The sequence below is a fragment of the Paeniglutamicibacter quisquiliarum genome, from assembly GCF_019084045.1.
Lineage (GTDB): Bacteria > Actinomycetota > Actinomycetes > Actinomycetales > Micrococcaceae > Paeniglutamicibacter > Paeniglutamicibacter quisquiliarum.
This window is the reverse complement of record NZ_JAHRED010000001.1, coordinates 511,047-567,384: the sequence shown is the minus strand read 5'-3', so window position 1 is coordinate 567,384 and position 56,338 is coordinate 511,047. Positions and strand designations below refer to the sequence as shown.

The following is a 56,338-nucleotide window of genomic DNA, read 5'->3' as shown; positions in this document are numbered from 1 at the left end:
GAAACATGAGCAACATGGTCACCCGGGGGCTAACCCTCAAGGGGTTCACCGTGGGGAACTACGCCGAACACTACCCGGCGTTCATGGCCGACATGTCCGAATGGATTGCGCAGGGGAAGATCGTCTTCGACGAGACCGTCGTCGAGGGCCTGGACAACGCGGTGCAGGGGTTCCTGGACCTGATGCGCGGCGCCAACACCGGCAAAATGGTCATCAAACTCTAAACGCCCCCGGCGCCGCTCAGAGCTGCCTGGATTCCGTGTAGAACCACTCGATGTGCTCGCGCAGGAGCCTGGCGGCCAGCGGGCCGTCACCGTCCGCAACCGCCTGGTGGATGCCGTGGTGTTGGGCCCGAAGGACCTTGGCGATCTTCTGCCAGGCAGCGTCGCTGGCCACGGACTCACTGACGTAGTCGCTGATCGACAGGCGCAGCGATTCCATCATGGCCTCGATGACGGCGTTGCCGGCAAGCGATGAGAGCAGGACATGGAATTGGGAGTCGAGGTCGTGGAATTCCTCGCGGTCAAGGCCCGGCTCGTCCATGGCCTCGAGCAGCTCGGCCGTCCGCCGCAACACCGCGGCGCTGCGCTCGGGGTCGCTGCCCAGGTCGGCGGACTCGGCGGCCCAGGTTTCCAGCAGGATTCGGGATTCGACGATGTCGGCAACGGAAAGCTGGCGCGAGGCAACGTGAAGCCGCAGCGTCGCCGACAGTCCCACCGCGGGATCGGAAATGACGACGGCGCCGGAGTTTGGCCCGGACCCGGTGGAGGTGCGCACCATGCCCATGGCATCGAGGATGCGGATGGCGTCCCTGACCGATGCCCGGGAGATCCCGTGGGTCTCGGCCAAGGATCGCTCGCCGGGCAACTGGTCGCCAATCTTGAGCTTTCCCGCGCGAAGGTCGGCCTCGATGGTGGTCAGGACCGTCTCGTAGGCCCGGGCCGGCTGCGGCGAATTCCTGGCTGTGCTTTTCACTGCTTTCTTGCCCCCATGGTCATTGCTCATGTTTGGTCCCTTGACCACACAAAGAATCATTCAAGCCTAATGGGTTGCGGAGCCGGCGACGGCCCCGTGGATCGGCGATACGCCTCGCCGATGCACAGGGCCGCTTGTCGGCCGTCGCGGCCGGTGTTGCCGGGCCCGCCTTACGGGGTCGGCAGCATCCAGCCCAGGATCGGCGTGGACTGCAGGTACACCAGCACGCACAGCACCAGAAGCATGCCCACCGACCAGCCGGCGACCTTCTTCAGAATGACCGATTCCTTGCCTTCCATGCCCACCGCGGTGGCGGCGATGGCCAGGTTCTGCGGGGAAATCAGCTTGCCGACGACACCGCCCGAGGTGTTGGCCGCGACCAGCAGGTTCGGATCGATTCCGGCGTTGATGCCGGCGGTCTGCTGCAGCTTCGCGAACAGGGCGTTTGCCGAGGTGTCGGAACCGGTGACAGCCGTGCCGATCCAGCCCAGGATCGGGGACAGGAACGCGAAGAAGGCGCCGGTTCCCGCGAGCCAGGTGCCGATGGTGATCGTCTGCCCCGAGAGGTTCATGACGTAGGCCAGGGCCAGGACCGAGAGGATCGTGGTGGCGGCCCACCGCATGTTGTAGATCGTGCGCCCGATTTCCAGGACGGCATCCGACACCTTGATCTTGTACTTGCCGCCTGCGTCGTTCAGCGAATAGACGATCGCGACGATCAGGCCGGTGAAGAGCAGTAGGGTGCCGGGATTGGAAAGCCACTGGAAATTGTAGATCGTCGACGAAACCGGGTTTCCTTCGCCGTCAAGCACGTGGCCGTAGAGCATGGGCCACTTGATCTTGACGTCGGTCGCGGCCAGCGCTCCCGGGACGTTCACGCCCAGCTTCCAGAGCTTTGCAATGCCGAAGACGACGATGACCAGCAGGTAGGGGAAGAGCGCAAGGAAGGTCGGGCCGGCCTCCAGCTTCTGTTCGTGCCCGCGGTAGGCGGCGGCCGAACCGGTGCGGGCGTTGCCGCCCTGGCCGGCATGTGCGCCCTGCGCTGCCTCGCCCACCAGGACGCGGGCGCGTGCCTCGTCGCGGCCCTTCGGGGTCCAGAACCGCAGGAAGATCACTGCGGCGCCCAAGCCGGCGAGCGAGGCGACGATGTCGGTGAGCTCGTAGGAGAAGTAGGTGGCACAGAGGAACTGGGCCACGGCGAAGGAACCGCCGATGACCAGCGCCGCGGGCCAGACTTCCTTGACGCCGCGCTTGCCGTCAAGGATGAACAGCAGCAGGGTCGGGACGAAGATGGCCAGCAGCGGTGCCTGGTGGCCGACGACGGCGCCGATGTGGTTGGCGTCCAATCCGGTCAGGCCGGCGGCGGTGGTGATGGGGATGGCCACGGCGCCGAAGGCCACCGGGGCGGTGTTGGCGACCAGTACCGCGGCGGCCGCACGCAGTGGGGCCATGCCGAGGGCCAGCAGCATTGTCGCGGTGATGGCCACCGGTGCGCCGAATCCTGCCAGCGCCTCAAGCAGGCCGCCGAAGCAGAAGGCGATCAGGATGGACTGGATGCGGATATCGCCGCCGCCGATCACGTCGAAGACGCGACGCAGGTCCTCGAACCGGCCCGAGACGACGGTGACCTGGTAGAGCCAGATCGCCATGATGACGATCCAGACCACCGGGAAGGCCCCGAAGACCGCGCCAAGCACCCCCGACATCAAGGCCATGCCCAGAGGCATCTTGAAGACAAAGATTGCGACCAGGATGGCAACAAGCAGGGAGGTAAGGCCCGAGACGTACGCCTTGGCCTTGACGACCGCCAGCATGACGAAGAACGTCAGCAGGGGCAGCAGGGAAATGATGGCGGAAAGCGCAATGCTTCCTGCCAGCGGATCGGTGGTGGGTGTAAAGGTGTCCACTGGGCGTCCTTCGCGTTGGGAGTGGAGCGCGGATAAGGGGTGGGTCTTGGTGGACGCCGGTAGACATCCGTGGTCGGACCACTATGGTCCGACCACACCAGCATAACCCAAAATTCAACTCCATGGTGAGTGGGGTCACAGAATTTTTTTACTTCGCCCGCCGGGTGGACGTGGGCCCGATCACGTCCTAGTATGGTCAGACCACATCAATTCCTCGGCTGAGCACGCCGGAAGGATCACTGAATGAAAATCGCACTCTTCGCCACCTGCATCGTTGACGCCATGTACCCGCAGACTGCTCGCGCCACGGTCAAGATCCTCGAACGACTGGGCCACGAGGTGGTCTTCCCCTCGGGGCAGGCATGCTGCGGCCAGATGCACATCAACTCCGGCTACATGGACGAGGCACTCCCCGTGGTGACCAACCACGTGAAGGCCTTCGAGGCGGAGAGCTACGACGTGGCCGTTGCGCCGTCGGGATCCTGCGTCGCCTCCGTCAAGCACCAGCACCCGGTCCTGGCCGAACGCTGCGGGGACTCCGCGCTCAAGGCGCGGGCCGAGGCCGTGGGCGCCAAGACGTACGAGCTGTCCCAGCTTCTGGTCGACGTCCTGGGTGTCACCAACGCCGCCGAACAGCTTGGCTCGCACTTCCCGCACAAGGTCACCTACCACCCTTCCTGCCACGGCATGCGCTCGCTGAAACTCGGCGACCGGCAGCTTGACCTGCTCAAGTCCGTGGCCGGCATCCAGGTCGCCGACCTGCCCGAGGCCGACCAGTGCTGCGGCTTCGGCGGCACCTTCTCCCTGAAGAACGCGGACGTTTCCTCCGCCATGCTCCAGGACAAGACCAAGAACATCGAGTCCACCGGCGCCTCGCTGTGCGCGGGCGGCGACGCCTCCTGCCTCATGCACATCGGCGGCGGCCTCTCGCGCACCAAGTCGGATGCTACGACGCTGCACTTTGCCGAGATCCTGGCCAGCACCCTTGACGAGCCGGTCTCGGTGACCGGCGAAATCCTCGTAGGAAAGGCGGGCGTGCGATGAGCAACGTCTTCATGGGGATGCCGACCCTCCCGGTCTTCGGCGACGGCAACCTCCACATCGAAGAACCCTTCCCGGCCGCGGCACACCGGGAACTGGGCAACACCCAGATGCGCGCCAACCTGCGCCACGCCACCCACACCATCCGCGACAAGCGCCTGAAGGTCGTGGCCGAGCTTCCCGACTGGGAACAACTGCGCGATGCGGGTTCGGCCACCAAGAACCACGTCATGGCCAACCTCCCGGCACTGCTGGAGGAGTTCGAAACGAACTTCACCGCCCGCGGCGGCATCATCCACTGGGCCCGCGACGCCCAGGAGGCCAACCAAATCGTCGCGGACCTGATCCGCGAGCAGGACACCACCGAGGTCGTCAAGGTCAAGTCCATGGCCACCCAGGAAATCGGGCTCAACGAGTACCTCGAGGAACAGGGCATCTCCGCCTTCGAGACCGACCTGGCCGAGCTGATCGTCCAGCTGGGACACGACAAGCCCAGCCACATCCTGGTCCCGGCCATCCACAAGAACCGCACCGAGGTGCGCGACATCTTCCTGGCCGAAATGCCGAACGTCGACCCGAACCTCACCGACGAACCCCGACTGCTGGCCATGGCCGCCCGCGAGCACCTGCGCCGCAAGTTCCTCTCCGCCAAGGTCGCCGTCTCCGGGGCCAACTTTGCGCTGGCCGACTCCGGCACGTTGGCCGTAGTCGAGTCCGAGGGCAACGGCCGGATGTGCCTGACCCTGCCCGAAACCCTGATCACCGTCATGGGCATCGAAAAGCTGCTCCCCACCAAGGACGACCTCGAGGTCTTCATGCAGCTGCTGCCGCGTTCCTCCACCGGCGAGCGCATGAATCCCTACACCTCCCTGTGGACCGGGGTCACCGAGGGCGACGGACCGCAGAACGTGCACCTGGTGCTGTTGGACAACGGACGGACCGCGGCACTGGCCGACAAATACGGGCGCACCGCACTGAACTGCATCCGCTGCTCGGCTTGCATGAACGTGTGCCCGGTCTACGAACGCACCGGCGGCCACGCCTACGGCTCCACCTACCCGGGCCCGATCGGGGCGATCCTCACCCCGCTGCTCACCGGCATCAAGTCCGAGGAAAACAGCACCCTGCCCTACGCCTCCTCGCTCTGCGGCGCCTGCTACGACGCCTGCCCGGTGAAGATCAACATCCCCGAGATCCTCGTGCACCTGCGCGGGGAGGACGTGGACTCCAAGCGCGGGGAAAAGAAGCTGCCCAGCCAAATGGACCTGATGATGAAGGGCGGGGCCTGGGCGTTCTCCTCGGGCAAGCACCTGGGGCTGCTGGAGAAGGGCCTGCCGCTGGGCAAGCTCGCTGGCGGGCGCGACAAGAAGATCAAGCGCCTTCCGGGCATCGCGGCCGGCTGGACACAGTCCCGCGACATCCCCGCTCCCCCGTCGCAGTCCTTCCGCGACTGGTGGAAGAAGGACCACGAGCCGGTTGCACCCATCAATGAGCAGGAGAAGCTGACCAAATGAGCGCCAAGGAAGAAATCCTCTCCCGCATCACCTCCGCCCTGCGCGATGCCCCGACACCGGGGCCGGTTCCCCGCGAGTACCGCACCGTCTCGGACATGCCGGAGGCCGAACTCATCGAACTGCTGGTGGACCGCCTCGAGGACTACAAGGCCCACGTCGACGTCGTGGAAGCCGCGGATCTTTCGGCAACGATTGCCGAGCGCCTCAAGGACGCCTCCAGCTTTGTGGTGCCGCACGGCATCGACGGGACCTGGTTGGCCGATGCCGCGCCGGCCGGCGATGCACGCCGACGCATCGATGCCCCCGGCGCCGTGCTGGGCGTGGCCGAGCTGGACGGCACCGACGCGGTGCTGACCTCCTCGGCCGTCTCCATCGCCGAGTCCGGCACCATCGTGCTCGACGGCAGCGGCGATCAGGGCCGCCGCGCGATTTCCCTGGTGCCCGACCACCACGTGTGCGTGGTCCCGGTCTCCAGCATTGTGCGCCTGCTGCCCGAGGCGATGCAGCGGATGGACATCACCCGCCCGCTGACCTGGATCTCCGGGCCCAGCGCCACGAGTGACATCGAGCTCGAGCGCGTCGAGGGCGTGCATGGCCCGCGCCAGCTGGACGTCATCATCGCCAAGGGGCTCTAGGCGCCCAACCACGAAAGCGGTTCCGCGGCCCGCACGCATTCGTGCACCGCGGAACCGCTACCTGCGTTAAGGCCGCTGGATTGCGATCCCGTGACCGTATGCCGACCATAAGTCACGTTCTTCCTGCACCGCTTATGAGGTTCATCCCGCGATTTGCACCGGCCCCGAGAATCGAACCGCTGGCCGGCTCGTTCCTCGGGGAATCCGACAGGCAGAGGGCTATCGCTTGCCGTTGACCATCTGCGGCACGTTCAGCGGATTGGCATCCTGCAACGCCTCGGGAAGCAGTCCCTGCGGAAAGCCCTGATATGCCACAGGACGCAGGAAGCGGGAGATCGCTGCGGTGCCCACGGAAGTGCTGCCCACGGAGGTGGTTGCCGGGTACGGGCCGCCATGCTGCTGCGCATAGGTCACCGAGACGCCGGTCGGCCACTGGTTCCACAACACGCGGCCCGCCTTGCGGGAGAGCACCTCGATCAGGTCGGCGACCTCGCAGTTTTCGGTGCCCACAAGGGTGGCGGTCAGCTGGCCCTCGAAGCTTTCAGCCAGGGCAACGAGTTCCGACTCGTCGGTGTACTCGACGACCAGTGCGGTCGGGCCGAAGCACTCGGTCTGCAGGGACTCCGGGTGTGCCAACAGGTCCTCGGCGCTGGTGAGCAGCAGGGTCGGGCTCGGCGGATCGGCCAGCGGGTCCGAGCCCTGGGCCAGGACCTGGACCTTTTCGTGGCCCTGCAGGGCCCCAAGCACCTCGACGTAGCCAGCCTGGATGCGGCCGTTGAGCAGGGCAGCTGCGGCGGGCATTTGCGTGGCGCGCAGGGTTGAGACGATGCCCGAACCGCGCGGGACGAAGAGCGTTCCCGGCTTGGTGCAGAACTGTCCGGCGCCCATGGTGAAGGATGCGACGAATTCGTCGGCGATCGCGACGCCGCGCTCGGCCGCAGCGGCGGCGGTGACGAAGACGGGGTTGTTGGAACCGAGCTCGCCGTAGAACGGGATCGGTTCCGGGCGGGCGTTGGCCATGTCGAAGAGGGCGCGGCCGCCGGGGATGGATCCGGTGAAGCCAGCCGCCTTGACGCGTGGATCCTTCAACGCGGTGGCGCCCGCCTCGGTGCCCATGACCAGGGCGAAGACGCCGGCCGGAACGCCGGCCGCCCCCAATGCCTCGGCGATGGTGTTGGCCGTGGCCTTCGAGAGTTCCGGGTGGCCCGAGTGGGCCTTGAGGATGACGGGGTTGCCGGCGGCCCACGCGGAGGCGGTGTCGCCGCCTGCCACGGAGAAGGCGAACGGGAAGTTGCTGGCGGCGAAGACAACGACCGGGCCCATCGGCTCGAGCACGCGGCGCAGGTCGGGGCGCGGTGCGCCCATCGGCCACTGAGCATCGGCGTGGTCGATGCGTGCGTCGAGGTAGGCGCCGTCGCGCAGCACCTCTCCAAAGAGGCGCAGCTGGAAGGTGGTGCGCTTGAGCTCTCCCGTCAGGCGGGCCTGCGGCAGGTTGGTCTCCGCCATGGCTATCGGGACGAGGGTGCCTGCCGCGGCATCGAGGGCGTCTGCAACCGCATCCAGTACGGCGGCGCGCTCGGAGGGGCGCAGTGCGGCCCAAGGGGCCGCCGCCTGCTGGGCGGCAACGAGGATTTCCTCGAGCTCGGTGGCTGTCGTCGGGGTGACGGTGATGGTGGTCGTCATGATTGGCGTGGTCCTTTCACGGGGAAGTAGATGGAGATGCGGAGGCAATCCGCGGGTCGAAAACTTGGGTGGGCGGTCATGCGTCCCGGGGTTGCCGGGAGTCCATGGTGCTGATCTCGCCCAGGGTCAGCGGGGCGGCGACGGGGCGCTTGGCGATGGCCGCCAGCGATGCGGCTTCGGCCCCTGCATCCTCGGTGCCCTTGGCGGAAAGGCAGGAGACAGCGAAGCCGCAGACCCTGCCCTGGCACCAGCCCATCCCGGCGCGGGTGAAGGACTTCATGGTGCGTGCATCCGTGGCGCCAAGTGTGTCGCGGGCGTGTGCGACCTCGGCATGGCGTACCTCCTCGCACCTGCACACCAGGGTGTCGTCGGTCAGCATCTCGTCCCACTTTTCGGGGACCGGGTGCGCCCGGTGCATGGCCCCGGCGAACCGGCGGTGGCGCCGGATCTGCCGCGCGGTGCCGGCTCCCGGTGCCTCGCCGTTGGCTGCCGCGGCCCCGGCAACGAGCCCCTCGGCCACGGCCAGCACGGCACCGCCAACGCCCGTCACCTCGCCGGCGAGGTAAAGACCGGGCACGTTGGATGCCTGCCGGCCGTCGACCACGCAGACCAGCGAGCCGTCGGCATCGATGCGCGTCGCTGCCCCCAAGGCGACGGTAAGTTCGATCTGAGGGGTGAACCCCCAGCCGAAACCAACGACGTCCACGTCCTCAAGCAGCAGGTCAGTTCCCGCAATCACGGCCCCCTCGGCGTCGACTTTGGCGATGCGCACCGAGGATGCGCTGGACTCCCCCAGCACCTCGGTGACCACCGTGCGCGTGCGGTAGCGGATGCGGTGCCTGGCAAAGGCGGCAGCGTACTCCGCACCCTCGAGGGCCTTGCCCGGTACGCCGCTTGCGGCGCCCAGGTGCGGGAGCCAGTTGGCCAGCGAGGCGGATTCGCACACTGCCACGACCTTGCCGCCGGCCTCGGCAATGTTTGCGGCCACCGGCAGCAGGAAGGGCCCGGTCCCGGCCACCACAAAGCGCTTGCCCGGCAGGGCGCCGTTGGCCTTGATGAACGCCTGGATCCCGCCGGCGGCCATGACCCCGGGCAGGTCCCATCCGGGTACCGGCAGCTGGCGGTCGTAGCCGCCGCTGCAGGAAACCAGTTTGTCGGCGCGCACCGTTGCAGTGTCGATTGCGGTGCCGGTGGCCGGGGTCAGCCGCAACACAAAGCGGCCGGCATCCTCGCGTTCGATCATCCACACCTGGGTGTTGGGCAAGTAGCGCAGCAAGCCGCGGGAGATGGCCGCGTCGAAGCGTGCGCGCAAATCCAGGTAGGTCTTCCAGCCGTGGTGGCCGTGGCCATCGGATTCGGTAACGACGGACTCGGGGCGGTGGCGCCAAAACTGGCCGCCGGGCTGGGCGCCGGCGTCGAGGACGACGACCCTGGCGCCTCGTTCGGCCGCGGCAACCGCGGCGGCCAGGCCCGCCGGGCCTGCACCAATGACTGCTACGGAGAAGGCAATTTCCTCGTGGGGGCTCATGCGTTGAAGTCCCCTTCAATGGTCATGGATTCGGTCGCTTCGACCAGGCAGGCCCGCTGGTTGGCTTGTCCGTCGATGGTGACCAGGCAGTCGTAGCAAGCGCCGATGCCGCAGAACAGGCCGCGCGGCTTGCCCTCGTTGCGGGTGGTGCGCCAGGCCTTGATTCCTTGGCCCATCAGGACGGCGCCGACGCTCTGGCCGGCATCGGCCGTCACCCGGGCGTCGTTGAGTGTCACGGTGATCCGCCGCGGTGTGGTGCTCATGCTGCTGACTCCTGTGGGACGTTGCCGGTCGGGGTGAATGCGCCGAAGCGTTCGGGGGCGAAGGGCGCCAGTGACATGTCGGGGACCAATCCGGCCAGGGCCTGGGCCACGAGCTTTCCTGTGCCGGCGGACAGGCCGATGCCCGCGCCTTCGTAGCCGCTGGCGTGCCAGAGGCCAGGCGCGCGCGGGTCGTGGCCGATGACCGGCAGGTGGTCCGGGCAGTAGGGGCGGAAGCCGTGGTAGTGGCGGATGATCCGCGTCTTCTCCAGGAACGGGAAGAGCGCGATGGCGTTGGCGGCCATCTGGCGCAGGGCGTCGGTGTTGACGCTGCGGTCGAATCCGACGCGCTCTCGGGAGGAGCCGATCAAGATTGACCCGGCTGGGGTTCCCTCGACCACCGGCGAGGACTGCAGTCCGGCGTCGGAGCTGCCAACGTTGTCCACGTACTCGGCCGCGTACACCTTGTGGTGCACCATCGGCGGCAACGGTTCGGTGACCATGACAAAGCCCTTGCGGGGCTTGACCGGCACGTTGACCCCTGCCAGTGCCGCGATGTCCTCGGACCAGCTGCCCGCGGCGTTGACGACTGCCGGGGCGTGGAATTGCCCGCGGTCGGTCTTCACCCCGGTGACGGTGTCGCCGTTGCGCACAAACCCGGTGACCATGGTGTTGGTGATGACCGTGGTGCCGGCGGCCCGGGCCAACTTGAGCAGGTGCCCTGCAACCAGCATCGGCTGGACCTGGCAGTCGTCCGGGTACCATGCAGCACCCAGCGCGTCGGGGGAAATGTTGGGCTCGAATTCGCGCAGCCGCGGGATGTCGACCCGTTCGACGTCGATCCCGTAGTCGGCCTGCGCCTTGGTCAGGCGGTCCAGCGAGGCAAGGGAGGATTCCCGGGAGGCGACGATGATGCCACCCTTGGACTCGAATTCCCAGTGGGCTGCGTGCTCGGCCAGGTCGCCGCGCCAGGTGTCAAGCGAGAACTTTGTCAGCTCGAGTTCCGGGCCTAGTTCCTTGTCCGACACCAGGATGTTGCCCTCGCAGGCGGAGCTGGTTCCGCTTGCCGGAAGGCCGCGCTCCAGCACGGTCACGGAGAGTCCCTGCATGGTGGCGAAATATGCAATCGCCGAACCAATGACTCCGGCACCGATGACGATCACGTCGCTGGGCGCATTCATGTGTACTCCTGGTTACTGGGTGTTCTGCTCTGGTGCATCTTGGTCCGGGGTGCCGGTGTTCCACATGCCCCGAGCATGGTTGATGTGGCGGATCATCAATTCGTAGATCGCCTCTCCGTCGCCCCGTTCCACACAATCGATCATTTCGTGGTGTTCCTGGGCCGAGCCGTCAAGCTGGTCGTTGTCCATGAGCGTCTTGAGGCCATACATTCGCGTGCGCAGGCGCAGCGACGTTGCCAGTTCAACAAGTTGCTTGTTTCCCGCAAAGCTCAGCAGTCGTGCGTGAAACTCACGGTCTGCGGCAAGGTACGCTTCCGGGTCCTTGTCCCGGGCTGTGCGAACGATGACGTCTGCCAGCGAACGGAGGTCGGAAATGCTGTCACTTGGAACCGCTTCCAGGGCACGTTTGGTCGCTGCCGGTTCCACCAGCAGCCGGATCTCGGCGATTTCCTCGAGTTCTGCGTCCGTCATGCCGGTGATCCTGAAGCCCTTGTTCTTGACTGTCTCAACCAGCCCCTCACGGACAAGGTCCATCATGGCTTCGCGTACCGGAGTTGCCGAGACGCCGAAGGCCGCGCCCAAACTGGGTGCAGAGTACAGCTCTCCTTCCACCAGGTCACCCGAGATGATCGAGGTGCGGAGCCGCTCGGTGACCGTCTCACGCAGGCTCATCTGGCGGTCGAGCTTTTCGATGGTGAATTTTGAATTGCCGGTCATGGTTTGTTCTCCGATTTTTACAGGTGCGCTCATGCGTTGTTACTCCTGTGATCTTCATACACCACTGCGGCGGAAACCAAGTCTTCCCAGGCCATGCCCACACCCGTGTAAAGCGTCGGCTTGCCCCCGACGCGGCTGAATTTGCCGTTCACCAGGTCCTTGAGGTTTGCCGGGTTGATCTCTTTCCACTCTTCGACGCTACGTGCGGGGATCAAATCCCCGCTTTCGCGCCAAGAGGAAGCACGTCCCTCGACGACGACCTCTGAGCGCTTGACGAGCGTCTCGTCGACCTCGCGGGCGTCGAGCCCGTGCTGCCCCACCGAGGCGATGATGGCGTGGTCGGCCGGCAGCGATCCGTCAAAGAGCGGTGTTGGCGAGGAGGTGACGCACAGGATCACATCCGCGTTCGGCACATCCTCCACCGTGCCGCGGGTGACGGTGATGTCTTCGGTCGCCAGCTGTTCGACCAGTGCCTGGATCCGCTCGATCCGCTGGCCCACCACGGCGAAGGTGCCCTCGGGGAAGACCGACTTGGCGGCCCGGATGTGGTTGAGCGCTTGTACTCCTGCCCCGAAGACCAGCACCTTCGGCGTTCGTGTGAACGGAGTGCCGCCCGGCGCTTCTGCGATGTTCTTGACCGCTGTCAGTGTCGCCGCCGGGGTGCGGATGGCAGTGAGTTCCGCGCCGTCCATTGAAGCGATCGGCGTGAGGTTCGAGGAGCCAAAGAGCAGGTAGACGCCCTGGATTTTCTCTTCACCCTTGGCCGGGTTCAGCGGGGCGATGGTTGCGACCTTGAGCCCGGTGTAGCCCTGGCCGATCGCCGGCATCAGCAGAAATTCGCCATCGGGTGCCGGCGCAAAGATGCGCGGGCCGTCGATTTCCGGATCCGTCTGGCCGCGAAGCGCATCCTCGATGGCGGCGATGGCGCGGTCAAAGGGAAGCGAGGCGCGAACCTCGGCAGCGTCGAAATATGGCAGGTTCACAGCAGGAATCCCTCCGGGAATGGGTCACTCGGGTCAAGGAAATATTGGGCGGTGCCGGTGATCCAGGCCCGTCCGGTCACGGTGGGGATGACGGCGGGCAGGCCTCCGACGGTGGTTTCCTCGACCAAACGGCCAGTGAATTGCGAGCCGATGTAGGACTCGTTGATGAAGTCTGTGTCCAGCGCCAGTTCGCCGCGGGCATGGAGTTGGGCCATGCGGGCGCTGGTGCCGGTGCCGCACGGCGAGCGGTCGAACCAGCCCGGGTAGATGGCCATGGCGTGGCGGGAGTGCTCGGCGGTGGAGCCCGGAGCCTTGAGGTAGACGTGGTGGACGCCGCGGATGTCGTCGCGTTCGCGGTGCACGGGCTCGTCGGCCACATTGATGGCGTCCATGATGGCCAGGCCGGCGGTGATCAGGTCGTCCTTGCGTTCGCGTTCGAACGGCAGGTCCAGGTCATCGAGCTCGACGACGGCGTAGAAGTTGCCGCCGAAGGCGAGATCGTAGTTCACGGTGCCGTAGCCCGGGACCTCGACCGATGCGTCCAGGCGGTCACTGTAGGAGGGCACGTTGCGGATGGTCACGGATTCGGCCTGGCCGTCCTTGACGGCGACCTCGGCGATGACCAGGCCGGCCGGGGTGTCCAGGCGCACGGTGGTCACGGGTTCCTGGACCTCGACCATGCCGGTTTCCACCAGCACGGTGGCCACTCCGATGGTTCCGTGTCCGCACATGGGCAGCAGTCCGGAGACCTCGATGTACAGGACGCCGTAGTCGGCGTCGGGGCGCGTGGGGGGTTGCAGGATCGCGCCGCTCATCGAGGCGTGTCCGCGCGGTTCGCACATCAACAGGGTGCGGATCCAATCGCTGTGCTCCATGAACCAGAGGCGACGCTCTGCCATGGTGTCACCGGGAATGGTGCCGATGCCCCCGGTAATGACGCGGGTCGGCATGCCTTCGGTGTGGGAATCCACTGCGTGGAAGATCCTGTTGGTGCGCATGGTTCAAGTTCTCCGGTAAATCGTTGTTGGTGAGGTGGCGCTGTTGGCCGGCCCCGTGGGGTCGGCCAACAGCACCGGAGCTTTGAGGTTACTTGTAACCCTTGGCGACAGCTGCCTCGGTGTCTGCGATGACGGCGGCCCGGACGGCGTCGGTGAGCGGGCCGCGCGGCGGGCGGCAGGGGCCGCCGTTGAGACCGACGACATCCATCGACAGCTTGATCGACTGGACGAACTCGGTCTTGGTGTCCCAGCGCAGCAGCGAGTGCAGGTCGCGGTAGATTTCCCGGGCGCGCTCCATGTCGGCAAGGTTGCCGGAGGTGGCCAGGCGGTAGAGCTCGACGGTGGCATGTGGGATGGCGTTCGGGTATCCGGCAACCCATCCAACGGCGCCGGCGAGGCCCATTTCCAGGACGGTGTCATCGGTGCCGATGAGGATGTCCATGCCCGGTGCCAGTTCCTTGATTTCGTAGGCACGACGCGGATCGCCGGTGAATTCCTTGATGCCGACGATCAGGCCTTCGTGGAACAGGCGTGCCACCAGCGCCGGGGTGAGGTCGACCTTGGTGTCGATCGGGTTGTTGTAGGCCACTACCGGCAGGCCTGCGGAGGCGGCGAGGCGGAAGTGCTCGACTACCTCGTCGTCGGTTGCACGGTAGGTGTTCGGTGGCAGGCACATGATGGCGTGAGCGCCGGCATCTTTGGCATGCTGTGCCCACTTCTGGGTCTGCAGTCCGCCGTAGGCGCCAACGCCGGCCATGACTACGAAGCCCTCGGGTGCGGCGGCAACAGCGGTCTCGATGACCTTCGCGCGTTCTTCGTCGGACAGGGTCTGGTACTCACCCAGCGAGCCATTCGGGGCGATGCCGTCGCAGCCGCTGCTGGCAAGGAAGCGAACGTGGTCGGCAAATGCTTCGTAGTCGACCGAGTGGTCATCCTTGAACTGCAGCGCCGATGCGACGATGACTCCGTGCCAGGGCTTCTTGGTGGTGCTCATGTTGTGTTCCTTTCAAGCGGACTTTTCAGTGTTTTGCAAAGTTGGGGGCGATGCTTTCGGCTCCATGCCGTACATCACATTTCGATAGTATCATGTGACATTGCACAGAAGGAAGGGGCGGATCAAATTAGTTCTTCCGGGACCCGCCAGCAGCCAAAGACGCCTGGTTCTTGGCGATTTCCGCCGCCTCCTCGACCCAGAAGTCGGCGCCTCGAATGGACAGGGAAATGGGGTCGAAGACGGGGTCCAGGCCGGCCTTGCACTGCCTGTCGTAGTCGCGGCTGACCTTGTAGACCACCGACGTGAGCGCCAACAGGCAGAGCATATTGATCCAGCCCAGGGTCCCGTAACCGATGTCGCCGATCGCCCACATCGCATCGGCGCTGACGATGCCGCCGAAGAATGTGATACCGAGCATGCCCAGTTTCAAGGCCCAGTCCAGCACCGGGCTGTCGTCGCGACCGGTGAGGTAGACGAGATTGGTCTTGGCGATGTAGAAGAACGCAACGAGCGTGGTGAAGGCGAAGAAGAAGAGCGCGACGGCCACGAACCCCGGGCCAACGCCCGGCAACACGGTACTGATGGCCTGCTGGGTGTATGCGGCGCCGGCCTTAAGGTCTGGCACGCCTTGGATGAGGACCGTGCCATCGGGGGCCGTGACGTTGTAGGAGCCGGTCATGATAATCATGAGGCCGGTGGCGGAGCAGACTACAACGGTATCGATGTAGATCGAGAAGGCCTGGACCAGGCCCTGCTTGGCAGGGTGGGACACCGATGCGGCTGCGGCGCCGTAGGTCCCCTCCCCCACACCGGCGACATTGGAGAACACCGCGCGTCGCACGCCCCAGGCCACGGCCGCACCGACGATGCCGCCGAAGACCTGGTGGGCGCCGAAGGCCGAGGACAGGATCAGGCCGATGGTTGGAATGATCTGCTCGAAGTTCACGGCGACGATCACCAGTGCGGCAAGGATGTAACCCACGGCCATCACCGGGACCATCAACTGTGCGGCACCGACGATGCGCTTGGTCCCGCCGATGATGACGAATGCCATGAGTGCGGTGATGCCAACGGCGCTGACCCAGGTGGGAACGCTGAACGCGGTCTCGACGCTGGAGGCGATGTTGTTGGACTGGACGCCCGGGAACACGAACCCGTAGCCGACCATGGCCACGAACGACACCGTGACGGCCAGCCACTTAAGCTTCAGTCCGTGCTCTATGTAGAACGGCATGCCGCCGCGGTGTTCGCCGTTGATGCGGCGCTTGTAGACCTGGGCCAGGATGGATTCGGCGAAGGAGCTGGCCGATCCGAGCAGTGCGCAGACCACCATCCAGAACAGCGCGCCGGGGCCGCCGGCAGCGATCGCCGTTGCAACACCGGCGATGTTGCCCACGCCCACGCGGCTTGCCAGGGTCAGGAGCAACGCCTGGACCGGCGAGATGCCGTCCGAGCTGTTCTTCTTGCTCATGATCTGGCGGATCATGTCAGGGAATCGCCGGAACTGGACGAAACCGGTTAGTACGGTGAAGAACAATCCGACGGCCAGGGCGAAGTACGCCATGGGGTTCCAGATCGCATCGTTGATGCTGGTGAGCATGTCCATAGTTATTCCTTAAGTCTTTCGGGCGGCTACAGGAGGGAGCGCCTAGGCCGGGACGTTGGTACGCAACGCCGACTCGTCGTCAACATCGCGTAGCGACTTGCCCTTGGTCTCCTTGGCGAACGAAACGGCGACAATGGAAATGACCGCTGCACCGACAAGGTAGAGGGCAATCGGCGTCGACGAATCGAACTTCTGCAGCAGCGAGAGCGCGATGAGCGGGGCCAGGGACCCGGCAAGGATCGGCGCAAACTGGTAGCAAAGCGAAAGCGCCGTGTAACGCACGTTGGTGGGGAACATTTCGGTCATCAGCGCCGAGTACGGCGCGTAGGTCAACGACTCTATGGCCAGGCCCAATGTGATTGCGGCCATGACAATCCAGTCGTTGCCGGTGTCCATCATCGGGAATCCGACGAATCCCCAGAATGCGGTCAGCACGGCTCCGGTCAGGTAGACGGGCTTGCGGCCGACGATGTCCGAGAGCAGGCCGACGAGCGGGATCATGCAGAAATGCAGGAAGTGCGCGCCAAACATCAGCAGGAGGATCCGCGAGGTATCCATCTCGACGACCAGCTTGAGGTACGTGATCGAAAAGGTGACCACGAGGTAGTAGAGGATGTTTTCCGCGAACCTGGCGCCAACGCCGATCAACACTGCGCGCCAGTGGTAACGCAAGACGTGGAGGACGCCGGGCTGGACCTCCTGCGAAGCAGCCTGGCGGGCCTGGGCCTCCTTGAAAATCGGCGCGTCATCGACCTTCGTGCGAATCCAGTAGCCGATCAGGACCACCACGGCGGAGAACCAGAACGCCACGCGCCAGCCCCATGAAAGGAATGCCTCTTCGGGCAAGGCACTGGACAGTCCAAGGAGGACGAGCGTGGCAACCAGGTTGCCCATCGGGACACCCGCCTGCGGCCAGCTTGCCCAGAAGCCGCGCCTGTTGTCGGGGCTGTGCTCGCTCACCAGGATGATTGCACCTCCCCACTCGCCTCCGAAGGCAAAGCCCTGGATCAGGCGCAGGGTCACCAGAAGTGCGGGCGCCCAGTACCCAATGACATCAAAGGTGGGAAGGCAGCCCATGAGAAACGTCGTGATGCCAACGACGACAAGGCTCAGCTGGAGCAACGCCTTTCGGCCGATGCGGTCGCCGAAGTGACCGAAGACCAGTCCGCCGATCGGCCGGGCGGCGAAGCCCACGGCATAGAGCGCAAATGCAGCAATCACACCATCGACCGGATTGCCTGTCTGCCGGAAGAAGTGCGTTCCGAAGACCAGGGCCGACGCAGTTCCATAAAGAAAGAATTCATACCACTCCGCGACGGTTCCAGCCATTGCGGCAGCCACGACACGTTTCAACCCTCCTGGGCTCGTAGATTTTGATCCGTCGCCGCCGCTCCCGTTTCGGGCCGTTCTGTCGAGTGTTTCGTTGCTACTCATTTGGTCTCCTTGAGAAGGTGGGCTTCGTCACCCATGTGCCCTGCATCACCGATCTATGCAATGGTACATGTCACATTTTCAGGAAACAATGCTTTTCTCGACCCTGGTTCAACTTTTTGAGATCAGCGCCCCCGCACAAGAATCCATGTTGTGTTGACAGCTGCCGAGCGCTTCGAGGATGTCGCCGGCCACGCGGTCCCGAGTCGACGCCCCGGCGCCCGACCACCGCGTCTGAGTGGTCCCGGGTGGGTGTCCCGTCCGTGACCACCGCCTCCGGAGGGCGCCGACTGCGTGGTGCCGGCGGTCGGGTCGGAGGCGGCTCCCGTCGCGTCGGCCGCGGATGCAACCGACGCCAGCGCAATTGTCCTCTTCGTTGCCGTGGGCGTTCCCCTCAGCGGCCGCCTGCAGCTGAACCTGGTGGTGCTCCGGCATGCACGGCCGGTTTCTTCCAACAATGCGCCGCCGACGAGCCGGATCTGTCGGGATGTTGTCAACGGACTGAGTCAGTCGCAGGTCCGGATCCCGCCGCTATGCTCCCCCGACATCGCGGTGGCGCAGCGCGAGGACGGCGAGCGCAACGAAAAGGACGTTCAGGCCCGCCAGTCCCCAAAACGCGCTCCAGTCCACGCCGTTGGCCACGGGCTGCCCGCCGAGCGCCCAGTGGTACGGGGAGAAGGCGTGCATCCATTGCAGGTCCTCGCCTTGGTTGCCCAGCGCGTTGAGCACGTAACCCCCGACCGCCACCAGGGCACCGGCAGCGGTTCCGTGCGTCCGATGCCCGCCCACGGCCCCGCCCAGCAGCGCCGCGGTGCCGCCAAGCAGGACCAGCAGCAGGAACTGCGCCACCGCCTGGAAGAGCGTTCCGGCGTCAAGGCCCAGCTCCGAGGGCCCGTTCAGCGCCAGCACCCCCGCATAGATCACCACCATCAGGAAGGCCATGCGCAGCAACAGCGCCAGGGACCGTTCCAGAACCACCTGGGTGCGCGTCACCCCGTGGGCAAGCGTGAGTTCGAGCAGGCCAGCGTCCTCGTCCTCGCCGATGGCCGCCGCCCCGGTGCCGATGGCCACGGCCGAGGAGAGCATGAATCCCAGCAGGCCGAAGAAGGTCGCCTGGGCGTAGCCGGCGCCCGTCGCGATCTGGTCGTAGTTCAGCGCCCGGATCAGCTCCTCGGGCAGGGAGGCGAGCAGTTTCTCCATTTCCGGGCCGGCCATGGACGGGTAGAGCGGAAGGTAGAGCGCCAGCACGGACAGGAGCACCAGGGCCCAGACGAGCGTGGAACGCCAGGTGTCCAACAGCGCCTTGCCCGTCAGCGGAAGGAACGGGCGGCGGGCGGCGGGCGTCATGGCCGCGGCTCCCCCGCGCGATGGCGTCCGTTCCCGGGAGGTGAGCCGTAGAGCTCGAGCACCGCTTCCTCCAGGTCCGGCTCCTCAAGGACCAGGTCGAGCACCTCGATCCCGGCCAGGGCGTGCAGGAGCGCACCGACCTCGCCGGAGAATCTCGCCTCGAGCGCGCCGGCCCCTTCGCCGAGCCGTTCGGCGTCCAGCAGCTGAAGGCCGGGGAGCGGTTTAAGTGCCGCGGCCAGTGTTACGGGGTCGGTGGCGGCCAGAACACGCAGCCGGCGACGGGCACCTGCCCGCAGCTCTTCGACGGTGGCGGTGCGCACGATCAATCCGTCGCGCAGGATCGCCACGCGGTCCGCCGCCTGTTCGATCTCCCCGATCAAGTGGGAGGACAGAAAGAGTGTCTGCCCGCGCCCGCGGGCATCCTCGACCATGCCGAGGAACTCCCGCTGCATCAGCGGGTCCAGGCCGGAGGTGGGTTCGTCGAGGATCAGCAGCTCCGGATCGTGCATGAACGCCTGCACCAGTCCGAGCTTCTGCTTGTTGCCCTTGGAGAGCTTGCGCGACTGCCGGTCCAGCTCGAGTCCCAGCCGTGAGGCGAGTTCCTCGACCCGGCCGGGTGCCACGGGTCCGCTGATGGCGGCAAAGTGGTCCATCATCCTCCGCCCGGTGATCCTCCGCTCCAGGGCGAGTTCGCCCGGCAGGTATCCGATGCGGCGGCGGATCTCCGGGCCTGCCCGGCGCGGATCGGTGCCCAGCACCCGCACACTCCCGGCGGTGGGCCTGATGATGTCCAGCAGGCAGCGCATGGCGGTGGTCTTGCCGGCCCCGTTGGGCCCGATCACCCCGAAGACGCTGCCGCGCGGGATCTCGAAGTCGATGCCGCGCAACGCCTCGCGGTGGGCGAAGCGCTTGGCAAGGCCCTGCACCGAGATGGCGTTCTCCATGCCACTTCCCTTCCCGGGGTTCCCGCTTCGGCCCCCACGCTTCATTGTCGTTCCCGAAGGGGATCCACACCAGAGCCCCGCACTCCAGGGGCCGGTGTTGCCCGCGGCCCGGCGCCATCGAACGGGTTCCAATCCGGCGCCCGCGCCGGAACTACCCGGCCGAGGGCGGCTGGTCCCGGTCCGGCCCAGAGCCGCCGGAAACCGCGCCCAGCCGCTCTTCCAGCAATTTGGCGGTGCGCGCCGTCTGCCCGAGCAGGCCCGCGTCGAACACCTCCCGGAAACGGGATTGCGGGATGGCCACGCTGATGCCGCAGACCACCTCGCCATCTTCGTTGGTTATGGCCATTCCCAGCGCGCTGACCCCCTCTTCGGTCCCCTCGAAGTTGGCGGCAAACCCGCGTTCCCGGACGATTCCGAGTTCGCGCACCAGGGCGGCGTAGTCCTCCTCATTGAGTCGGCGTGCGGTGGCCGTTTCCCCGCGGTAGAGCTGCTCGAGCTCGTTCGGGTCGAGCCGGGCCAGCATGGCCTTTCCGGCCGAGGCCCGGTGGGCGGGCAGCACCGTCCCCTGGCGGTCGCCGACACGCACCGGCCGGGATCCCTCGACGGTGGACAGGAAGCGGACTTCCCCGCCCACGCGCACCATCAGGTTCACGGTTTCCCGCACCGTGGCAGCCAGCTCCTCCAGCAGCGGCTGCGCCAGGGCACGCAGCTCGCTGACCCGGCCGTGGCCGGCCGGCCCGGCCCCGAGTGCGGGACCGGGTACGTAGCCGCGGCCCCTCGCGCGTTCGGCAAAGCCGCGATAGATGAGCATGGCCAGCAGGCGATGGACGGTGGAGGGCGAGACGCCGAGCTCGGCGGCCGCGTTCTTGAGCCGGACGGAACCATGGTCGCGCAACAGCTCAATGAGCTTCAGGGCGTTGTCGACCGCCTCGATGGGGTAGCGGGGGATCTCGCGGCTTACCCGTAATTTCTGCACATCAGAATTATATGTGCCGTCACACTGAGACCGGCAACACTTGTACCTATGACTTTTTCCACAACGGGCGCCGTTGCGGGTCCTACCGGACAGAACACCGGCGATTCGGCGCAGCCGTCACAGCCCAAGAACCTCTCAAACCGCAAGGCCGTGCTGGCCATTGTGACCTGTTGGCTGTTGGTGGTTTTCGACGGATACGACCTCATCGTGTACGGCACCGTGCAGTCATCCCTGCTCGCGATCGATGACTGGGGCCTGACCCCGACGACCATGGGCACCATCGGCTCGCTGGCCTTCGTGGGCATGATGATCGGTGCGCTCGGGGCCGGACGGCTGGCCGACGTGCTGGGTCGGCGCCGGACCATCCTGGCCTGCTCGATCCTCTTCTCCACCCTCACCATCCTGTGCGCCTTCGCCCCGAACCCGTTGGTCTTCGGTGCCCTTCGCCTGCTGGCCGGAATCGGCCTGGGTGGCCTCGTTCCCTCCGCCAATGCGATGGTGGCCGAATTGGTGCCGGACCGCTGGCGCTCGACCATGGCCACGTTGATGATGTCGGGTGTGCCCATCGGCGGTTCGATCGCCGCTGTCACCGGCATCTGGGTCATCCCGGCCTTCGGCTGGGAGGCAATGTTCCTGATTGCCGTCATCGCGCTGGTCGTGGTGGTGCCGATGGGCTTCCGCTACCTGCCCGAAACCCTCTCCTTCAAGCACCGCAGCGGGCCGGGCGCGCGCCGCGGGTCGGGTTTTGGCCAACTGCTCCGTGCTCCCTATGCCCGTGCCTCGGTGCTCTTCGCGGTGGCCTCGCTGGCCATCCTCTTCGCCTGGTACGGCCTGGGCACCTGGCTGCCCAGCCTGATGGAACAGGCCGGGTACGACCTGGGTTCGGCCCTGACCTTCGCGCTGGCCCTGAACCTGGGCGCCGTGGCAGGGTCCGTCGTCACGGCCTGGGCCGGTGACCGCTTTGGCGCCGCCCCGGCCGCGGCCGCTGCGGCCCTGGTGGCCGGGATCGGCCTGGCCGTCATCATGACCACTCCCCCGGTCGGGGTCGTCTACGCAATGTTGATCCTCGCCGGCGTGGGCACCCACGGCACCGCTGCGCTGCTCATCGCCGCCGTCGCCAACCACTACCCGGAGCGCCTGCGCGGCACCGCGCTGGGCTGGGCAATGGGCATGGGCCGCATCGGCGCCGTCGCCGCCCCGCAGGTGGGCGGGCTGCTGCTGGCCGCCGGGCTCGGCGTCAACTCGAACTTCCTCGTCTTCGCCTTGGGAGCGGGCCTGGCCGCAGTCCTGTTCGCCGTCATCACCTTCCGCGTCAAGCCCGTGGCCGACCCGGCCGAACAGCACTAGCCGCCGCGAAATGCCTGCGGCCCGGGCGGCCTTCCCCTGCGTCGGGAATGGCCGCCGGGGCCGCAGGCAGCACCGTCCTGCCCGCTACTCCACGAGCTTTCCGACGCTTGAGACCTCCTTGATGAGCTCGGCGACTTCCATGGAAACGTCCGGGATCTCCTCACGAACAATCCCTGCCGTCGGCGACCACACCAGGTTGACCCGCAGGGATTCGTCCATCCGGGGGTAGTCGCTGCGGTTGTGGCAGCCACGGGTCTCCCGGCGCTCGAGCGCCGCCACGAGGGTGGCCCTGGCGGCCAGCGCGGATCCCTTCAGGTCGAATGCATGGGCGAGGTCCTGGTAGCCGGCAATGTCGGGGTGGATCCCCACGGCCTCCATGCGCTCCTCAATCGAGTCCAGCTTCGCCAGGCCGGCCAACAGGCCCTCCTCGTCCCGCACCACGCCCGCATGGTCGGTCATCATGTTCCGGATGGCGCGCTGCAGTTCCCGGACGTTTTCCGTCCCGTCTGCCGCCAGCAGGTCCTCGATCTCCGCCCGGGCGCCGGCGATGGCGTCGGCCGAACGCGGTTGGGATTCCAGGGAGGCCGAATACTTGGCCGCGGCGCGTGCGACGATGCGTCCGAAGACCAGCAGCTCGATCAGGGAGTTGCCGCCCAGCCGGTTGGCCCCGTGCAGTCCGCTGGAGGCCTCGCCGATGGCGTAAAGCCCGGAGACGTCGGTGCCGTGGTCCTCCGGGCGGACCCAGACCCCGCCCATGGAGTAGTGGGCGGTGGGGGCGATCTCGATGGGCTCGGCGGTGATGTCGAGCATCTGTTCCTCCATCATGGTCTGGTAGACGCGCGGCAGGCGCTCCATGATGGTTTCGCGAGGCAGGTGCGAGACATCCAGCCAGACACCGCCGTTCTTGGTGCCGCGGCCTTCCTTGATTTCGGTGTAGGCGGCCAGTGCCACGCGGTCCCGGGTGGAGAGCTCCTTGCGGATCGGGTCGTAGCGTTCCATGAACCGCTCCCCCAGCGCGTTGCGCAGGATGCCGCCCTCCCCGCGGGCTGCCTCGGAAATCAGCGTGCCCGCCGCGCTTTCCGGTTCGATGATGCCGGAGGGGTGGAACTGCACCAGCTCGGGGTCGCGCAACCGGGCGCCGGCGTCCACGGCCAGGCGGAAGGCATCCCCGGTGTTCTCGTCCCGGCGCGAGGAGGTGCGGCGCCAGATGCGGGTGTGGCCCCCGGCGGCCAGGATGACCGAGTCTGCATGGATGAGGTAGCGCTTGCCGGTGTTGATGTCGAAGCCGTAGGCGCCAAAGACCTGGTTGTCCTTCACCAGCAGCCGGGTGACGTACACCGAGTCAAGGATCGGGATCTTCAGTTGCTCGGCCCGGTTCACCAGGCTGCGCTGGATTTCCAGCCCCGTGTAGTCACCGGCGAAGGCGGTGCGGCGGAAGGTGTGTGCGCCGAAGAAGCGCTGCGAGATGCGGCCGTCCTCTTCCCGCGCGAAACCCATGCCGTAGCGTTCCAGGTCGCCGATTCCCTGCGCCGCACCGCGGGCAACGATCTCCACGGTGCGGGGATTGGCCAGGAAGTAGCTTTCCTTGATGGTGTCGGCGGCGTGTTGCTGCCAGCTGTCGTCCTTGTCCATGGTGCCAAGGGCCGCGTTGATGCCGCCGGCGGCAAGGGAGGTGTGGGCGTCGTTGCGCGGGCGCTTGCCCAGGGCGAGCACGTCCACCCCCATTTCGGCCAGCTCGATGGCGGCCCGCAGGCCGGATCCGCCCGTGCCGATGACCAGGACAGTGGTGGAAATCTGTTGCTCGTTCGCATTCGTTGCTCTCATGTATTCAACGCTAGGAACATGCCCTTGATTCGTCCAATGAATTGTTTGAGTCGTTTCAATGCGGATACGCTATCAAGCATGAACCTGGAACAGCTCCAAAGTTTCGTGGAGGTGGCCCGCATCGGCCATTTCACGCGTGCCGCCGCGCATCTGCACCTTGCCCAGCCCTCCTTGAGCAGGCAGATCTCCACCCTGGAAGCGGATCTCGGGGCCGAGCTTTTCCACCGGGCCCGGGGCAACATCACACTCACCGACGCCGGGGAAGCACTGCTCCCCCTGGCCAGGCGGATGCTCGCCGACGCGGAAACCGTCCGCCACGAGATGCAGGAGCTGGCCGGGCTGCGAAAGGGCCGGGTCCGCCTCGGCGCTCCGCCGACGCTGTGCATCAGCATGGTCGCCGAGGTACTGGCCTCGTTCCATGCGGCCTACCCGGGCATCGACTTGCACCTGAGCGAAAGCGGCTCGCATGGTCTGTTGGATGAGCTGGCCGGCGGCACCTTGGACCTGGCGCTCATCACCACCTCGGAGGATGCCCAGGCGGCTTCGGCAAGTTTCCGGAGGATCCCGCTGCTCACCGAGGAACTGGTGGTCGCGGCCGCGGCCCACAGCCCCTTGTTCAAGAACCGGGAATCGCTCACATTGGCCGAGCTCGCGCGCCTTCCGCAGATCACGTTTCACGAAAGCTACGACCTGCGGGCGGCAACGATGCAGGCCTTCCGGGAAGCGGGACTCAGCCCGAAGATTGTTCTCGAGGGGTCGGAAATGGACGCGGTGCTCCGCTGCGTGGAACGCGGCCTCGGCGTCGCTGTGGTTCCCGCCATGGTTATGGTGGATCGCCCGGAATTGCGCTCGGTCAGGCTGAAGGAGCCGAGCCTGATCCGTTCGGTCGCCTTGGTCCACCGCAATGACGTGGCCCCGACCCGTGCCGCCCAGGCCATGCAGGAGATGATCCTTCAGACCGCCCACACCTTTTCATCGGCCGGCACCACCCCGGACGGCCTGATCACGCCGGCACCCAAACACTAGGAAACGGACTGGCGGCACTTGGGCGCCGTGTCCCAGACTGCAGCCAACGTGGCGGTGCCAACAGCGGATTCAGCCCGGAACGCGTCCATGGAGGATTAGGCTTGACGGTAGGCCCATTCGCACCAGTCATTGGCTGCTCCGTGGGCCCTGAAACAACTTTTCGAGGAATCCCTTGCCTTTCACCCTGGCCCACCCGGCTGCCGTCCTGCCCTTCCTGCGGCAACCCTTCGTCCCGATTGCCTTGGTCGCCGGAGCCATGGCCCCGGATGTCCCCTACTTCGCCATGGTGTCTTCCACGAGCGGCGCTTGGTACGCACCGATGCTCAACGGCGCCAACTCGCACGATTTTTCCCAGATCCTGACCGTCGGCTTGCCGCTGGCGCTGGTGCTGGCAGGGTTCCTGTGGCTCGTGGTGAAACCGCTGCGGTGGGCGCTTCCCGACTCGTGGGTCCCGGACAAGCCGGCGCTCAAGGGGCGTCCGCCCACGAGTGCCCGGGTTGCGTTGTGGACCTTCTATTCGCTGATGCTCGGGCTTCTCACGCACCTTGCATGGGATTCCTTCACGCATTCCTACGGTTGGGTCGTTGAACGAGTGCCGTTGCTGGCCAGCGAGCCTTTTGCCGGGATCGCCGTCTACCGGCTCCTGCAGCACGGCAGCACCCTGGCCGGGCTGGCGTTCATCGTGATCTGGTACCTGAAACGGCAGAAAGCCTCCGGGCATCGGGGGAAGAGAAGCGAACGGGTGGGCCGGAAGGTGCGCACCGTGCTGCTGGCGCTGTTCCTTGTGGTTCCCGCCGCGGCTGCCGCGGTCCTCGGCCTGGGTTCGACACCGGCCATGGAAGACGCAGCCACTGCCGGGTCGTTCCTGTGGATCGTCATTACGCGCGGCGGCGCCGCCCTGGTTGTGGCCTTGGCGGCCTATGCCGTCGTGTGGCATGCGGTGTCCGTGATCCGGAGGTTGCGCGCCATCGCCGGGTCCCGCTCCTAGCCTTGCCCGGATGGTGGCTTAGTACATCTTCACTTGCTATGTTGATGATTACCGACGCCGGCTTCCCTGCAGGGGGAAGGCATCCTTTCTCCGGCGTTTCGCCTGATGGGTAAGGAAGTCGCCACCATGACCGACACCACCGTTTCAGCAAAGAACCTCGCGGCGGCCGTTGCCATTGCCGCGGACAACGTCCGCAACGCGGGCGGTCCCTTCGGAGCCTTGATCGTGGCCGCCGACGGATCCCGCTTCGAGGGAGTCAACCGGGTCACGGCCAACAACGACCCCACCGCCCACGCCGAAGTCACCGCCATCCGTGCCGCATGTACGGCGCTTGGCACCTTCGATCTCACCGGCGCGGTGTTGTACTCCAGCTGCGAGCCCTGCCCGATGTGCCTGGCCTCCGCACTGTGGGCACGGGTCTCTCGGGTGGTCTATGCCTCGGACAGGTACGAGGCTGCTGCTGCCGGATTCGACGACGCCGCCTTCTACGAGTACTTTGACGGCGGTGAGGCGGAGCGTTCGGCGCTGATGCCTGTCGAACGCGTCCCCGAGGCCGGTTTCGACCGCCACGAGCCATTCGCCCTCTGGGCGGCGCTCGAGACCCGCATCGAGTATTAGGCCCGGCGAGCCCGATGACCACGACCCACACGAACCGGGAGCCGGCCAAGGCGCGCCCGCCCAACGCCCACCCCCGTCTGCATCGTCAGGGATGCCCGCCATGCTCAATCTCCATTCCTCGTTGAACGCCACGACGGTGGCTGCCGGAGAATCCTTCGCGGTGGCCACCATCGTGGGCACGCGGGGGTCGGCCCCGCATCCCATCGGCACCTCGATGCTCATCCATGAAGGTGGCCGGATCACCGGTGCGCTTTCCGGCGGCTGCATCGATGCCGCAGTGCACGCCGCGGCCCTCGAAGCCCTGGCTCAAGGGACATCCCGCCGGGAACACTTCGGATATTCGCCCGACGATCCCTTCGCCGCCGGGCTGACGTGTGGAGGGGAAGTGGACGTCCACATTGGGCCCTTTGGCGCGGACTCGCCCATGCACGGGCTGCTGAGCGACTTCGCGATGCTTCCCGCCGCGGATCCGGTGGCGCTGGTGCGCCGGATCGATGCCGGATCCTGCGGCGCAACCCTGGTTTCGGCACCCGCCACCCAGACGGTGCCGTCCCTGGCCACATTGCTGGCCCCGCTGGTGGGGGCACCGGCCGGTGCACTCGCCGCCGGGTTCTGCCTTCCCTTGGTTGCCGCCGGTCGCACCGGAACCATCCGCCTCGACCGGGAGGCAGGGTTCCCCGGCACCGAGCTCCTGGAGTTGCTTGTCGAGTCGCGGCTCGCCCCGCCGCGCATGATCGTCTTCGGGGCCAACAGCTTCGCCGGGGAACTGCTCAAGCTGGCCCCGCTCCTCGGATACGCCACCACGCTCTGCGATGCCCGCTCCGCATTCACCCTGCAGCCACGCTTCACCATGGCTGACGAGATTTCCACGCGCTGGCCGCACGACTACCTGGCCGCCGAAATCGCCGCCGGCCGCGTCGATGAACGCACGGTGCTGTGCGTGCTGACCCACGACCCGAAATTCGACATCCCGCTGCTGGCCCTGGCACTGGGCCAACCCGTCGCCTACGTCGGCGCCATGGGGTCGCGGACCAGCCACGAATCCCGCCTGCGCGCGTTGCGGGCGGCGTCCGTCCCCGAGGAGGCCCTGGCCGCGCTGCACTCCCCCATCGGCCTCGACCTGCAGGCCGGCACCCCCGGCGAGGTCGCCATCGGCATCGCCGCGGAGATCATCGCCGCCAGGTCCCCGCGCGCAACGGGTTCCTCCCTGAGCTCCACTTCGGGCCCCATCCATGGGCAGCCCCCGGGCCAATGCTCCACGGAAACGGCATCCGGCCACCAACTGAAGCGGGAGGTCCCGTCATGGACCTGAACACCATAGAGGCAATGGTCCCCACGGCCGATCCCCGCGAGTTCCGCACCGGCGATGCCTGGCTGGCCGGCGGAACCGTGCTCTTCTCCGAGGGGTCCCCAAACCTCACCCGGCTGCTGGATCTGACCAGTGCGGGCTGGACGCCCGTCACCGTGCGCACCGACGGCATCGAGTTCGCCTCCACCTGCACCATCGCCGAGCTCTACGCCGTGCCGGAAGACCCCGCGGTGCCACCTCAGTGGAGAGCCATCGACCTCATCCGCCCCGCCTGCGACTCGTTCGTCGCATCCTTCAAGATCTGGAACCTCTCCACCATGGGAGGGAACATCGCCACCTCGCTGCCGGCCGGCCCCGTCATCTCGCTGTGCGCCGCGCTGGACGGGAGCCTCGAAATCCACGCGCCGGACGGAAGCACTCGCCGCGAAATGGTGGCCGACTTCGTGGTGGGCGATGCCGCCAATACCCTGCGCCCGGGAGAATTGATTCGCTCGATCTTCGTTCCGGACCACGCGTTGCGCGCCAGGACTGCATTCCGCCGGCTGTCGCTGACCAACCTGGGCAGGACCGGCGCCATGGTCATCGGGCGCCTGGACCAGGACGGGCTCCTGGTACTGACCGTCTCCGGTTCCACGACCCGGCCGATGCAGCTGCGCTTTGGCCCCGGGGACCATCCCACGCCATACCGGCTGCTGGCCCGGCTCGATGATGCCATTGCACCTGCCGACTACCACGACGACATCCACGGGCGCCGCCCCTGGCGCCAGGCCATGACCCGGCGGCTCGGTGTGGAAGTGCTCGGCGAACTGCTGTCCTCCCCCGGCCCCGGAAGCGAAAGGTAGCGCCCATGTCCATCCAGGTCAACGGATCCCCCGCAGCCGGCGTCCCGGCACCGGGCCAGTGCCTGCGCACCTTCCTGCGCGCCGAAGGGGCCCTGGGCGTGAAGAAGGGCTGCGACGCCGGCGACTGCGGGGCCTGCACCGTGCACGTCGACGGGATCCCGGTGCATTCCTGTCTCTACCCCGCTGCCCGCGCCGAGGGCCGGAGCATCACCACCATCGAGGGACTTGCCGCGGTGCAGGGCAGCGACGGCGGGCTGGCACCCATGCAGGAACAGCTGGCCAGGGCCCAGGGATTCCAATGCGGCTTCTGCACCGCCGGACTGATCATGACGGCATCCACCTTCGACGACGGGCAACTGCAAGACCTGCCCCGGAACCTGAAGGGAAACCTGTGCCGCTGCACCGGCTACAGGTCCATCGAGGATGCGGTGCTGGGACGCGACGGCGAGGGCTGTTCGCACCCGCCCGGGGAAAGTTGCGCGCTGGACGAAGCGGCGGCGGCCCGGGACGGCGAGGTGGGCAGCAACGTCGGGGACCCAGGGGCACGCGCCGTCGTGACCGGCACCGCCCGATTCGCCATGGATGTCCCCGAGGCCGACTTCCCCGGCCTGCTGCACCTGGTGCTGGCTCGCTCCCCGCACGCCCATGCCCGCATCCTGTCCATCGATGCAGCCGCGGCCCTGGCCCTGCCCGGGGTCCGCGGGGTGCTGACCCACCAGGACGATCCGGGGGTGCTGTATTCCACGGCCCAGCACGAGGTCCTGGAGGACGATCCGGCCGACTCGCTCGTCTTCGATTCGGTGGTCCGCTTCGTGGGCCAGCGGGTCGCGGCGGTGGTTGCCGATTCCGTGGCCCAGGCCGAGGCCGGGGCCAGGGCCCTGGTCATCGACTACGAGCTGCTTCCGGCAAGCCATTGCCCCGCCGACTCCCTGCGGCCCGGCGCCCCGCACCTCCACGGGGACAAGGGCGCCGCCTCGCGCATCGCCAATGCGCAACGCAACATAGCGGCGGAGGTGCACCACGAGATCGGCGACGTGGAGGCGGCGCTTGCGGCAAGCGACGCCACCTACACCGAAACCTTCAACACGCAGCGGGTGCAGCACGTGGCCCTGGAGACCCACGGCGCCACGGCGTGGTTCGACGAGGCGGGGGTGCTGAACCTGCGTTCCTCCACGCAGGTCCCCTTCCTGGTGAAGAGGACACTCGAAAGGGTCTTTTCGCTGCCCGCCGGCTCGGTGCGGGTGGTTGCCGGGCGCGTCGGCGGCGGCTTTGGCGGGAAACAGGAGGTGTTGGTGGAGGACGTGCTGGCGCTTGCCGCACTGCGCTTCCGGCGCCCGGTCCGGCTCGAGCTCACCCGCAGCGAGGTGTTCGCCGCCACCACCACGCGCCATCCCTTCGCGGTCAAGGTCAGCGTCGGGGGCACCACCGGCGGCAGACTGACGGCCCTGGCCATCGACGTGGTCACCGACACCGGGGCCTACGGCAACCATGCCCCGGGCGTGATGTTCCACGGTTGTTCCGAGTCCATGGCCGTCTACAACGCGGCCAACAAGCGCGTGGACGCGGTCGCCGTGTACACCAACACCGTGCCCTCCGGCGGGTTCCGCGGCTACGGGTTGAGCCAGATCATCTTCGCCATCGAATCGGCCCTCGATGAACTGGCCCGGAAGCTCGGGGCCGACCCGCTGGAGTTCAGGGCCAACGCCATGCTGCGCGAAAACGACGCCATGCTTTCGCTTCACCCCGACCCCGAACCGGACCTGCTCATCGGATCCTACGGACTGGACCAGTGCGTGGAGCTGACACGCAACGCCCTGCAGCGCGGAGCGGCCCGGGGCGCCGACGGGCACGAGCTGGACGGGCATTGGCTGATCGGCGAGGGCACCGCCCTGTCCATGATCGCCACGGTGCCCCCGCGCGGGCACCACGCGCATTCGATCATCGAGTCCGCCGGCGACGGCACCTTCGTGCTGAAGGTGGGGACGGCTGAATTCGGCAACGGCACCTCGACCGTCCACACGCAGCTGGCCGCCGATGCGCTGGGAACGGGTGCGCAGTCGGTGGTGTTGCTGCGGTCGGACACCTCGCTGACCGAACACGACACCGGCGCCTACGGATCCTCCGGAACGGTGGTGGCGGGCAAGGCCACCGAGGCCGCCGCCCGGGCCCTGGCCCTGCAGCTGTGCGAGGTGGCCGCCGAACTCGGTGCCGGGCAGGTGGAGGACTGCGTGCTGCATCCCGCGGGCGTTTCCTTCGCCGGCCAGTTTTTCACCCACCGGCAGCTGCGCCGGGCCGCGCTGCCCAGCGGTCGGCACCGGGCCGAGGGCAGGTGGGGCGGCACGCCGCGGTCCGTGGCCTTCAACGTGCACGGGTTCCGGGTGGCGGTGGATCCCCGCACCGGCGAGATCCGCATCCTGCAAAGCGTGCAGGCCGCCGACGCGGGCGTCGTGGTGAACCCGCGCCAGTGCCGCGGGCAGATCGAGGGAGGCATCGCCCAGGCGCTGGGCGCAACGCTCTTTGAGGAGCTGCTCATCGACGGCACGGGGAAGGTGGAAACCGACGTGTTGCGCCGGTACCACATTCCCACCTTTGCCGATGTCCCGCGCAGCGAGGTCTACTTCGCCAAGACCGCCGATGACCTGGGGCCGCGCGGTGCCAAGTCCATGAGCGAGAGCCCCGTCAATCCGGTGGCCCCGGCGCTCGCCAACGCCCTGCGCGATGCCACGGGGATCCGCTTCACGCGGACCCCGTTCCGCCGCGACGACGTCTACCTGGCCCTGGAGGCAGCCGGCAAGGTCCCGCCGCTAGTGCCGTTCGAGCAGGTGTAGGTCGGCGACGGTGTCGATGTCCTGTCCGGTGTCCAGGTCCGAGCAGTCAACGAGGTCGACCAGCTCCCGGTGCCCGGCCAGGTAGGCCCGCGCGCCATTATCGCCGGTGGCGGCGGCCGCCGCCGGGGCGACGTGTTCCGGGGCGAAGAGCACCGGGTGTCCGCGCCTCAGGTGGGCGATGTCCGGGCCGTAGGCGGCGGCGGTGATCCGTGCCGGACGGTGTTCGGCCAGGATCCGGCGGACCAGTTTCGCATTCAGGCCGGGTTGGTCCACCAAGGCCACCAGGGCACTTGCGCCGTCGGGGACTGTCTCCAGGCCCAGCGCCAGGGACGAGCCCATTCCGCTGGCCCAGTGCTCGTTCACCAGCACGGTGGTGCGTCCCTTGTCTTTCAGCTCGGCCGCTACCCGCTCGGCCTCGGCCCCCAGGACCACCACGACGCGGGTGCAGCCTCCGCCCAGCAGTGCAGCAAGGGCGGATTCCAGCAGGCTCCGTCCGTCCGGCTTGCGCAGCAGGGCCTTGGGACCACGGCCCAGGCGCGATCCCGAACCGGCGGCCAGCAGCACCCCCACCACGGGAGGGCGTTCGCTCGGGTTGGTCATCTGCCCATCGTAGGACCAAACAGCGCCCGGTTGCCCGGGACCGCACGTTGGGGGCGAGTCATCGGGTCATGCGTCCAGCCCCTTTGCCCGACCAATGGGGGTGGAATTCCTATGGGTCCCGCACATGCCAAGGCCCGCCGGAAACGTTGACATTCTGTTCCTGGCGGGCCCGTGCTTTTCGCTTGACGTCTACGGCTTGGAAATGAAGCCTTCGGCGACCATCCACTCGAAGGCCACGTCAGCGGGCTCCCGGCCCTTGACGTCGACCTCCAGGTTCATGGCCTGCAGCGCCTCGTCGGTGAGCTTCGGGGAAATCTGGGCAAAGACTTCCTCGACGCCCGGGTACTTGTCGGCAAACTTCCCGAAGAGCACCGGGGCCACGTTGTAGGCGGGGAAGTATCCCAGGTCGTCTTCCAGGACCGTCAGGTCCAGGGCCTTGATGCGGCCATCGGTGGTGAAGACCTCGCCGAAGTTGCAGTCGCCGCTGTCGGTGGCGCTGTAGATCGCCCCGGTGTCGTAGATCCCGACGTTCGAGTCCGGCACCGACTTGGGATTGCCGCGCTCGAGCCCGTAGAGCTCCAGCATCGGGTTCAGTCCGTCGGAGCGGGAGTTGAATTCGGCATCGACGCAGAACGTCAGGTCCTTGGGATCCAGGTCCTTGAGCTCGGAAAGCTTGGAAATCCCGCCCAGGTCCTCGACCGCCTCGCTGCGCACGGCCATCGCATAGGTGTTGTTCATCGGTGCCGGCCTGCCCCAGATGATCCCGTTGCCCAGGTCCTGGTCATGCACCGACCGCCACATCTTGGCCTGGTCGGCAATGCCTTCCTCGTGCCCCAGGTAGGTCATCCACGCCGTGCCGGTGTAGTCCCACATCATGGTGGCCTGGCCGGAATGAATCAGTTCGCGGGCAGGCTGGCTGCCGGGAACATTGGTCAGGTCCTTGACCTTGAACCCGGCGGCCTGGCCGGCCAGCACGGCGATCTTGCCCAGGATCAGTTGTTCGGTGAACGCCTTGCTGGTCACCGTCATGGTCGGGTTCTCGGGCAGGTCCGGCAACGGGCTGATGCTGCCCGGTCCGGCCGGCGGCACGTACGAACCGGCCGAGGACAGTCCACACCCGGTCAGCAGCACGCCGGCCGCCGCAACGAGCGCGGTTGATTTAATCCATTTTGCTGCATTCATCTCTAAAGTCCTTTCGGCCGGGCGAGCTGTTCCACGACACGGCCAAGCCAGTCGATGAGCAGCGCCAGCAAGGCCACCAGCAGCGATCCCGCAATCAGGACGACCGTAAGGTTCAGGTTCACCCCGGTGGTGATCAGGATGCCGAGCCCGCCGCCGTTGATGAAGGCGGCGAGGGTCGCGGTGCCGACCAGCAGCACCAGGGCGGTGCGGATGCCCGAAAGCATCACCGGGACCGCCAGCGGCAACTCGACCTTGAACAGCACGGCCATGGAGCTCATGCCCATGCCGCGGCCGGCCTCGACGAGGCGTTCGTCAACCTGCTTGAGCCCCACCATGGTGTTGGTCAGCACCGGCAGGATTGCGTACAGCACCAGGGAAACCACGGCGGCCCAATATCCGAAGCCCATCCAGAAAGCCAGGATGACGACCAGGCCAATGGCCGGGGCGGCCTGTCCGATGTTGGCCACTGCCATCACCGGGTTGGTGAACCGGCGCATCGAGGGCCGGGTGAGCACGATTCCCAGCGGGATGGCGATGACCAGCACGATCAGCGCGGCAACCACCGTGAGGTTCAGGTGCTCGACGGTGTATCCCCAGAGGGTTGCCGGGTCCAGCGTGGTGCGTTCGGTGTCGGTCAGCTCTGCGTTGGCCAGCCAGATCGCGACGGCGGCAAGTGCCACAATGATTCCCAGCAGCTGCAGCCCCAGCACCCGCCACGGGTGCTCGACGGGTCTGCTGGGCTCGGTGATCTGCGCCAGGTTGGAGCCGGCGGCAAGGGTGCTCATCGTGGTTCCTCCGCGCTATGTGGGTCCTCCGCGCTGCGCGGCTCCGCCGCCACGGCGTCCTCCACGGAAAGTGCAGGGATGGCACCGGAGTTCAATCCGACGGGGGCATCGGATCCGTCGGCGGACGCGGCGTTGGCCTGGGAAATGGCCTCCATGATGGTCTGCACGTTGATTAGGCCCCGGAAGACGTCGCGCCGTCCGGTGACCACGGCGGTTTCGGAGCTCGAAACCAGCATGGTGTCCAAGGCGTCGTTCAGGGTCGACTGGTCGCTGACCAAGGGCATCGATTCATCGACGGTGTCATCGATCAGCTGCAGGCGGGAGAGCTGGCGACGGGTAAGGCGGCGAATGGGGCGGCGGCGCTTGTCCAGCACCACTGCATACGAGGAGCCATCGCCCTGGAGCCGGGAGAGCACGTCGCTGGCCAGCTCGCCGGGCAGTGCGGTGATCGTATCCATGAGATCGACCTCGTTCACCCGGGTGAGGGTCAGCTGTTTGAGGCCGGCACCGGATCCGATGAAGTTCTCCACAAACTCATTGGCCGGGTTGGCCAGGACGCGTTCGGGCGAGTCGTATTGGACGAGCTGGGCGCCCTCGTCGAAGACGGCGATCCAGTCCCCGAGCTTCACGGCCTCGTCGAAGTCGTGGGTGACCATGACGATGGTCTTCTGCACCTCGGACTGGATGTTCAGCAGTTCGTCCTGCAGGCGCTGGCGGGTGATCGGGTCCACCGCGCCGAAGGGCTCGTCCATGAGCAGCACGGGCGGATCGGCCGCCAGCGCCCGGGCCACGCCCACGCGCTGCTGCTGGCCGCCGGAGAGTTCCTTCGGGTACCTGTCGCGGTAGATGGCCGGATCCAGCGAGACCAGCTCGAGCAGTTCGTCGACGCGGGCGGCGATCTTGTCTTTCTTCCAGCCCAGCATCTTGGGAACGATGGCAATGTTCGCTGCCACTGTCATGTGCGGGAAGAGCCCGCCGGCCTGGATGACGTAGCCGATGCGGCGGCGCAGGGTGTCACCGTCCATCTTGGTGACGTCTTCGCCGTTGATGACGATCTTTCCGCCGGTGGGTTCGATGAGGCGGTTGATCATTTTCAGGGTGGTCGTCTTGCCGCAGCCGGAGGGGCCGACGAACATGACGATGCTTCCGGCGGGGATTTCGAGGGTGAGTCCGCCGACGGCCGGCTTGATTTGGCCGGGGTATTGCTTGGTGACTACGTCAAGCAAGATGGATGCGCCAGTGATGGCGTCAGAGGATTCAGACACGGATACCTCGCGGGGTGGTAAGTCGGCCGATGCCGAGCAGAATGAGATCAAGAATGAAGGCCAGGATGACCACGCCGATGACGCCAACGAGCACGGAGTCAAAGGCCTTGGCTCCACCCAGGCGTGAAAGGCCGGAGAAAATGAATCCGCCGAGGCCGGGGCCCAGGGCGTAGGCGGCAATTGCGGCAACGCCCATGACCATCTGGGCCGATACGCGGATGCCGGAAAGAATGACGGGCCAGGCCATGGGAAGCTCCACGGTGGCGAGTGTCCGCATCCGGCTCATGCCGATACCGCGTGCGGACTCCACGACGGACGGGGAAATGCCTGCCAGACCGACGATGGCGTTGCGGATGATTGGCAGTGCCGCAAAGAACGAGACCACGATGACTGCCGGGGTGACGCCGAAACCGAAGGGTGCGATGAGCAAGCCAATGGCGGCGAACGAAGGGATGGTCAAGCCGATGGCCGAGACCCCGTTGGCCAGGGAAGATAGGGACTTATTGCGGTAAACCAGCGCAGCGATCACCACGGCGATGACCGTTGCGAGGATCAGACACTGCGCAACTAGCGAGAAATGCTGCCATGAGGCAAACAGTATTTGGCGGATTCTTTCGCCAATAAATTCAAACACATCAAAACCTGCTTCACTTTGGTTACGTAGCCTGCTCTCGTCGGCCCGAAAGACCTTGGATACCGAGTAAACATACGTGAATAGACGCCTCGTATCTACCTGAGAGCGCCCCGGACATCGCATCGTGATTGGTTCGTAATTGATGGATTTATCCAAAAATTATCCGTTCAACTCACCATTTGCAGAGCCCGCGGATAGCAACATCAAACACTGGAAAATCCTTGTATTCAAAGGGCGGATAATCGATTCGGCCGACGCTGGCGGGAACGCCCATGTCCTTCTGCGCACGTCCGCAGTCGAGCCGCCTGGCGAACGCTTCGTCGGACCTCGTCGTGGCTGAAAAAAGTATTGACCCTCACACCAAGGGACCGGATTCGCGTCAGTATTCGTTCTTCCCGCGTCAGGCATTTTCACGCCTGCGGGACGTGTCTCGGGCGTTGTTTTCGATTTCGCCGGAGTAGTGGCGGCACGAAGCTCGGCGCACGGGGCATCGCCGGCGCTTTCCAGCTATCCGAATGGGACAATGATTACGCCTCTTTCGAGGCCTGAATAAGTATTCCTATTCCGTCGCTCGACAAAATTCGGGATGTTTCCACGGAACCAGCCAAAGAGTTCATGAACCTTATCTGAATGTTCCCTGTACTTCCGGATTCGGGCAGGTGAACTCCCTCGGCGTTCCACGGATCCTCATATTGGTCAGCCAACCTGCTGCTCCTGTGTTCATTCAGTTGGCAACGCCTTTTTGAGCCCCGGCCTGACGCGCCGTTCCCGCATTCCGCATTGGCTGCAGACGGGCACCCTGCCCCATTCCGGAAATTATTGACGAATTTTTCCTCACCGTGTTAGACATGGAGTCTGTGTGTCCGTAACTCCCCATGACCATCCAGCACAGTGCCTCTGGCCGAATTAATAAGGAATTAGCCGTGGATGATCTTGCACAATCGGAACGTATGACTCTGGCATCCCCCGCCTACGCTGTCGACATGATGGCCAGCCTGGGCCAGGTCACCCTTGACTGGCGACACAAATCGATCCCAGCCACCTTCCATGGGCAAAGCGCCGCCGAATTTGTCTCGCGTGGCGTTGACCTTTCCCAGCTTCAGACGCCGCTGTTGACCCTGGACCTCATGGCCATGACCCACAACCTCAAGCAGATCTCCGCCTGGGGCAGTGCGCGCGGGGTGCTGCTGTCCCCGCATGGCACGACCACCATGGCACCGCAGCTGTGGGCCGAGCAATTGGAACGCGGCGCTTGGGGAATCACGCTGGCCAACTACGCCCAAATGCGTGTGGCACACGCCCATGGCATCGCCAAGGTGCTTCTCCCCAACACTCTTTCCGATCCGGCAGCCATCGCTTGGGTGGCCTCGGTGACGGGGGACGACTTCGAGGTCGTTTCGTGGGTCGACTCGTTGCAGAGCGTGGAGATGCTTGAAGCCACGCTCACGAAGCTGGCGGCAACCACGGGAAGCGTGCCCACGCCCCTGCGCTTGATGGTGGAGCTGGGAGGTGCCGTCGGCCGTACCGGCGCCCGTTCCATCGACGCGGTGCTGGACATTTCCCGCGCCGTGGCAGCGGCCACCCACCTCGTCCTGGTCGGCATCGGCGGCTATGAGGGGGCACCGGCGCACAGCGCCGACGAAGCCGCCCTGCAAACGGTGCGCGATTACCTGGTGGAAATGCTCAAGGCACACAAGCTCATTCTGGCCTCGGGACACTACTCCGAGGGGTCTAACCTGATCCTGAGCACCGGCGGCCGGGCCAGCTTCGAAGACGTTGCCTCGATGCTCTCCACTGCCATCGATTCCGATGCAGGGGGCCGTCGAATCGATGTGCTGATCCGTTCCGGGGACTACCTGGTGCACGATGACCGGTTCCACCGCGGCATCTCGCACTTCGCCCGCCGGGGCCTCGCCCCGTTCCGCGCCGCCATGCACGGCTGGGCGCGCGTGGTTTCCCAGCCGGAGGAAGGGCTGGCCCTGCTTGACGGCGGCAAGCGCGACTTCCCCTTCGACGAGGGCCTGCCCGAACCCCAGATGATCGGGCCCGACCTGGGCAGTGAAATGGCCGAACTAGTCGGTGCGAGCATCGTGACGCAATACGACCAGCATTCGTTCCTGCGCTTCGATCCGGCCACCACCACGGTGAAGGTCGGCGACGTGGTCAGGCTGGGCCTGTCCCACCCGTGCACCGCCTTCGACAAGTGGACGCTGATCCCGGTCCTGGAGGACGCCACCGAGGACCAACGCGTCGTCTCCCTAGTTCACACCTTCTTCTAATGCGGATCGATGCCGTGCGCCCGGTCCCGGTGCGCACGGCCATCACCCGCACCCTCGTCGTTGACGGCACCGGCGGTGCACCCTACCCCGGCGACGTCCTGCTGGCCGGCGGCCTCATCGCCGCGATCCTTCCGGAAGGTAGCTTCGTCGATGACGGGGCAACCCTGGTCATAGACGGTTCCGGCATGGTGACCTGCCCGGGGTTCATCGACCTTCACGCGCGTTCGGGCACGGCCCTGTCGGCGGATCCGGAACGCCTGGCCGCGCTCACCCAGGGCGTGACCACGGAGGTCCAGGGGCAGGACCTGCACTCCCGGGAGACCGTGGCCCAATGCCTCGACCGGCTCGATCGGGGCCGCGGCACCAATGTCGGAATCCTGCTGCAGCAGGGCGACCCACGGGCCACGGGGAGCGTGGAGGGTGCACCGATGGCCGAACGGCTTGTTGCCCAGGCCAAGGCCCTGGCGGGCGCCATGAAGCAGGGCGCGGTGGGGCTGTGCTCCGGGCCCGAACATGCACCCGGGGCATACGCCACCCCGGCGGAGCTTGAGGCCCTGGGCGCCGCGGTTGCCGCCCACGGGGGCTACTGGTCTCGCGTCCACGACCCAAGCGGCGACACGGTGCTGGACTCAGTCGCCCGCAGCATCGGGCTGGCCGCCAAGACCGGGGTCTGCCTGCACCTTGCCCACCTTCGCCTCGGTGCCGGGGAGGAACCCGGAATGGTCGCGGAATTACTGGCCATGCTTGACTCTGCAATGGATGCCGGGGTCGACCTGAGCTGCGATTCCCACCCGTATCTGGAGAGCCCCGGGTTGCTGTCCTCGCTGCTACCGCAGTGGGCCCGGGACGGCCCGGCCGCCGAAGTCCTGGACCGGCTCAACGATGCCGATGCGCTCGCCCGGATCCGTGCCGAACTTGAGGCCGACGTAGGCATTGACTGGAACACTGTGCGCGTCTGCGCGGTTGGTTCCGGGCACTTGGAGATGCTGGTGGGCCAGGACATCGCCCGCATTGCCGCGATCCAGTCAACCGACGCCCTCACCGCCTTCGTGCGGATCCTGGCCGCGGATTCGCTGGCCACCGAAATCCTGCGGCGCACGGGCACCGAGGAAAACCTGCGGGCGATCATGGGGCACCGCAGCCACACCGGTGCCGGCGTCGGGTTCCCCGATGCCGCCGCCCACCCCGGCACGTGGGGAGCCTTTCCCCGCCTGCTGGGCCGCTACGTCAGGGAGACCGGGTGATGGACCTGCCGGCCATGATCCACCAACTCACCGGCCGTCCCGCGGCCCGGTTGCGGCTTGCCGGCCGCGGGATTCTTGCCACGGGAAACGCCGCCGATGTGGTGGTCTTCGACCCGGATGCCATTATTGATGTGGCCACCTTTGCCGATCCACGGCAACCGGCGGCAGGAATCAAGCATGTGTTCGTCAACGGCGTTGCCGCCGTTTCCGGGCACCTACCCACTTCGGCCCTTGCCGGCCGGGCGCTGCGTCGCAGCGCGGAAGGAAAAACGCAATCCACATGAACACGCCGGAAATGATTCAGATGCTCCACCGGGACAAGGCACTGGCGGTGGTCCGTACCGAGGCGATCACCGACGCCGCGGAATTGTGCGGCGCACTGGTCTCCGGAGGCATCAACGCGGTGGAACTGACGTTCACCACCCCCGGGATGCTCACCCACCTGGCCCGCGCCGCCGAAACCGCGCAGACGCACGGCGCGGTGGTCGGGGCCGGAACCGTGCTGCACGCCGACCAGGCGCGTGCCGCCATCGACGCCGGGGCGCAATTCATCATCGCCCCGGGGATCCGCCCGGAGGTCGCCGAGGTCGCAGCGCAGGCAGGGGTGCCCTTCTGCCTGGGCGCCATGAGCCCCACCGAGGTGGCCATGGCCCTTGACCTGGGCAGTGCCATGGTCAAGATCTTCCCCGCGGCCATCATGGGGTCGCAATACCTCACCGAGCTGCAGGGACCCTACCCGGGCGTGCGCCTGCTGCCCACCGGCGGCGTCACCCTCTCCAACGCCAAGGAGTTCCTGGAGGCCGGGGCGCTGGCGGTCTGCGTCGACTCCTCGGTGGTCCCGGCGGCGCTGGTTGCCGCCGGGGAACACGACGCCATTGCCAGGCTCGCCGCCGAATTCACCGCGGCCCTGCACTAGCGGGACCTCCGGGCCGGGGAAGACAAACTCCGTCACCGGTGCCCGGGCGGGGTTGCGCATGTGATGGGATAAGGGCATGAAACTTGCCACGCTGCGCCGAGCCGGTGCCTCCGATAACACTTTCGCCGCCCTGATCACCGAGAAGCACTTCACCGAGCTCGAGGGCTTCGCCGACGTGGGTGCCTTCCTGGCCGCCGACCCCGAGGCCCGCACCGCGGCCCTGGGCAACGCCGCGACCGGCACAGCCACCGACCTCGCCGAGGCGGACTATGCCCCGCTGATCACCAACCCGGCCAAGGTCTATTGCATCGGCTTGAACTACCGCAACCACATTGCCGAGGTCGGCAAGGAAGAACCCGAGTTCCCGACGGTCTTCACCAAGTTCGCGTCTTCGCTCGCCGGTGCCAACGACGAGATCCAGATCCCGGCCGAGGACCACCGCATCGACTGGGAGGGCGAGCTGGCAGTCATCATCGGCGAACCCGGGCGCCGCATTGCCGAGTCCGACGCCCACAAGCACATTGCCGGCTATGCGGTCTCCAACGACGTGTCGATGCGCGGCTACCAGGGCCGCACCACCGAGTGGACCCAAGGCAAGTGCTGGGATGCCGCCTCCCCGCTGGGTCCCTGGCTGGTCAGCCCCGAGGACTTCGCGAAGGGAGCGAGGATCACCACGCGCGTGAACGGCGAGGTCGTCCAGGAGGACTCCACCGCCGATTTGGTCTTTTCCCCCGCCGCGCTGGTGGCCTACCTGTCGGTGTTCAACGAGCTGCGCCCGGGCGACGTGATCCTCACCGGGACCCCCGCTGGCGTGGCGCTGGGACGGCGAAACGAGGCCGGACGCCACCCCTGGCTGAAGGCCGGCGACGTGCTGGAAACCTCCATCGAGTCCCTGGGCACCAGCAGCAACACCTTCGTCTAGGCATCCGCCTCCCCGCGCCACGCCCCGGGTGCCGGCGGTCGTCCATGGCCGCCGGCCCGGAGCTGGTCCATCCGCCTCAGGGGATGAGTACGAGCCGCCCGCGCAGGCCGCCCGCGGCCAACCGGGCGTGGGCCGCCGCCGCCTCCCCCAGCGGGTAGGTCCGTGCGACGCGGGTGCCGATCTTGCCTTGGTCTGCGAGTCGGGAGAGCTCGGCGAGCTGGGCGCCGTCGGCCCGCACCGCGAGCGCGTCGACCCGGACGCCGCGCTCCGCCTCGGGTTCCCGTCCCGGCCACAAGCCGACGTAGGATCCACCGTCCCGGACGGCAGCGATCGCGGCCGACCCCAGAGCCGCGGCGTCGAGCACGCCGTCGAAGCCGGAAGACTCAAGAGTCGTCCCCCGGGACAGGAAATGGCTGGCTCCGCGAGATCGGAGGGACGCCTCGTCGACGGCCGAGGCCAGCGCGGTGACCTCCAGGCCCTGCCAGTGGGCCAGCTCCACGGCGTATCCCCCGACCCCGCCGGCCGCGCCCGTGACGAGCAGGCGTTGCCCCGGTCGCAGCGCCAGCAGGCCCAGGGCCTGCGCCGCGGACATCGTGTTCAGTGGCAGCACCGCGGCATGGACATCGTCGAGAGAGGCCGGGGCAGGGGCGACCGCTTCCACATCGAGGACGACATAATCAGCATGTGTGCCCAGCGGTTCATGGTGGCCCTCCGCCAGGCCGATGACCCGGTCTCCTACAGCCCAGGCGACCCCGGGGCCCAGGGCATCAATCGAGCCGGCAACATCCCAGCCCAAGCCGATTCGTTCGCCGGCTCCGCCGAAGACCCCCGAACGCATGGCAACGTCCACCGGGTTCAGCGCCGCCGCGCCGACTTTGATCCTGACCTGACCGGCTCCGGGAACTGGCACCGGAACCTCGGTGATCTGTACTGCCTCGGGTCCACCGAAGCGTGAAACGGTTGCGGCGCGCATGAACATGGCATTCCTTAGGGGTTGGGGCGGGCGAAGCAGAACTCCAGTGGTGACGGCCCGAGGCGATGGTCGCGGCCCGGTGCCCTGGTTCGGCTACTTATGCGTGGTGTGTACCTCCATACTGGGACAGTATGGATATCGCTACAAAAGGCACATTCGTGTGCGCAAGAGGAAGGACAGGTGCGCTGTGGAACACATCCCACGCACGGCACCGGTCGGGGCCCTGACCGGGCCATGCTCCCGTTGGCCGGCGGAACACGGCGAAACCATCCGGCAGATCATCGAGCGGGCGGGCAACAAGTGGGCCGTGCTCATCGTTAGTTCACTGAATTGCGGGCCTCTTCGCTACACCGACCTGCTGCACTCCATCCAAGGGATCTCCCAGCGGATGCTCACCCACACCCTCCGCCAACTGCAGCGTGACGGCCTGATCACCAGGACTTCCCATCCAGAGGTACCCCCACGGGTGGAGTATGCGCTGACGGATCTGGGCACTACCCTGCTCGTCGCCGTCACCACGCTGATCGACTGGGCCGGCACCCACCACGACGAGATCCAGGACAACCGCACCCGCTTCGACAAGCCGGCTGCCACCTCCTGAGGCCCGGTGCCAGCCGGAGAGACCTGCCGTTGCCTCTCGGCCCGTCCCCGTGACGGCACGAACAAGTCACGCCAATCCAGGGGCCCGGGCCAAAAATCGGTTCGGACGTAACAGCGCATGGATCTTGCCGCCACAACTCGTAGGCTGGGGCACATGACGTTTACCACCTGTGACCTCTTCGACAACGACGAAACCCTGCAATCGGTTTCCCTGCAATTTGAGAACCTCGGTGCCCACCCCCGTTTCAGCGGTCTGGTGCGCACGGTGCGCTGCTACCGGGACAACGGCCTGGTCAAGTCCCTGCTCAACTCCCCCGGTGAGGGAGCGGTGTTGGTCATCGACGGTGCCGGGTCGCTGGAATCCGCACTGATGGGCGACATGATTGCCGCCGCCGCAGTGGAAAACGGATGGGCGGGTGTCGTGGTCAACGGCGCGATCCGCGACCGCGTGGCGTTGGCCGACACCCCGCTGGGGATCAAGGCCCTGGGATCGAACCCGCGCAAGAGCGCCAAAGACTCGGTGGGCGCGGTGGACCTGGTCGTGGCCTTTGGCGGCGTCACCTTCGTCCCAGGTGCGATGCTCTATTCGGACGAAGACGGGATCCTGGTGGCCTCCTAGGCCCCCGCCCGCCCCGGTGTGTTCGGCACCTCCGGGCGAAAACTGAAAGACTGTCGGGAAGGACCCCGCCGGACCCACGCGCCGGGCGCATGTTGAACACGACTCAAGGAGCATCATGAAAGTCACGATCATTGGCGGCCACGGCAAGGTCGCCCTGCTGGCAGCCGCCGAATTGTCCAAGCGCGGCGACTCGGTCACCTCGATCATCCGCAACCCCGACCACATCGCGGATATCGCCGCCACCGGTGCCACGGCCCTGGTGCTGGACGTCGAAAACGCGACGGCCACCGAAATGGCCGAGGCCTTCACGGGGGTCGACGCGATTGTCTGGTCGGCCGGTGCCGGCGGCGGAAATCCCGACCGCACCTATGCCGTTGACCGCGACGCCGCCATCCGTTCCATGAACGCGGCGGAGATCGCCGGAGCCAGGCGCTACGTCATGGTCTCGTTCCTGACCGCCGACACCGAGCACCTGGTGCCCCTGGATGACCCGTTCTACCCATACATGGCGGCCAAGATCGCCGCCGACGAGCACCTCCGCGCCAGCACCCTTGACTACACCATCCTGGGACCCGGCGCGCTGACGCTGGCCGAACCCACCGGTTTGCTGACCCCGAACCCCGACCCGGCAGCCGACACCTCGACGTCCCGGGCCAACACCGCGCTGGCCATCGTGGCGGCACTTGACGAGCCGGCAAGCATCGGCCGCACCATCAATTTCTGCGACGGCGACACCCCGCTCCCCCAGGTCGTGGCGGGCACCCGGCAGTAATCCGAAGCGAAGGCTTCATTGACAGGTGCGAATGCCCCACGCAGGATTGGGCATACGCCACCCACACCAGCCTTGGGAGTATCGCCGTGAACGAAGCAGTTCCAAACGCCACCCTGTCCGTCGCAGCGATCCTGGCCGAGGGCGCCAGGCGCCACGGCGACCTGCCCGCCATCACGCTGAACGGCTCAAGCACCAACTACCGGGACCTGTGGGACCAGACCCGCGCCTACGCCGGGGCGCTGCGTGGGGCCGGGGTGAAGGACGGCGACAAGGTGGCGATCCTGATCCCCAACGTCACCGACTTCGCCCGCGTCTACTACGCCGTGCTGTCGCTGGGCGCCGTGGCGGTGCCCGTCCATGCCCTGCTCAAGCGCCACGAAATCGAGTACGTGCTCACCGACGCCGAGGTGAAGCTGATGGTGTGCGCCGCCCCGCTGCTGGGCGAGGGTGCACCGGGCGCGCTCTCCGCCGGCGCGCAGGTGCTGACCGTACTGTCCACGGTGCCAGGGGAATTCCCCCGGCTCGAGGACCTGGCCCAGGCCGCAACCCCCATCGGCACCTACGTCCCGCGCGGGCCGCTGGATATCGCCACGATCCTCTACACCTCGGGCACCACCGGCAAGCCCAAAGGGGCCTTGGGCACCCACTTCGCGCTGGTCGAGCAGGTCAACGTGCTGCTGCTGAACACCTTCGACATGCGCCGTGGCGACAAGCTCTTCGGCGGACTGCCGCTCTTCCACACCTTCGGGCAGACCGTGGCGCTGAACGCCGGCTTGCGCGCCGGGGCGGAGATCCTACTGCTGCCCAAGTTCACCGGGGAGGCAGCGCTGGCCATGGTTCTGGATGAGGGCGTGAACGTCTTCATTGGGGTGCCCACCATGTACGTGGGGTTGCTGGCCGCGGCCAAGGCGCGCCCCGAACCCGCCCCCGCACTGCGCTATGCGGTCTCCGGTGGCTCGGCCCTGCCGCTGGCCATCCTCGAGGGCTTCCGCGAGCAATTCGGCGCCGCCATTTACGAGGGCTACGGGCTGACCGAAACCTCCCCCGTGGCATCCTTCAACCACGTGGGGATCGAGCCGAGGCCAGGGACCGTGGGCCAGCCTGTCTGGGGCGTTGAGATCGAGATCGCCCGTCCCGAGGTCGCCGACGCCATCGAGCTGCTGGGCTCCGGCGAATTGGGCGAGCTGGTGATCCGTGGGCACAACCTCTTTTCCGGGTACCTGAACCGGCCACAGGCCACCGCGGAGGCCATGGTTGACGGCTGGTTCCGCACCGGGGACCTGGGCACCAAGGACGCGGACGGCTACATCACCATCGTGGACCGCAAAAAGGACATGATCCTGCGCAACGGCTACAACGTCTACCCGCGCGAGGTCGAGGAAGTGCTGGTGGCCCATCCGGAGATCACCAATGCGGCGGTCTTCGGGGTTCCCGACGAAAAGCACGGCCAGGAGATCGTGGCGGCGGTGACCCTGGTGGCCGGAAGCCTGCTGGATGCCACGGCCATCGGCGACTACGCCAGGGAGCGGCTTGCAGCGTACAAGTATCCGCGGCTGGTGGAGATCGTGGCCGAGTTCCCGCTGGGTCCCAGCGGCAAGGTGCTCAAGCGCGAACTGGTCACCCGGTACGGCAAGGAGTAGCCGGCGTCATCGGGAACGGGTTGCCACCCCCAGGCTGTAGGCGCTTTCGAAGCGCGGGGCACCGGGAAAGTAGAACGTGTCCAGCTCGGTGATCTCAAACCCGGCATCGCGAATCATTTGCGTGGTGGAGCGGGTGAGGTGGCAGCCGCCGGCCAGCGCCTTCTGGATGGGTTCGACCCGTCGCTGGAAGCGTTGGACCTTTTCATCGGGCGCCAGCCCGTGTTCCAGGAAGTGCAGCGCCCCGCCGGGCTTGAGCACCCGGCGGACCTCGGTCAGGGCCGCCGCGGCATCCGGGATGGTGCACAGCGTAAAGGTGCTCAGCGCGGCATCGAAGGAGCCGTCGGGCTCCCCCAGCTCCTGGCCGTCCGGCGACCCGCGAACGATCCGCGTGCCCGAGGAAGCACGAACCCCGTCCGAAAGCCGCCAGGCGGTGTCTGAGGGTTCAACGGCCACCACTTCGGCGGTGGCGGCCGGGTAGTGGGCCACGTTGCTGCCCGAACCGAAACCCAGTTCCAGCACGCGCCCGCCAAGCCCCGCACACACCTTGGCGCGCAACGGGTCCAGGGACCGGTTGTCGCAGGCGAACGCGACGAGACGCGGCAGCACGTACTTCCCATAGAGGCCGGCCATCAGGCGCAGGCCTCGGAGTGGTTGGATCCTTTTTCGCCCATGTCAACAGTCTCTGCCCCCTGCGCCGTGCAAGCAAGCGAACGGAGATCCGCCACATCTCGTGCCACAAAAGGCAAGGGCCCGGCGGATGCGCCGTGACGCGCATCTGCCGGGCCCTGGTCGCTCTGGAGCAACCTGAGGTCTTAGGCGTTCCACAATCCGTAGGAATCGGCCAGGTCCGCGATCTTCTGGGCACGGGCCAGACGCGGCAGGTAGGACCCGTCGCCCACCGTGGCACCTGCCGCGTGGGCGTCAAGCATGTCGTGGGCCCAGGACAGCTCGTCGGTGCTCGGTGAAAGACCAAGGTTGATCTCATCGACCTGGGTACGCGAAAGCGCCAGCTTGCCGGTCATGCCCATCGAGGCGGTGATCGCGGAGTCAGCCAGGACCTCGGCGGCGTCGGCGCCGGGAGCCGGCGGGCCGTCGATGGCGCCCGGGAGCTTGCCCACGCGCGATGCCACCACGAGCTTGCCGCGGGCGTAGGCCAGGGCGAGCGGGTCGCCGGAGACGCCGGTGTCCTTGCGGAAGTCGTTCACTCCGAAGGCCAGGCGGAAGGTGCCGGGGGCGGAGGCAATGGCGGTGGCGTTCTCGATGCCGAGCGCGGATTCGACCAAGGCGAGCACCGGGGTGCCTGCCTGCAGTCGCATGGCCGTGTAGGTGACCTGCTCGGGCTTTTCGGTCATGGCCAGCATGACCCCGCGCAGGCCGGGGGCCTTGGACAGGTCGGCCAGGTCCTTGGCCCAGAAGTCGGTGTCGATTCCGTTGACGCGCACCCAGGCGGTCATTCCGGTGGACAGTGCCTCGACCACGGCCGCGCGTGCGGCATCCTTCTTGTCATCCGGAACTGCGGCTTCCATGTCAAAGATGACCGAGTCGGCCTCGGACGCGAGCGCCGGGGCGAAGTCCTCGGGCTTCGAGGCGTTGACTAGCAGCCAAGAGCGGGAAAGTTTTGCTGGAAGGTTAGCTGCGCGACGGTTACGGAATGCCATGCCTCCAGCCTACCGACTTCGCGCACCAAGGTACCAACGCGGAAGGTGCGGCGGGTACACAAAGCCGCGAATGCCCGACAAATGCGCCTTCGGTGTGACCAACTCGACGCACATTTTCGCACGCCACCTAAATTGCAGTATGGTTTTTGAGGCTCTGTATCGGCCGTCACAACAAGGCACCACCACTCCCCAAGGATAGTCAGCACCATGACAGAACAAACGCTCAAAAAAGCATCGGGAGGTGAGCCCGCCGACGGCAATCCGCCACTCGAACGGGCACTATCCAACCGCCACATCCAGCTCATGGCCATCGGCGGTGCCATCGGCACGGGTCTGTTCATGGGTTCGGGCAAGACCATCTCGGTTGCGGGCCCGTCGGTCATTTTCGTTTACATGATCATCGGCTTCATGCTTTTCTTCGTCATGCGCGCCATGGGCGAATTGTTGCTGAGCAACCTGCAGTACAAGAACTTCGGCGACTTCGCCGGTGACCTCCTGGGGCCGTGGGCTTCCTTCTTCACCGGGTGGACCTACTGGTTCTGCTGGATTGTCACGGGCATCGCCGACGTGGTGGCCATTGCCCACTATGTCGCATTCTGGTGGCCCGACCTGGCACTGTGGATCCCGGCCATCCTCTGCATCCTGGTCTTGCTGGCATTGAATCTTCCCACGGTCCGCGCCTTTGGCGAGACCGAGTTCTGGTTCGCGCTGATCAAGATCATCGCCATCATGGCGCTGATCGTCGTCGGCCTGGTCATGATCATCATGAGCTTCGAAACCGACGGCGCACGCGCCTCCTTCACGAACCTGTGGGAACACGGCGGGATGTTCCCGACCGGCTTCATGGGCTTTGTTGCAGGCTTCCAGATCGCAGTGTTCGCCTTCGTCGGCATTGAATTGGTCGGCACCGCCGCCGCCGAGACCAAGGACCCGGAAAAGAACCTGCCCCGCGCAGTGAACTCCATCCCGATCCGCGTGCTGCTCTTCTACGTCGGAGCCCTGGTCATTCTCATGGCCGTCCGCCCGTGGACCAGTTACTCCGCAGACGAGTCCCCGTTCGTTGGCATGTTTGCCCTGGCCGGCCTGGTCGGTGCCGCGGGCGTGATCAACTTCGTTGTGCTCACCTCGGCGACTTCCAGCGCGAACTCCGGCATATATTCCACTTCGCGCATGGTTTACGGGCTGGCCCGCGAGGGCGATGCACCCAAGGCCTTTGGAAAGCTCTCGAGCCGCAAGGTCCCGAAGAACGCGCTGATCTTCTCCTGCATGTTCCTGCTCGCCGGCGTGGCCCTGCTCTATGCGGAGGGCTCAGTCGCCGAGGCATTCACCCTGGTCACCACGATCTCGGCGCTGTGCTTCATGTTCGTCTGGTCGATCATCCTGATCAGCTACATCGTCTACCGCCGCCGCCGTCCGGAACTAAATGAGGCCAGCAAGTTCAAGATGCCCGGCGGATCGTTCATGCCCTATGTGGTGCTTGCCTTCTTCGGCTTCATCATCTGGGCCCTGACCACCCAGCCGGACACGCTGATGGCCCTGGTCTTCACCCCGATCTGGTTCGTTGCCCTGGGCATCGGCTACCTGATGGTTCGCCGCAACCCGGAGCACGCGGCCATCCGCGCCGAGCACGATGCCAAGGTCGCCGCCGAACACGCCGCACGCAAGGCACGCCTGCGCGCCTAGCACCACCGAACCAAGCCAAGGCGGCGGTTGGGATTACCCCATTCACGGGTGGTCCCAACCTCCGTCGGTTGCTTAACGCGAGCAGTTCGTGGCGCCGACCGCTTGGACCGAGCGCGGGTGGGCAGGACGGCACGGTCCACCCGCAGTTGTCCGCCGCCAAGTTCGGCACCCCCGCCCACGACCGAGTTCCTTGTCAGTGCCTGGCACATCAGTTAAGGCCGATCTGGTGGCCCCGTTTCCATGTGCTGGGCTCCGCGGCGCAAGGCCTTACCTGCAATAGGCGATAGTCGCTGCCGTACATGGCCAAGGTGATGCCGCAGAGCGGGATATGTAGGCTCTGGTCGGTCAGCCGTACCCAGGTTCCCTGGACTTCGTAGGCTTCATCGCCGGCATAGCCGCCTTCAAGGTCCCTGAGCTTCACCACCAGCTGGGCCATCAACATCGGGGTGCCCTGCGGGAAACCGGCGAAGTCTTCCATCCGGGCGATCAGCTCGGGCAGTCCCCTGTCGGTCAGGCCCGCCGTGTAGCAAAGCTCTTGCAGTTTGCACGGGTCGCTGTCGTGGATCAGACAGAATCCGTTGATATCGATTTGCTGGCGATAGGGCTGCAGCATCTGGATGATTTCCGGATCCGTGCACGGCAGGTAATACATCTTCGCTTCCTCTCTGGCCCCTCGAATCTTCAGTGAAGTTGTTGCGGGAGAAGCCGGGCGTCCGCAAGGACAAGGGCCAGGTTCCGGTATTCGACCGACCCGGCCCCGGCAGGCATGCCCGGCTGCGCGAAGTGGATTTCCAGCACGCGGGCCCGGGGTCCATATAAGTTGAAGGCATCGCAGGCGAATTCCCGGGCTCCCCTCATGTGGTTAAAATGCAGGATTCGGCCGTCCCGCCAATTTGCGGTGTGGCCGTGGTCAAAGTGCTCTCCGCGCTCCAACACGCTGTCGGCAAACCCGTTGAGCATCAAGCTTGTGTCCTCGTGGTTCATCCCCCGAACCAGGAACTCTTGGGCATTGTGGGGCGTGAGCCCAACGGTGTACCCAAAACACTTCTGTGGATCATTGTCTTCGACGTAGCACACGGCGACCCCGTGTTCATCAATGATTTCTTGGACATGCCGGAGCTGCTCGGTCTTGCTCATCCCGTCGCACATGTCGCACATGGTTCCCGCTCCTTGGTTAGCCTTGATGTTTCCTTGACATCACCAAGTGTTCGCCGATCCAAGGGCATTTTGGGCCCTCATTGAAAATTGTGGATAACTTCCCGCGGACACGAAAGCGGCGGATGGGAAAACCCGAAACATGGGTATTTCCATCCGCCGCATGTCGCTCTCGCCGAAACCTGCGGGGGCTGGTTAGGCCCCGGCCGCGACAGTCTGCTCCTTGCGCGCACTTCCGTTGGGCCCGAAGGCTCCACGGTAGGCCGCACCCGGGTGGTTATCGGGCAATCGATCCTGCCCGAAGATCTTCTGGCGTAAGGTGCCCGGCTCGTAGGCGGTCTTTGCCAGACCACGTTCCTGCAGGGTGGGCAGGATGCGTTCGTTGAATTCCAGGTAGGTGCCGGGCAGGCGCCAGTTGATCACGTTGATGCCATCGATCCCCGCGTCCTGCCAGGCGACAAGCTGGTCGGCGATTTCTTCGGGGGAACCCGCAACGATTCCGCGCTCGATGCGAGAATGTGCCAGATCGGCCAGGGTGGGTTCGCGATCCGGGGTGGCGGCGCGCAGCCAATCGACGAACCCTTGTCCCCCATTGTTGGGGATGCTGCGCAACTCGGTGTCCACGGGCAGGCGTGTGCCGTCGGGCAGGATCCCCAGCGATGCGTGGGTCAGGTAGCCCACCACCGATGAGTATTGTGCGTGCTCGGCCCGTTTCGCATCCAGCTCCTTGTTCGTGGAACCGACCACGAAGCTGATTCCCTGGAAGAACTTGATATCGTCCTCACCACGGCCCGCACGCACCGCAGCGGCGCGGGCACTTTCGGTATGCAGCCTGGCCCCCGCCGGGTTGGGCGGTCCGATGAACACGGCCTCGGCATGCTTGGCGGCAAATTCAATGCCGCGCGGCGAACCGCCTGCCTGGAAGAGCAGCGGGGTGCGCTGCGGCGAAGGGGACGGCAGATGCGGTCCCTCGACCTTGTAGCGCGCGCCGACGTGGTTGATCTTGTGGATCTTGGACGGGTCCGAATAGCGCCCGCCCGCCTTGTCCACCAGCAGCGCGCCCTCGTCCCAGGATCCCTCCCAGAGCTTGTAGGCGACATCCAGGTATTCATCGGCCCAGTCGTAGCGGGCGTCGTGCTCGGCCAGGGCGTCGTAGCCGAAGTTCCGCGCCGAGTTTTCCTGCGTGCTGGTCACGATGTTCCACGCGATGCGGCCCTTGGAAATGTGGTCAAGAGTGGAAACCTGGCGGGCGAAGTTGAATGGATGGTTCTGCATGACGTTGGAGGTATAGGCCAGCCCGATGTTCTTGGTGGCCACCGCCAGGGCGCCGAGTAACACCGCGGGGTCGTTGGACGGAATCTGCAGCCCCTCGTGAACGTTGTCCACGTATTGACCGTCGGCCGGGCCGTAGAGCCCCGTGACATCCGCGAAGAACATCGCGTCAAAGAGACCGTCCTCCAGGGTCTTGGCCAGTTCGATCCATAGGTTCACGTCGTTGAATTCGTGCTGCCGGGCCTCGGGGTGGCGCCACTGGCCGTGGTGGATGTGGCTGGCGGTGTTCATCAGGAAGGCGTTGAACAGCAGTGGCTTGCTCATGCGGTGGCTCCGTTCGAGGCGCTGGTTCCGACATAGATGGGGGTGGTGAGCTGGTCCCCGGTCAGCCGTTGCTGTCCCACGGCGCGGGCCCGGTAGATCACGGGGTTGTGCTGTCCCAGCACCCGGGCATTGCGCCAGTGCCGGTCCAGCCTCCGGGTCTCGGAGGCGGCGGAAGCGCCGCCAACCTCAAAGAGTCGATTCGCCACATCCAGGGTCTGCTCAACCACGAAGATCTGGGCCTCGGAGAGATTGGTGTCCAGCTCGGCAGTGGCTTCGGCGTCAAGCTTTCCGGCAGCCGATAAGACTGCCGCGGCTTCGATGCGGGCGCCCACGGTGTCGAGGACAGCATCGATCGCGAACACCGTGGAACTGATCCGACCGACAACTTCTTGCACCAGCGGGTCGCGCTGCGGGGAATCTCCGACCCCATGGGAAAACGCGCGTTCGCGCCCGCGGACATAGTCAACCGCGTCGCGGCGCACGGCGCGGGCGATCCCGCCCAGGGCCACCAGCAAGATGCCCTGGACATAGGCGGCACCGAAGCCAACGCCCTCGATGCCTCCGGAGGCTTCGATATTTTCGGCCTCAACCTCGACGTTGGTGAATACGGTGGTGCCCGAGGCGGTCAGCCGTTGGCCGAACCCGTCCCAGTCATCCACCAATTCCACGCCGGGAGCGGTGCGGTGCACGTTCACGCGCACCGATTCGCCGGTGGCGGTGTCGGCGCTGACCTTGATCCAGTCGGCGTAGAGGCTGCCGGTGCTGTAGAACTTGGTACCGTTGAGCACCGTGCGGCCCGCTTCCTCGGTCAGCACCGTGGAGTTGGTTCCCGGCTTATTGCCCTTCTCGGTGGTGGCGTTGCCAAACACGTCCCCTGCCACCACGCGCGGCAGCCAGCGTTCCTTGGCCGCGGCGTCGGTGCCGGAGACCAGGGTTTCCACGGTGGTGAAGTGCGCGCGCAGGGCCTGGCCGAGGTTCGAGTCCGCGGCGCCGAGTTCGCGCAGCAGCAGCAGCGACTGCGCCAGCGTGGCTCCCGAACCGCCGAATTCCTGCGGGACCCGGATCGCGGTGAATCCGGAGCTCTTGAGCAGGGACACCGCGTCGTGGGCCAGGGTGCGGGTGGCTTCGCTTTCCACGGTGGTGGCGGCGATCGTTGCGAAAACGGGGGCGAAACGCTCCAGCAGGTCGTTGGTCACCGGTGTCCTCGCCGAATCCTGGCGTGCTTCGGGTTGGCGTTCAAGGCTGATGGTCATTCTCTTCCTCCGGTGGTCGTGGCCAGGCGCGGGGCGGCGGCCAATAGCTTGCGGGTGTATTCCTTGGCGGGGTTGGCGAAGACCTCGGTGGTGCGTCCGGCCTCCACGACCCGTCCGGCCTCCATCACGACGATCTCGTCGCTGACGTGTTGCACCACGCCCAGGTCGTGGGAGATGAACAGGTAGCTGAGCTTGAATTCGCGTTGCAGTTCATCGAGCAGATCCAGCACCTGGGCTTGGATGGAGACATCGAGCGCCGAGACCGGTTCGTCGCAGATGATCACGTCCGGCCCCGGGGCCAGGGCGCGGGCAATGGCGATGCGCTGGCGCTGCCCGCCGGAGAGGCGCAGCGGAAGCCGGGATTCCACGGACGCATCGAGGCCCACGGTTTCCAGCAGCCGGATGACCTCAACCCGGCGTTCGGCGCGGGAAAGCCGACTCGCATCGGGCAGGGCATCGGAGAGGATCCGGGCAACGTCCCATTGCGGGTCGAAGGAGCCCAGCGGGTCCTGGTAGATGGAGGTGATGTGCTTGCGCTGCGGTCGGCGCTGCTTCTCGGGCAGGGAGCTCCATGGGTTGCCCAGCAGCCGCACCTCCCCGGCTTCCGGAATCGCGAGACCCAGTGCCATGCGCGCCACCGTGCTCTTGCCCGATCCGGATTCCCCGACGATCCCCAGGGTCTGCCCGCGATTCAGGGCAAAGGAGACATCGTGGACGGCAACGCGTTCGGTTCCGTCGGGGTTGCGGTAGGTCTTGCGCAGGGATTCGGCCACCAGAACGGGACCCGTCCGGTCCTTCGTGGTGTCGGCCGCGCGGCCGGCGCCGATCAGCGCATGCTGGCGCACCGAAATCCCGGCCCCGGCGGGCGCGAGCCTGGTACCGCGCGGTTTGTCGGTGGGCACCGCCCGCAGCAGCCGCCGCGTGTATTCGTGCTGCGGGTTCCCCAGCACCTGGGCCGTTGGCCCGGTCTCGACGATTTCTCCCCGGCGCATCACTGCAATGCGGTCGGCCAGGTGGCCCACCACCGCCAGGTCGTGGCTGATCAGCAGCAGCGAGGTCCCCGCCGCCTTGCGTTCGGCCAGCAGGTCAAGGATCTGTTGCTGGACGGTGGCGTCCAGGGCCGTGGTCGGCTCGTCGGCGATCAGCAGCGCCGGGTCCAGGGCGATGGCCGCGGCGATGAGTGCACGCTGGCGCAGCCCGCCGGAAAGTTCCCCGGAGCGCTGGTTGATGCGCTGCTCGGGTTCCGGGATGCCGACCGCCTCGAGCAGATCCAGCACCTTGGCGGTGCGTGCCGCGGGGGAAAGGTTGGTGTGGATGCGCAGCGAGTCGGCGATCTCCCGGCCGATGGGACGCAGCGGATCCAGGGAAACCAGCGCGTCCTGCAGGACGTAGCCGATGTCCGCGCCGCGCACCTTGCGCCAGGCGCGTTCGCCGTGGCGGCGCAGGTCCTTGCCCTGCAGTTGCAGGGTCTGCGCCCGGATCACCGCGTTGGCGCCGGTCAAGCCGATGAGCGTGCGGGCGGTGACGGATTTGCCGGAACCCGATTCACCGACGATGGCCAGGCATTCCCCGGCATGGATCTCGAAGTCCACACCGTGAACGGTGGGTGTTGCGCCGTTCTTGGGTCCGAAGGCAATCTTCAGGTCCCGGACCTTGATGACGGGTTCGGAACCGGGGTTCGGGTTCGTAATTGTTTGCGACATTACTTGTCCTTGAGCTTGCGTTGGATGCCGTGTCCCAGCAGCGTGGTGGTTGCGGCGCTGAGCACGATGAACAGGCCGGGAAAGACCGTCAACCACCAGGCGTTGCCGATGTAGAGACGTCCCAGGGAGAGCATTGAGCCCCATTCGGGATCCGGCGGGGTGGCCCCCAGCCCCAGGAAGCTCAGCGAGGATGCCCACACGATGGCTTGCCCGACCCCGAGGGTTCCCAGTACGAACAGCGGGGCGGCGACGTTGGGCAGGATGTGGTGGCGGATGATGAAGGCGCGGGAGCGCCCCTGCACGATCGACGCCTCCACGTAGCCGGAGCCGCGCACCGAACGCACCTGCGAGCGGATCATGCGCGCATATCCGGGTGCGGCCGACAGTCCCACCGCAATGGTGGTAGTCACGACCCCCGGACCAAGAATGGTGATGACCAGCAGCGCGAGCAGCAGGCCGGGGAATGCGAAGAGGACCTCCAGGAAGCGGGAAACCCCGAAGTCCACCGCGCGGGTGCCGAGTCCTGCGACCGCTCCGAGCACCACCGCCAGGCCGAGGCCGATGGCCGTGGCGAGCACGCCGATAAGCAGTGAACTGCGTGCCCCGTGGATGACGCGGGAGAAGACGTCGCGCCCGGATTCGTCGGTGCCGAACCAATGGGCGGCACCGGGTGCGGTGAATGCCTCCGCCGGGTTCATGTCCAGCGGTCCGCTGGGGGCGAGCACCGAGGGGATGACGGCCGCGGCGATCAGGCCCAGCAGGAACACCAGCGGAACGATGATGCCGGGTCCCAGTCCGCGTCCGAGCCGACGTATGCCACCCGCGACGATGGTCCCCGGACGATTCCCTGGGAGAGCCGGCGGGACCTGGCCGGACGGTGATTCGATGACGGCGGTTTGGGTGCCTTGGGTCATGGCTTCCTCCAGGTCGGTGATGATCGTGGGCAGGTCCTCGTGCGTGTTCATGCCGCACGCAACCGGGGGTCGGCCAGGCGTTCGGCCAGGTCGCTGAGGAGGGTGACGAGGATGTAGATGGCGGCAACCAGCACGACCACGCCGAGCACCACCGGAACGTCCCGGACCAGCACTGACTGCAGCAGCGTGCGGCCGATGCCGGGGCGCGCAAAGACCGTCTCGACAACCACGGCCCCGCTGATCAGCGAGCCCATGGCCCAGCCCGAAAGTCCGATCCCGGGAAGCGCGGCATGGCGCAGCGCGTGGCGCAGGCTCAGCGAGACCTCGGATTCGCCGCGGGCCCGGGCGGAGATGGCGAACGGCGAGTTCATGGCCGTGAGCATGGATTCGCGCATGACCTGGCCAAGGAACCCGGCCAGCGGGATCGCCAGGGTGAGCACGGG

52 protein-coding genes (2 of these 52 only partly in view) are annotated in these 56,338 nt (G+C 66.5%); 21 read left to right on the top strand and 31 right to left on the bottom strand.

From position 1 onward, the window contains the following. On the top strand, window positions 1-224 hold the final stretch of the coding sequence (locus KRR55_RS02545; protein ID WP_217387456.1) for an NADP-dependent oxidoreductase. It extends 787 nt beyond the left edge of the window; only the last 224 of its 1,011 coding nucleotides appear in the window; its start codon lies off the left edge, out of view; the stop codon is at window positions 222-224. Between the two features lie 16 nt (window positions 225-240). On the opposite strand, the gene KRR55_RS02540 is transcribed toward KRR55_RS02545, so the two are convergent. Beyond that, window positions 241-1,005 (bottom strand): FadR/GntR family transcriptional regulator, encoded by a 765-nt coding sequence (locus tag KRR55_RS02540; RefSeq protein WP_217387455.1) that lies wholly within the window; start codon window positions 1,003-1,005, stop codon window positions 241-243. Window positions 1,006-1,145: 140 nt separating this feature from the next. Further along, window positions 1,146-2,882, bottom strand: coding sequence for an L-lactate permease (locus KRR55_RS02535; RefSeq protein ID WP_217387454.1), 1,737 nt, complete (start codon window positions 2,880-2,882; stop codon window positions 1,146-1,148). Between the two features lie 243 nt (window positions 2,883-3,125). On the opposite strand from KRR55_RS02535, the gene KRR55_RS02530 reads away from it, so the two are divergent. The 3 genes from KRR55_RS02530 to KRR55_RS02520 are packed head-to-tail and all read left to right on the top strand — an operon-like array spanning window position 3,126 to window position 6,072. Further along, window positions 3,126-3,926: a (Fe-S)-binding protein gene (locus KRR55_RS02530; protein ID WP_217387453.1), complete on the top strand. Its 801-nt coding sequence runs from the start codon at window positions 3,126-3,128 to the stop codon at window positions 3,924-3,926. Beyond that, window positions 3,923-5,437: a LutB/LldF family L-lactate oxidation iron-sulfur protein gene (locus KRR55_RS02525; RefSeq protein WP_217387452.1), complete on the top strand. Its 1,515-nt coding sequence runs from the start codon at window positions 3,923-3,925 to the stop codon at window positions 5,435-5,437. The genes KRR55_RS02530 and KRR55_RS02525 overlap by 4 nt, the downstream gene beginning before the upstream one ends. After that, window positions 5,434-6,072: a LutC/YkgG family protein gene (locus KRR55_RS02520; protein WP_217387451.1), complete on the top strand. Its 639-nt coding sequence runs from the start codon at window positions 5,434-5,436 to the stop codon at window positions 6,070-6,072. Before KRR55_RS02525 ends, KRR55_RS02520 begins: the two co-directional genes overlap by 4 nt. A 219-nt stretch (window positions 6,073-6,291) precedes the next feature. On the opposite strand, the gene KRR55_RS02515 is transcribed toward KRR55_RS02520, so the two are convergent. The 13 genes from KRR55_RS02515 to KRR55_RS02455 form a co-directional block, all read right to left on the bottom strand. Continuing rightward, a complete protein-coding gene (locus tag KRR55_RS02515) occupies window positions 6,292-7,755 on the bottom strand; it encodes an aldehyde dehydrogenase (NADP(+)) (RefSeq protein WP_217387450.1) in 1,464 nt (487 codons plus the stop codon). Window positions 7,756-7,831: 76 nt separating this feature from the next. Beyond that, on the bottom strand, window positions 7,832-9,283 hold the full coding sequence (locus KRR55_RS02510; RefSeq protein WP_217387449.1) for an FAD/NAD(P)-dependent oxidoreductase: 1,452 nt from the start codon (window positions 9,281-9,283) through the stop codon (window positions 7,832-7,834). Then, on the bottom strand, window positions 9,280-9,546 hold the full coding sequence (locus KRR55_RS02505) for a (2Fe-2S)-binding protein (RefSeq protein WP_217387448.1): 267 nt from the start codon (window positions 9,544-9,546) through the stop codon (window positions 9,280-9,282). The genes KRR55_RS02510 and KRR55_RS02505 overlap by 4 nt, the downstream gene beginning before the upstream one ends. Next, a complete protein-coding gene (locus KRR55_RS02500; RefSeq protein ID WP_217387447.1) occupies window positions 9,543-10,724 on the bottom strand; it encodes an NAD(P)/FAD-dependent oxidoreductase in 1,182 nt (393 codons plus the stop codon). The genes KRR55_RS02505 and KRR55_RS02500 overlap by 4 nt, the downstream gene beginning before the upstream one ends. Before the next feature lie 12 nt (window positions 10,725-10,736). Next, window positions 10,737-11,474 (bottom strand): GntR family transcriptional regulator, encoded by a 738-nt coding sequence (locus KRR55_RS02495; RefSeq protein WP_254455751.1) that lies wholly within the window; start codon window positions 11,472-11,474, stop codon window positions 10,737-10,739. Next, window positions 11,471-12,424 carry an ornithine cyclodeaminase family protein gene (locus tag KRR55_RS02490; protein WP_217387446.1) on the bottom strand — a complete coding sequence of 318 codons (954 nt, stop codon included), beginning with the start codon at window positions 12,422-12,424 and terminating at the stop codon, window positions 11,471-11,473. Before KRR55_RS02490 ends, KRR55_RS02495 begins: the two co-directional genes overlap by 4 nt. Next, on the bottom strand, window positions 12,421-13,422 hold the full coding sequence (locus KRR55_RS02485; protein WP_217387445.1) for a proline racemase family protein: 1,002 nt from the start codon (window positions 13,420-13,422) through the stop codon (window positions 12,421-12,423). Before KRR55_RS02485 ends, KRR55_RS02490 begins: the two co-directional genes overlap by 4 nt. Before the next feature lie 88 nt (window positions 13,423-13,510). After that, entirely contained in the window at window positions 13,511-14,416 is a 906-nt protein-coding gene (locus KRR55_RS02480; RefSeq protein ID WP_217387444.1) for a dihydrodipicolinate synthase family protein, read from the bottom strand. 127 nt (window positions 14,417-14,543) lie between these two features. Then, window positions 14,544-16,016 (bottom strand): alanine/glycine:cation symporter family protein, encoded by a 1,473-nt coding sequence (locus KRR55_RS02475; RefSeq protein ID WP_254455750.1) that lies wholly within the window; start codon window positions 16,014-16,016, stop codon window positions 14,544-14,546. Window positions 16,017-16,064: 48 nt separating this feature from the next. Further along, the gene (gene abaF / locus KRR55_RS02470; RefSeq protein ID WP_217387442.1) at window positions 16,065-17,456 is read right to left on the bottom strand and encodes a fosfomycin efflux MFS transporter AbaF; all 1,392 of its coding nucleotides are present in this window, start codon (window positions 17,454-17,456) and stop codon (window positions 16,065-16,067) included. Window positions 17,457-17,984: 528 nt separating this feature from the next. Beyond that, window positions 17,985-18,800 carry an ABC transporter permease subunit gene (locus KRR55_RS02465; protein WP_217387441.1) on the bottom strand — a complete coding sequence of 272 codons (816 nt, stop codon included), beginning with the start codon at window positions 18,798-18,800 and terminating at the stop codon, window positions 17,985-17,987. Continuing rightward, window positions 18,797-19,744, bottom strand: a complete 948-nt coding sequence (locus KRR55_RS02460; RefSeq protein WP_217387440.1) for an ABC transporter ATP-binding protein — start codon at window positions 19,742-19,744, stop codon at window positions 18,797-18,799. The genes KRR55_RS02465 and KRR55_RS02460 overlap by 4 nt, the downstream gene beginning before the upstream one ends. A gap of 151 nt (window positions 19,745-19,895) precedes the next feature. Then, on the bottom strand, window positions 19,896-20,720 hold the full coding sequence (locus tag KRR55_RS02455) for an IclR family transcriptional regulator (RefSeq protein WP_217387439.1): 825 nt from the start codon (window positions 20,718-20,720) through the stop codon (window positions 19,896-19,898). A 48-nt stretch (window positions 20,721-20,768) separates the two neighbouring features. Between KRR55_RS02455 and KRR55_RS02450 the strand changes: the two genes are divergently transcribed. Next, entirely contained in the window at window positions 20,769-22,067 is a 1,299-nt protein-coding gene (locus KRR55_RS02450; RefSeq protein ID WP_217387438.1) for an MFS transporter, read from the top strand. Window positions 22,068-22,151: 84 nt separating this feature from the next. On the opposite strand, the gene KRR55_RS02445 is transcribed toward KRR55_RS02450, so the two are convergent. Then, window positions 22,152-23,891, bottom strand: a complete 1,740-nt coding sequence (locus tag KRR55_RS02445) for an L-aspartate oxidase (protein WP_217387437.1) — start codon at window positions 23,889-23,891, stop codon at window positions 22,152-22,154. 78 nt (window positions 23,892-23,969) lie between these two features. On the opposite strand from KRR55_RS02445, the gene KRR55_RS02440 reads away from it, so the two are divergent. The 6 genes from KRR55_RS02440 to KRR55_RS02415 all read left to right on the top strand — a co-directional run bounded on the left by KRR55_RS02440 (window position 23,970) and on the right by KRR55_RS02415 (window position 31,502). Beyond that, window positions 23,970-24,917, top strand: a complete 948-nt coding sequence (locus tag KRR55_RS02440; RefSeq protein WP_217387436.1) for a LysR family transcriptional regulator — start codon at window positions 23,970-23,972, stop codon at window positions 24,915-24,917. Between the two features lie 172 nt (window positions 24,918-25,089). Continuing rightward, the gene (locus KRR55_RS02435; protein WP_217387435.1) at window positions 25,090-25,905 is read left to right on the top strand and encodes a DUF4184 family protein; all 816 of its coding nucleotides are present in this window, start codon (window positions 25,090-25,092) and stop codon (window positions 25,903-25,905) included. Window positions 25,906-26,031: 126 nt separating this feature from the next. After that, window positions 26,032-26,523 carry a nucleoside deaminase gene (locus KRR55_RS02430; RefSeq protein ID WP_217387434.1) on the top strand — a complete coding sequence of 164 codons (492 nt, stop codon included), beginning with the start codon at window positions 26,032-26,034 and terminating at the stop codon, window positions 26,521-26,523. A 100-nt stretch (window positions 26,524-26,623) separates the two neighbouring features. Next, window positions 26,624-27,835, top strand: coding sequence for an XdhC family protein (locus tag KRR55_RS02425; protein ID WP_217387433.1), 1,212 nt, complete (start codon window positions 26,624-26,626; stop codon window positions 27,833-27,835). Continuing rightward, window positions 27,826-28,674, top strand: a complete 849-nt coding sequence (locus KRR55_RS02420; protein WP_217387432.1) for an FAD binding domain-containing protein — start codon at window positions 27,826-27,828, stop codon at window positions 28,672-28,674. The genes KRR55_RS02425 and KRR55_RS02420 overlap by 10 nt, the downstream gene beginning before the upstream one ends. A 5-nt stretch (window positions 28,675-28,679) precedes the next feature. Further along, window positions 28,680-31,502, top strand: a complete 2,823-nt coding sequence (locus KRR55_RS02415) for a molybdopterin-dependent oxidoreductase (RefSeq protein WP_217387431.1) — start codon at window positions 28,680-28,682, stop codon at window positions 31,500-31,502. Here the strand turns inward: KRR55_RS02415 and KRR55_RS02410 are convergent. The 5 genes from KRR55_RS02410 to KRR55_RS02390 all read right to left on the bottom strand — a co-directional run bounded on the left by KRR55_RS02410 (window position 31,479) and on the right by KRR55_RS02390 (window position 35,968). Beyond that, window positions 31,479-32,102 (bottom strand): nucleotidyltransferase family protein, encoded by a 624-nt coding sequence (locus tag KRR55_RS02410; protein ID WP_217387430.1) that lies wholly within the window; start codon window positions 32,100-32,102, stop codon window positions 31,479-31,481. The genes KRR55_RS02415 and KRR55_RS02410 overlap by 24 nt on opposite strands. Before the next feature lie 189 nt (window positions 32,103-32,291). Then, on the bottom strand, window positions 32,292-33,284 hold the full coding sequence (locus KRR55_RS02405) for a glycine betaine ABC transporter substrate-binding protein (RefSeq protein ID WP_217387429.1): 993 nt from the start codon (window positions 33,282-33,284) through the stop codon (window positions 32,292-32,294). Between the two features lie 2 nt (window positions 33,285-33,286). Continuing rightward, window positions 33,287-34,069, bottom strand: a complete 783-nt coding sequence (locus KRR55_RS02400) for an ABC transporter permease (RefSeq protein WP_217387428.1) — start codon at window positions 34,067-34,069, stop codon at window positions 33,287-33,289. Continuing rightward, window positions 34,066-35,334: an ABC transporter ATP-binding protein gene (locus tag KRR55_RS02395; protein WP_217387427.1), complete on the bottom strand. Its 1,269-nt coding sequence runs from the start codon at window positions 35,332-35,334 to the stop codon at window positions 34,066-34,068. Before KRR55_RS02395 ends, KRR55_RS02400 begins: the two co-directional genes overlap by 4 nt. Next, window positions 35,327-35,968 (bottom strand): ABC transporter permease, encoded by a 642-nt coding sequence (locus tag KRR55_RS02390; RefSeq protein WP_217387685.1) that lies wholly within the window; start codon window positions 35,966-35,968, stop codon window positions 35,327-35,329. Before KRR55_RS02390 ends, KRR55_RS02395 begins: the two co-directional genes overlap by 8 nt. 950 nt (window positions 35,969-36,918) lie before the next feature. Here KRR55_RS02390 and KRR55_RS02385 point away from each other — a divergent pair. The 5 genes from KRR55_RS02385 (at window position 36,919) to KRR55_RS02365 (ending at window position 41,329) form a co-directional block, all read left to right on the top strand. After that, window positions 36,919-38,247, top strand: a complete 1,329-nt coding sequence (locus tag KRR55_RS02385; RefSeq protein WP_217387426.1) for a type III PLP-dependent enzyme domain-containing protein — start codon at window positions 36,919-36,921, stop codon at window positions 38,245-38,247. Continuing rightward, window positions 38,247-39,491 (top strand): hypothetical protein, encoded by a 1,245-nt coding sequence (locus KRR55_RS02380; protein WP_217387425.1) that lies wholly within the window; start codon window positions 38,247-38,249, stop codon window positions 39,489-39,491. The genes KRR55_RS02385 and KRR55_RS02380 overlap by 1 nt, the downstream gene beginning before the upstream one ends. Further along, window positions 39,491-39,775, top strand: a complete 285-nt coding sequence (locus KRR55_RS02375; RefSeq protein WP_217387424.1) for an amidohydrolase family protein — start codon at window positions 39,491-39,493, stop codon at window positions 39,773-39,775. The genes KRR55_RS02380 and KRR55_RS02375 overlap by 1 nt, the downstream gene beginning before the upstream one ends. Then, entirely contained in the window at window positions 39,772-40,407 is a 636-nt protein-coding gene (locus tag KRR55_RS02370) for a bifunctional 4-hydroxy-2-oxoglutarate aldolase/2-dehydro-3-deoxy-phosphogluconate aldolase (RefSeq protein ID WP_217387423.1), read from the top strand. The genes KRR55_RS02375 and KRR55_RS02370 overlap by 4 nt, the downstream gene beginning before the upstream one ends. A gap of 76 nt (window positions 40,408-40,483) precedes the next feature. Further along, window positions 40,484-41,329 carry a fumarylacetoacetate hydrolase family protein gene (locus tag KRR55_RS02365; RefSeq protein ID WP_217387422.1) on the top strand — a complete coding sequence of 282 codons (846 nt, stop codon included), beginning with the start codon at window positions 40,484-40,486 and terminating at the stop codon, window positions 41,327-41,329. A gap of 76 nt (window positions 41,330-41,405) precedes the next feature. Here the strand turns inward: KRR55_RS02365 and KRR55_RS02360 are convergent, their stop codons facing one another. Further along, window positions 41,406-42,302, bottom strand: a complete 897-nt coding sequence (locus KRR55_RS02360; RefSeq protein ID WP_217387421.1) for an NADP-dependent oxidoreductase — start codon at window positions 42,300-42,302, stop codon at window positions 41,406-41,408. A gap of 187 nt (window positions 42,303-42,489) precedes the next feature. Between KRR55_RS02360 and KRR55_RS20185 the strand changes: the two genes are divergently transcribed. From KRR55_RS20185 to KRR55_RS02340, 4 genes are all read left to right on the top strand, one after another. Then, entirely contained in the window at window positions 42,490-42,903 is a 414-nt protein-coding gene (locus tag KRR55_RS20185) for a winged helix-turn-helix transcriptional regulator (protein ID WP_336245018.1), read from the top strand. Between the two features lie 153 nt (window positions 42,904-43,056). Continuing rightward, entirely contained in the window at window positions 43,057-43,521 is a 465-nt protein-coding gene (gene rraA / locus KRR55_RS02350; protein WP_217387420.1) for a ribonuclease E activity regulator RraA, read from the top strand. A 115-nt stretch (window positions 43,522-43,636) separates the two neighbouring features. Next, window positions 43,637-44,293, top strand: a complete 657-nt coding sequence (locus KRR55_RS02345; protein WP_254455748.1) for an SDR family oxidoreductase — start codon at window positions 43,637-43,639, stop codon at window positions 44,291-44,293. A gap of 86 nt (window positions 44,294-44,379) precedes the next feature. Next, window positions 44,380-45,933 (top strand): long-chain-fatty-acid--CoA ligase, encoded by a 1,554-nt coding sequence (locus tag KRR55_RS02340; RefSeq protein WP_217387419.1) that lies wholly within the window; start codon window positions 44,380-44,382, stop codon window positions 45,931-45,933. A gap of 6 nt (window positions 45,934-45,939) precedes the next feature. Here the strand turns inward: KRR55_RS02340 and KRR55_RS02335 are convergent, their stop codons facing one another. Both KRR55_RS02335 and KRR55_RS02330 read right to left on the bottom strand, forming a co-directional pair. Continuing rightward, window positions 45,940-46,563 carry a class I SAM-dependent methyltransferase gene (locus KRR55_RS02335; protein ID WP_217387418.1) on the bottom strand — a complete coding sequence of 208 codons (624 nt, stop codon included), beginning with the start codon at window positions 46,561-46,563 and terminating at the stop codon, window positions 45,940-45,942. A 182-nt stretch (window positions 46,564-46,745) separates the two neighbouring features. Next, complete coding sequence (locus KRR55_RS02330; RefSeq protein WP_217387417.1) at window positions 46,746-47,591, bottom strand: HpcH/HpaI aldolase/citrate lyase family protein; 846 nt, start codon at window positions 47,589-47,591, stop codon at window positions 46,746-46,748. A gap of 207 nt (window positions 47,592-47,798) precedes the next feature. On the opposite strand from KRR55_RS02330, the gene cycA reads away from it, so the two are divergent. Further along, a complete protein-coding gene (gene cycA / locus KRR55_RS02325; RefSeq protein WP_217387416.1) occupies window positions 47,799-49,274 on the top strand; it encodes a D-serine/D-alanine/glycine transporter in 1,476 nt (491 codons plus the stop codon). Window positions 49,275-49,482: 208 nt separating this feature from the next. Here the strand turns inward: cycA and KRR55_RS02320 are convergent, their stop codons facing one another. The 7 genes from KRR55_RS02320 to KRR55_RS02290 all read right to left on the bottom strand — a co-directional run. After that, complete coding sequence (locus KRR55_RS02320; protein ID WP_217387415.1) at window positions 49,483-49,926, bottom strand: hypothetical protein; 444 nt, start codon at window positions 49,924-49,926, stop codon at window positions 49,483-49,485. Between the two features lie 29 nt (window positions 49,927-49,955). Further along, entirely contained in the window at window positions 49,956-50,432 is a 477-nt protein-coding gene (locus tag KRR55_RS02315; RefSeq protein WP_217387414.1) for a DUF4262 domain-containing protein, read from the bottom strand. A gap of 192 nt (window positions 50,433-50,624) precedes the next feature. Then, a complete protein-coding gene (locus tag KRR55_RS02310) occupies window positions 50,625-52,025 on the bottom strand; it encodes an NtaA/DmoA family FMN-dependent monooxygenase (RefSeq protein WP_217387413.1) in 1,401 nt (466 codons plus the stop codon). Next, window positions 52,022-53,278: an acyl-CoA dehydrogenase family protein gene (locus KRR55_RS02305; RefSeq protein ID WP_217387412.1), complete on the bottom strand. Its 1,257-nt coding sequence runs from the start codon at window positions 53,276-53,278 to the stop codon at window positions 52,022-52,024. The genes KRR55_RS02310 and KRR55_RS02305 overlap by 4 nt, the downstream gene beginning before the upstream one ends. Continuing rightward, window positions 53,275-54,981, bottom strand: a complete 1,707-nt coding sequence (locus KRR55_RS02300; protein WP_217387411.1) for a dipeptide ABC transporter ATP-binding protein — start codon at window positions 54,979-54,981, stop codon at window positions 53,275-53,277. Before KRR55_RS02300 ends, KRR55_RS02305 begins: the two co-directional genes overlap by 4 nt. After that, window positions 54,981-55,946, bottom strand: a complete 966-nt coding sequence (locus tag KRR55_RS02295; RefSeq protein WP_254455747.1) for an ABC transporter permease — start codon at window positions 55,944-55,946, stop codon at window positions 54,981-54,983. The genes KRR55_RS02300 and KRR55_RS02295 overlap by 1 nt, the downstream gene beginning before the upstream one ends. Then, window positions 55,943-56,338 carry the final stretch of an ABC transporter permease gene (locus tag KRR55_RS02290; RefSeq protein ID WP_217387410.1) on the bottom strand. It continues 627 nt past the right edge of the window, so only the last 396 of its 1,023 coding nucleotides appear in the window; the start codon falls outside the window, past its right edge; the stop codon is at window positions 55,943-55,945. Before KRR55_RS02290 ends, KRR55_RS02295 begins: the two co-directional genes overlap by 4 nt.

Bases quoted from the DNA above. Each gene is read 5' to 3' on its own strand.
- rraA (WP_217387420.1), top strand. From the start codon at position 43,057: ATGACGTTTACCACCTGTGACCTCTTCGACAACGACGAAACCCTGCAA.
- KRR55_RS02400 (WP_217387428.1), bottom strand. From the start codon at position 34,069: ATGAGCACCCTTGCCGCCGGCTCCAACCTGGCGCAGATCACCGAGCCC.
- KRR55_RS02525 (WP_217387452.1), top strand. From the start codon at position 3,923: ATGAGCAACGTCTTCATGGGGATGCCGACCCTCCCGGTCTTCGGCGAC.
- KRR55_RS02310 (WP_217387413.1), bottom strand. From the start codon at position 52,025: ATGAGCAAGCCACTGCTGTTCAACGCCTTCCTGATGAACACCGCCAGC.
- KRR55_RS02295 (WP_254455747.1), bottom strand. From the start codon at position 55,946: ATGAACACGCACGAGGACCTGCCCACGATCATCACCGACCTGGAGGAA.
- KRR55_RS02505 (WP_217387448.1), bottom strand. From the start codon at position 9,546: ATGAGCACCACACCGCGGCGGATCACCGTGACACTCAACGACGCCCGG.
- KRR55_RS02450 (WP_217387438.1), top strand. From the start codon at position 20,769: ATGACTTTTTCCACAACGGGCGCCGTTGCGGGTCCTACCGGACAGAAC.
- KRR55_RS02520 (WP_217387451.1), top strand. From the start codon at position 5,434: ATGAGCGCCAAGGAAGAAATCCTCTCCCGCATCACCTCCGCCCTGCGC.
- KRR55_RS02370 (WP_217387423.1), top strand. From the start codon at position 39,772: ATGAACACGCCGGAAATGATTCAGATGCTCCACCGGGACAAGGCACTG.
- KRR55_RS02360 (WP_217387421.1), bottom strand. From the start codon at position 42,302: ATGCGCGCCGCAACCGTTTCACGCTTCGGTGGACCCGAGGCAGTACAG.
- KRR55_RS02335 (WP_217387418.1), bottom strand. From the start codon at position 46,563: ATGGCCGGCCTCTATGGGAAGTACGTGCTGCCGCGTCTCGTCGCGTTC.
- KRR55_RS02405 (WP_217387429.1), bottom strand. From the start codon at position 33,284: ATGAATGCAGCAAAATGGATTAAATCAACCGCGCTCGTTGCGGCGGCC.
- KRR55_RS02420 (WP_217387432.1), top strand. From the start codon at position 27,826: ATGGACCTGAACACCATAGAGGCAATGGTCCCCACGGCCGATCCCCGC.
- KRR55_RS02500 (WP_217387447.1), bottom strand. From the start codon at position 10,724: ATGAATGCGCCCAGCGACGTGATCGTCATCGGTGCCGGAGTCATTGGT.
- KRR55_RS02460 (WP_217387440.1), bottom strand. From the start codon at position 19,744: ATGGAGAACGCCATCTCGGTGCAGGGCCTTGCCAAGCGCTTCGCCCAC.
- KRR55_RS02515 (WP_217387450.1), bottom strand. From the start codon at position 7,755: ATGACGACCACCATCACCGTCACCCCGACGACAGCCACCGAGCTCGAG.
- KRR55_RS02495 (WP_254455751.1), bottom strand. From the start codon at position 11,474: ATGAGCGCACCTGTAAAAATCGGAGAACAAACCATGACCGGCAATTCA.
- KRR55_RS02485 (WP_217387445.1), bottom strand. From the start codon at position 13,422: ATGCGCACCAACAGGATCTTCCACGCAGTGGATTCCCACACCGAAGGC.
- KRR55_RS02380 (WP_217387425.1), top strand. From the start codon at position 38,247: ATGCGGATCGATGCCGTGCGCCCGGTCCCGGTGCGCACGGCCATCACC.
- KRR55_RS02540 (WP_217387455.1), bottom strand. From the start codon at position 1,005: ATGAGCAATGACCATGGGGGCAAGAAAGCAGTGAAAAGCACAGCCAGG.
- cycA (WP_217387416.1), top strand. From the start codon at position 47,799: ATGACAGAACAAACGCTCAAAAAAGCATCGGGAGGTGAGCCCGCCGAC.
- KRR55_RS02480 (WP_217387444.1), bottom strand. From the start codon at position 14,416: ATGAGCACCACCAAGAAGCCCTGGCACGGAGTCATCGTCGCATCGGCG.
- KRR55_RS02415 (WP_217387431.1), top strand. From the start codon at position 28,680: ATGTCCATCCAGGTCAACGGATCCCCCGCAGCCGGCGTCCCGGCACCG.
- KRR55_RS02365 (WP_217387422.1), top strand. From the start codon at position 40,484: ATGAAACTTGCCACGCTGCGCCGAGCCGGTGCCTCCGATAACACTTTC.
- KRR55_RS02430 (WP_217387434.1), top strand. From the start codon at position 26,032: ATGACCGACACCACCGTTTCAGCAAAGAACCTCGCGGCGGCCGTTGCC.
- KRR55_RS02345 (WP_254455748.1), top strand. From the start codon at position 43,637: ATGAAAGTCACGATCATTGGCGGCCACGGCAAGGTCGCCCTGCTGGCA.
- KRR55_RS02385 (WP_217387426.1), top strand. From the start codon at position 36,919: ATGACTCTGGCATCCCCCGCCTACGCTGTCGACATGATGGCCAGCCTG.
- KRR55_RS02425 (WP_217387433.1), top strand. From the start codon at position 26,624: ATGCTCAATCTCCATTCCTCGTTGAACGCCACGACGGTGGCTGCCGGA.
- KRR55_RS02375 (WP_217387424.1), top strand. From the start codon at position 39,491: ATGGACCTGCCGGCCATGATCCACCAACTCACCGGCCGTCCCGCGGCC.
- KRR55_RS02440 (WP_217387436.1), top strand. From the start codon at position 23,970: ATGAACCTGGAACAGCTCCAAAGTTTCGTGGAGGTGGCCCGCATCGGC.
- KRR55_RS02305 (WP_217387412.1), bottom strand. From the start codon at position 53,278: ATGACCATCAGCCTTGAACGCCAACCCGAAGCACGCCAGGATTCGGCG.
- KRR55_RS02330 (WP_217387417.1), bottom strand. From the start codon at position 47,591: ATGGCATTCCGTAACCGTCGCGCAGCTAACCTTCCAGCAAAACTTTCC.
- KRR55_RS02320 (WP_217387415.1), bottom strand. From the start codon at position 49,926: ATGTATTACCTGCCGTGCACGGATCCGGAAATCATCCAGATGCTGCAG.
- KRR55_RS02315 (WP_217387414.1), bottom strand. From the start codon at position 50,432: ATGTGCGACATGTGCGACGGGATGAGCAAGACCGAGCAGCTCCGGCAT.
- KRR55_RS02475 (WP_254455750.1), bottom strand. From the start codon at position 16,016: ATGCTCACCAGCATCAACGATGCGATCTGGAACCCCATGGCGTACTTC.
- KRR55_RS02530 (WP_217387453.1), top strand. From the start codon at position 3,126: ATGAAAATCGCACTCTTCGCCACCTGCATCGTTGACGCCATGTACCCG.
- KRR55_RS02300 (WP_217387411.1), bottom strand. From the start codon at position 54,981: ATGTCGCAAACAATTACGAACCCGAACCCCGGTTCCGAACCCGTCATC.
- KRR55_RS02410 (WP_217387430.1), bottom strand. From the start codon at position 32,102: ATGACCAACCCGAGCGAACGCCCTCCCGTGGTGGGGGTGCTGCTGGCC.
- abaF (WP_217387442.1), bottom strand. From the start codon at position 17,456: ATGAGTAGCAACGAAACACTCGACAGAACGGCCCGAAACGGGAGCGGC.
- KRR55_RS02465 (WP_217387441.1), bottom strand. From the start codon at position 18,800: ATGACGCCCGCCGCCCGCCGCCCGTTCCTTCCGCTGACGGGCAAGGCG.
- KRR55_RS02510 (WP_217387449.1), bottom strand. From the start codon at position 9,283: ATGAGCCCCCACGAGGAAATTGCCTTCTCCGTAGCAGTCATTGGTGCA.
- KRR55_RS02445 (WP_217387437.1), bottom strand. From the start codon at position 23,891: ATGAGAGCAACGAATGCGAACGAGCAACAGATTTCCACCACTGTCCTG.